The organism is Sphingobium sp. 3R8, from assembly GCF_020166615.1.
GTDB classification, from domain to species: domain Bacteria; phylum Pseudomonadota; class Alphaproteobacteria; order Sphingomonadales; family Sphingomonadaceae; genus Sphingobium; species Sphingobium bisphenolicum.
Genome location: NZ_JAIQXR010000006.1, coordinates 169,644 through 226,349 on the forward strand (window position 1 = coordinate 169,644; position 56,706 = coordinate 226,349).

Sequence of the window (56,706 nt, forward strand, 5' to 3'; positions counted from 1 at the left end):
GGGGCTGCCGGTTTCGACCACCCATGTGCTGTCGTCCGGCGTCGCCGGCACCATGGCGGCGAACCGGTCGGGCTTGCAGATGAACACCATCCGCAACCTGTTGATGGCCTGGGTGCTGACCCTGCCGGTGTCGATCGGCCTTGCCGGGCTGCTCTACATGCTCTTCTCCCGGATTTTCTGAGGGGGCGCGCCATAGCGACGGACGAAGAACCGATTTTCCGCGTCCCCGTGCCGGACCAGGGCATGGGGCCGGGCCTTATCTGGGGCCTCGATTTTTCGGGCGACGGCGGCGTGAGCCCCGTCGCCCGATGCGATTCGGATCAAGGCGGCAGGTTTCGCTGGCTGCATCTCAACCTGGCCGACCATGGCACGCGCCGATGGATCGCCCACTCGGAAGCGTTTTCGCCGCAGATCGGCGATCTGCTGCTGTCTCCGGAAACGCACCAGCAGGCAGTGGTCGAGGGCGACAGCGTCGGCTGCGTGCTGCATGATTTCGAACGGGACTTCGACGTGGCGGATACCGAACGGATCGGCGCGCTGCGCATCGCGCTGACGCCTAGCCTGATGCTGACGACGCGGCTGCATCCGCTGCGATCGGCCGATATCGCCCGGCGCCGACTGGAACGGGGCGGCGGGGTCACGATCAACGGGCCGGCGCAGGCGCTGGACCTGCTGGTGGGCGCTATCACCGCCAATATCGCGGAGATCGCCCGCTCGCTCAGCCAGGATGTGCAGACGGCGGAGGATGGGCTGCTCGACGGTCGCCATCCACCCGCCCCGCGCGACCTGATCCGAATCCGTCGCCGCCTGGCGCAGCTTCATCGATTGCTGATCGGAATGCGCGGGGTGTTCCAGCGGCTGGAAGAGGATGAGGAACTGCCCGAACCGCTATTGGCCACGGTCGAAAAACTGGCCCAGCGGCTCCAGTCGCTCGATGCCGACATATTGGGGGTTCAGGCCCAGTTGCGCCAGTTGCGGGACGAGGTGGACATCCAGGCGGCGCAGCGCACCAACCAGAATCTCTACATGCTCTCGATCGTGACCGCGTTGATGCTGCCCGCCACGCTGGTCACGGGCCTGTTCGGCATGAACACCGGCGGGATGCCGCTGGCCGATGGCCCGCATGGCACGCTGGTCGCGACGCTGATCGCGGCGAGCGCCGCTGGCGTCACCTATTGGCTGCTGCGCTGGATGGGCTTCATGCGGCGCTAGCCGGCGTGACGCGCGGGCAAGCTGGACAGGCTTCAGAAGCGGTCGGGAACGATCATCTCCGGCGGCACGGGGTGGCGGTTATAGTCCGCATGCCGCACCCGGTCGGGCAGCACCACCGGCATCTTGGGCACATCCTCATAGGGAATCTGGTCCAGCAGATGCGCGATGCAGTTGATGCGCGCGCGCTTCTTGTCGACCGCCTCTACCACCCACCAGGGCGCTTCGGGGATATGGGTGCGTTCCAGCATCGCTTCCTTGGCGCGGGTATAATCTTCCCAGCGGCGGCGCGATTCCACGTCCATGGGCGACAATTTCCACTGTTTGAGCGGATCGTGGATGCGCATGGCGAAGCGGAACTGCTGTTCGTCGTCGGTGATGGAGAACCAATATTTGATCAGGAGGATGCCCGAGCGCACCAGCATCCGCTCGAATTCCGGCACGGACCGGAAAAATTCCTCCACATCCGTCTCCGAGCAAAAGCCCATCACCCGCTCGACGCCGGCGCGATTATACCAGCTGCGATCGAACAGCACGATCTCCCCCGCAGCCGGCAGATGGGCGGTATAGCGCTGGAAATACCATTGGGTGCGTTCGCGTTCGTTGGGCGCAGGCAGCGCGGCGACGCGGCAGACCCGCGGGTTCAGGCGCTGGGTGATGCGCTTGATCGCGCCGCCCTTGCCGGCCGAATCGCGGCCCTCGAACAGCACGACGACCTTCAGCCCCTTGTGCACGACCCAATCCTGGAGCCGCACAAGTTCATGCTGCAGGCGGAACAGTTCGCGGAAATAGACGCGGCGCTCCATCTGCTGGCGCTCGGGATGCTCCTCCATGTCGGCGAGCATCGTCTCCAGCCGATCCTCGTCGATCTCCATCTCCAGCTCTTCGTCGAAACTGTCGGCGATCTCCGCTTTGATACGTTCCATGGCGAAGCCGGACTGGTCTTCCAAGTGCATGTGCGGCCCTTCCGATGCGTCAGCGATGACGCCTTCGTCGCATGGCCCGATGACATTATGTTGACGGGGGCAAGACCGGCGGGCCCTGGCGCCGGCCGGTGGGAAAGGGGAGGGCGCCATGGACGTCCTCCCCCCCTTCGCTTCAGTCTTGTGGGCGTTCCATCTCCACCGGTGGATGCGCGTCCAAGGGCATGGCGCGCCGACCCCAGCGGGCATAGAGCGTCGGCAGAACGAACAGGGTCAGCAAGGTGGCCGAGATGAGGCCGCCGATGACGACGGTGGCGAGGGGCTTTTGCACTTCCGCCCCCGCGCCGCTGCCCAGGGCCATGGGCACGAAGCCGAGGCTGGCGACGAGGGCGGTCATCACCACCGGCCGGAGCCGCTGGATGGCGCCGATGCGGGCCGCTTCCGCCCGCGCCATGCCCTGCCGCATCAGCGCATGGATGGACGACACCATCACGAGGCCGTTCAGGACCGCGATGCCCGACAGGGCGATGAACCCCACCGCCGCCGAGATCGAGAAATCCATGCCGCGCAGGAACAGCGCCAGCACGCCGCCCACCAGGGCCAGCGGCACGCCGGTGAACACGATCGCCGCGTCCCTTGCCGACCCAAGGGCGCCGTAGAGGAGCAGGAGGATGAGGATGAAGCAGGCGGGGATCACCAGTTGCAGGCGTTCGCGCGCGGACGCCAGATTTTCGAACTGGCCACCCCATTCCAGATAGGCGCCCGCGGGCAGGCGAACCTGCTCCGCGATGGCGGCCTGGGCGTCTCCGACCACGCCGGCGATGTCGCGGCCCCGCACATTGGCCTGCACCACGACGCGGCGCTTGCCATTTTCGCGGCTGATCTGGTTGGGACCGTCCACGATCCGGATGTCCGCGACGCTGGCCAGGGGGACGAACTGCCCATCGGGCGTCGGCAACTGTAGCTGCCGCAAGCCATGGAAGTCGGCGCGTTGCGCTTCCGACAGGCGGATCACGATCGGGAAGCGACGATCGCCCTCGAAGATCATCCCCGCTTCCCGGCCGCCCAGGGTGGCTGACACCATGGCGTGTACATCCTGCGCCGTTACGCCCAGACGCGCCATCGCGTCGCGATTGACCCGGATGTCGAGCATCGGCAGGCCCGTGGTCTGCTCGACCTTGACGTCCGCGGCGCCCTGCGTCCGGCGCAGGACGCCGGCGATCTTCTCGGCCGTGGCGTTCATGGTGTTGAAATCGTCGCCGAACACCTTGATCGCGACATCGCCGCGAACGCCGGCGATCAGCTCGTTGAACCGCATCTGGATCGGCTGGGTGATTTCATAGGCATTGCCGGGGAACCGGCCGAGCGCCTTTTCCAGCCGGTCGACTAGCTGGGCCTTGGTGAGGCCCTGATCCGGCCATTCGCTGCGCGGCTTGAGGATCACGATCATGTCGGTGGCGTTGGGCGGCATCGGGTCGGACGCCAGTTCCGCAGTGCCGGTCTTGGAGAAGACGAACTTCACCTCCGGCTGTTTCGCCATCATCTTTTCTATGGGCGCCTGCATCGCCTGGCTCTGCTGCACCGAGGTCGCGGGAATGCGCAGCGCCTGGATCAGCAGGTCGCCTTCGTCGAGTTGCGGCAAGAACAGCTGGCCCAGCGACAGGAAGGCGGCGATTGCCAGCAGGAAGCCACCGACACCCACCCCAATGGTGAGCGTCGGCCGACCCATGGCCTTGTCCAGCCCCGGCGCATAGCGCCGGCGCAGCCAGCCCATGATGCGGCCTTCCTTCTCGTCGATGCGATTGGACAGCCAGATGGCGATCGCCGCGGGCACGGCGGTCAGGGACAGGACGAACGCGAAGGCGAGCGCGATGATGACGGTCAGCGCCATCGGCACGAACGTCTTGCCTTCGACCCCGGTGAGGGTGAGCAGCGGGACATAGACGAGGATGATGATCGCCTGGCCATAGACCGAGGGACGGATCATCTCGCGCGCGGCCGCCGCCACGGTGGCAAGGCGTTCATCGACCGAAAGAAGGCGGCCTTCGCGATGCTGCCTGTCGGCCATGCGCCGCAGCGCATTTTCCACGATGATGACCGCGCCGTCCACGATCAGGCCGAAATCCAGTGCGCCCAGGCTCATCAGGTTGGCCGACACGCCGAAGCGGAACATGCCGAAGCCCGTCAGCAACATGGTAACGGGGATCACCGCCGCTGCGATCAGGGCGGCGCGGAAGTTGCCGAGCAGGGCGAAGAGGACGATGATGACGAGCAGCGCGCCTTCGCCGAGATTCCTCGCGACCGTTTTGATGGTCGAATTGACCAGCGCAGTCCGATCAAGCACCGGCTGCACGATGACGTCCGGCGGCAGCGAGGCATTGATCGCCTTCAGCCTGTCCGCAACGGCGATGGCGACGTCGCGGCTGTTCTCGCCGATCCGCATGATGGCGGTGCCGACGACGACTTCGGTGCCATTTTCGGATGCCGAACCCATGCGGATGGCCTGACCGGTCTTGACCGTCGCCACCTGGCCCAGCGTGACGGGCACGCCCGCCCGTGTGGCGACGACGATGCGCGAGAGTTCGGTGGCGTTGCGGATCAGGGCATCGGAGCGGACCGCCAGTCCTTCGCCATTGCGATCGACGAAGCCGCCGCCCACGCTGCTGTTGTTGCTTTCCAGCGCGGTGCCGAGATCGGTTAGGCTGAGGCCGAGCGCGGCCAGCCGCTGGACGTCGGGAACGACCTGAAACTGCTTCACATAGCCGCCGATGGAATCGATGCCGGCCAGCCCCTTGCCGTTTTTCAGCAGCGGGCTGACGATCCAGTCCTGTGTCGTGCGCAGATAGGTCGCCTTGTCGACATCGTTCGTCAGCCGCTCGCCTTCGGGCGTGATGTAGCTGCCGTCCGGCTGCATGCCAGGCTCGCCGGGCAAATGCGTGTCGTCCTTGCGATGTTCGAGCCGGACGGTCCACATATAGACTTCGCCCAGACCCGTGGCGATCGGCCCCATTTCCGGGTTCACGCCTTCGGGCAGATTGTCCGCGATCCCGCTCATGCGTTCATCGACTTGCTGGCGGGCGAAATAGATGTCGGTGGATTCGTCGAAGATGGCGGTGATCTGCGCGAAGCCGTTGCAGCTGAACGACCGGGTATTTTCCAGGCCGGGAATGCCTGCCAGCGCGGTCTCGATCGGAAAGGCGACCTGTTTTTCGACCAGTTCGGGCGACAGCGCCGGCGCGCGCACGTTGATCTGGACCTGATTGTTGGTGATGTCCGGCACGGCGTCGATGGGGAGGCGGTACAGGGCGACGCCGCCGATGACGGCGGCGATGGCGGTCAGCAGCAGGACGAGCCAGCGCTTGTGAACCGCCCAGTTGACGATGGGGGCGATCATGGCTCAATGATCCTCATGGGTGGCTTCGCCCTTGCCGAGTTCGGCCTTGAGCGTGAAGCTGTTGGTGGTGGCGATCCGTTCGGTGCCTTTGAGGCCGGCGCGCACGATCACGCTGCTGCCGCTATTGTCGCCGAGTGTGACCGGGACAGCCTGGAAACCGCTGTCGGTCCGCACGAACACGACCGACTTGTTCTCGACGGTCTGGACGGCGGTGGTGGGTATGCGGATCGCGCCGTCCCCGCCGCTGTCGGCGAGGTCGACCGATGCCGTCACCGGCTCTCCGACACGCCATCGGCCCGCGCGATTGTCCAGCATCGCGATGACCGGCACCATGCGGGTCTGCGCGTCCAGCACGGGCGAAACGAAGCTGATCCGGGCGGCCGCTTCACGGTCCGCAGCCTTGACGATCACCCGGTTGCCGGGCTTGACCCGGCCCGCATCAGCAGGCTGGAGATGAAGTGCAATCGAGACGCTGGACAGATTGGCGATCCGATAGAGTTCCGTGTCGGCCGCTACCGTCTGGCCCAGAACGACGCTGCGCGAGATCACCTGACCCGAGACGGGCGCGGCGATGCCGAGCCGGTTGAGGCCGCCACCGCCGCCGCCCGCCGCGGACACCTGGCTCTGGGCTTGCCGATAGGCGATGCCCGCCTCGATCGCGGCGGTGCGGGCGGCGATCAGATCCTGTTCGGGCGACACGCGCTGGGCGAACAGGCGCTGTTCGCGGGCGAGGTTGGAATTGGCCAACGCCAGCCTGGCGCGGGTCGCCTCCACGTCGCCCTTGAGCACGGCGGCTTCGCGGCTTTCGATGATGGCGATGGTTTGGCCGCGACCGGCCGACTGCCCCAGATTGCGGGTCAGCGATACGACCCGCCCGCCGATTGCCGCGGCGACGACCTGCGTGCCTTGCGGGTCGCCTTCGACGGTGGCCGGCAGTTCCAGCGTACCCGAACCGCCGGTCACAGGCCGTCCCAGCTGGATGCCGGCAGACGCGATCTGATCGTCCGACAGGATGATCCTGCCTTCTTCTTCGGTGTGGGTGGTTTCGCCGCCGGCCTCATGTTCCATGGGCGAAGCGGCATTGCCTGCGTCGTTTCCGGCGCTGCCGCCGCAGCCTGCGAGCAGGACGGCAAGGGTGATGGGAAGAAGAAACGCTTTTGCGTGTGTGATGGTCATGGATCAGTTTCCCTGTACGGGCGCGGGAGCGATCAATCGCTCCAACCGGGCCCTGGCGTTCTGGTAGGATGCGAGCGCGTCGATCGCGGCGAGACGGGTCTGCGCAAGGGTCCGTTCGGCGTCGAGAAGGTCGATCTGGCCGAATTTCCCCTCGCGATAGCCGATGCGCGCGATGCGGGCTGCCTCCTGTGCGGCGGCGAGGGCCGGACCGTTGGCATTGCGCGCGGCGGTCGCTGCATTGTCGGCTTCGGCCAGCGCATCCGTGATCGCCTGTTCGACATCGAGCGCGGTCATGCGCCGTTGCGCTTCCGCCTGGATGCGCTGCGCGCTGGCCTGCGCGACGGCCGCCTGACCCGCGTCGAACAGCGGTATCGGGATGGAGAGGGACAGGACGGCAGCGGTGTCGTTGGTGGCGGAGAGGCGCCGGACCGCCGGGCCGATCGTGACATCGGGTATGCGCTGCGACCGGGCGAGCCGCACGCCGGCATCGGCCATGGCAAGATCGGCATCGGCCGCCGCCAGCGCCAGGGTGCCGGCGCTGGTCGCCATCGTCGGCCCGAAGGATGCGGGTGGCAGATGATCGAGCGCCGCCCCGTCCAGCGCGCCCGCAACCGGCTGCCCGATGCGGCGCTCCAGATTGGCGCGGATGGCATTGGCCAGGCGCTGCGTCTTTTGCACCTCGGCCTCGGCGTTGAGCTTGGCGACGTCGGCCCTCTGTTCCTCGAGCGGGGAGGCGCGGCCTGCCTGTACGCGGATGCGGGCGGCGTTCAGGGCGTCATGGGCGATCCGAAGCTGGTCGCGCGCCGTCGCCATCCGGCGCTCCGCGGCGATGGCATCGATATAGAGAGCCGTGACCTGAAGCCGGATGTCGGCTTGCGTGATAGCCGCCACGAGGACTGCGCGATGAGACTGGGCGTCCGCGACCGCCATCCTGGCGGACCGCTTGCCGCCCAGTTCGATGGGAATGTTAAGGCCCACGGTCGTTTCGGCCTGACGGACGCCGCCATAGGGGCCCGACCCGACCACATTTTCGACCTGCGACTGCAGTTCCGGGTTCGGGCGCAGGCCGGCGACGGTGCGTGCCGCTTGCGCGGCGTCCATGCCGGCCTGCGCCGCGTCGGCGGCCGGGGCGCTGCCGCCGGCGATGGCGACGGCCTGGTCGAGGGTGAGGGCTGGGCCGACGGGCTGCCCCGTCGCAATATTATCCTGCGCCTGCGCAACGGCGACGCAAGAGGTGGCGGCCAGAACGGCCGCGATGATCCTGTGCATATAGGAAATCCCGATTGATACGCATCAAGCCGTGCATCCGCCGGAGGCGGGGCACAGCGATTTGATCGTCAATCAGGCGATGGGGGGACGCAGATCGGGGCCGGGTGCCCAGCGGCCAAAGGCCCTGGAGGTGGCGGCAGTCTTGGGCGCCGCCTGGATATCGAAGAAAATGGGCGCGATCGTCCGGGGCAGCAGCGACGCGGCACTATGGCATCCGCCATGATGATGCGGGACCGCCTTGTCGGCGTCGCCCGGCGACGGATTGGAATCGCCGTCGTCATGGACGTAACCGGAGCATTCGATGGCGGAGGCGGAGATGGTTTCATTGGCATGGACCACCGACGCCGCCATGAGCGATGCGACGATCATCCACAAAAGAAGGAAACCCCGACGAACCATGGCGTGCGCAATAACGGACTTTCTCCGATCCGTCATGGTCAAATCGCCGTAGAGGCCCGATCGGCATGGCTCCGGGGCGGGGCGTGACGGGCAGGCGGCGGCCACGCGACCAGCGCAGCCGGGCCGGCGCGATACATTCGCGCCTTATGGCATCATTGCGGAGCGGCTATCGCGATCACGCCCACGCCGCGCTCGATCGTGATCCGGGTGCCGAAAGGCTGCGACAGCCGTTGCAGCCTTTCGAGGATGCGCGCGCCGGTCGCGCTGTCCGCCATGTGGGGTACGCCGCGACCGGCGCCGGTCGCGCTCACGCCCAGATCCACCGGATAGAGGTTGATCCGGCTCAACCGGCCATCGCGATACTGGCTGACCGCGATCACCGTTTCATAGAGCTTGGGATCGGAAAATTCCTTGGCGTTGCGGGCTGCAAGCAGTTCGGGCGTGGTGACGCTGCCGGGTTCGACGCCGAACTGGTCGTACATGTCGGCCGGTACGTCATCGAGGCTGTTGTTCATCATCGCAAAATTGCCGAGCGAATAGAAGATCGGCTTGCCCTTGTAGATTTCGATCCCGCGCAACTGGTGCGGGCCATGGCCGACATAAACGTCGGCGCCCGCGTCGATCACCTGATGCGCCAGGCCCTGCGCGAAATTCGCCGGGGTCTGGAAGGCGTTGCCCGGCTCATGATTGTGGAGCGAGAAGACGGTGAAATTGCCATTCTGCCTGGCCTGGCGCACGGCGAGCAGATTGGCCTTCACATCCTTTGCGTTGAGATCATATTCGATCGTCATGGGGGTGGCGGGATGGGCGGTGGCGCGAAACTCCCGCCCCTTCATCTTGACCGCCGCGCCCGGCTTCGTTCCCGCCAGCCGCGCGATGGTCGCAAGGTCCGCGTCCGACACCAGGCCGATTTCCGTGCTGCGGATGGTGTTGGCGCCGGGGCGGCCGGGCACCTGGCCCAGCGGATCGGCGGCGGGGGTCATGGGGGTGAAGCTGGTCGTCGCCGAAATGAGGCCGACGCGGCCGTGCGGTCCGTCATAATAGGATGGCGCGCGGGCGGCGGTCATCGAGCGGCCGGTCCCGGCATGGACGAGATGGGCCTGGTCCAGCAGGTCGAGCGTGTCGAGCATCCCCTCCACGCCCCAGTCGGTGGCGTGGTTGTTGGCGTGGCCGACAATGTCGACGCCCATCTTGGCGACGTCGCCGGGCACGGCCGGGTCTGCCAGCATCCAGGTGCCGCCGGACTCGGCCTGCGGCGACCCCCTGAAGGTCTTGAGGTCGAGCGCGGTCGTCTCGAAATTGCCGAAGGTCAGGTCCGCGCCGCGCAGGATGCGCAGCATGTCGGGCGCCTGCCTTTCCAACGTCGCCAGCATCGGGCGGAGGTAGATGAGGTCGCCGATCGCGGCGAAGCTGAAGTCGCCGGCGATCGGCGTGCTGGGAACGGTGGTGGGTTGCAGCGTGCCGCCGCTTTCCTCTTCCTCGGCATGGAGGGGGAAGGCCGCGGTCATCATCATCGCGGCGCTGGCCAGCGTCAGGGTGCGCAGCGCCTTGCGGCGAAAGATCGTGGACAGCATCGGATATTCCCCTTGGGCCGGGATCGGCTTTGGCGCGGGGATAGCGGCTGCTGCTGACATGAACCTGTCACACGGGCGGCGGCGGGCGTCGTCCGGGCGTCAGTCGGGTACGGATTGGAAGCTGACGATGGCGCACAAGCCCCGGCCCGTTCGGCCGTCCTCCAGCGTGATGGTGGCGCCCATCCGTTCCGCAATGGCGCGCGCGATCGGCAGGCCCAGGCCCGTGCCGGCCGGCGCATTATGGCGCGGGACGCGGTAGAAGCGATCCCAGACCTTGTCGCGATCGGCCGCCGAGATGCCGGGGCCGTCATCGTCGATCGCGACGGTCACGGCGTCATCGCGGCGGCCGACATGGACGGACACCGTGCCGCCTGGCCGGTTGTAGCGGATGGCGTTGTCGAGCAGGTTGCCGATCAGTTCGGCCGCGAGCGTCGGTTCACCGATCGCCATCAGCGGTCCGTCAGCATCCCTTTCATAGCCAATGTCGATATCGGCGGACGCCTGCGCCGCGCGCTCGCCCGTTGCCGTCGCGGCGATTTCCGCCAGGTCGAAGGGGTGGAGTTGCGTGCCGGCCTGATCTTCGCTGCGGGCGAGCGCGATCAATTGACGCAGCAGTTGTTCCAGCGAATCGATGGCGTGCGGAATGTCCTGCAGCGCCGCCTTTCCTTGCGGGGAAGTGGGGCCGTAGCGGTCGAGCACGTCGAGCTGCACGCGGGCGACGGCCAGCGGCGTGCGCATCTGGTGCGATGCGTTGGAGGTGAATTGGCGCAAGGATTCCGTCGCGCGCTCCAGCCGTGCCATCAGGCCATTGAAGGCGGCGACGAAGGGTTGCATTTCGATCGGTCCGGTTTCGGGCGTTTCCAGGCGAAAGGTGGGCGACGCGTCGCGGCGCGCCCGATCCACCTGCCGCGTCAGGTCCGACATCGGCCGCAGGCCCCATTCGATCGCCCACCAGAAGAGCAGGCCGGTAATCGCCAACGCCGCCAGCCCCGCCAGCACCACCTGTTGCAGGAAGGTGCGTTCATAAGCGGCGCGATCGTCCATATAGTCGGCGACCTGGATGACGACCAAGGCCTTGGCGCCATCCACGCGCCGGATTTCGGTCGCGATCCTGGCGGGCTTGCCGTGGAGCGCGCCGCTGCGCAGATAGGCGGCCTGCGTGACCTGCTGCGCGTCGGCCGGGTCCAGATAGCCGCGCACCATCGGCGTTTCGCGATAGGCGTTGACGAATGTCGCGGGCCGGTGTCGATCGATGACGCCGTCCCATGTTTCGCGATAATCGACCGGCGGCCGCAGCGCAGGGTCGCCGGCCACGAGCGTTTTTCCCCGATAGACGCTGTAGAGCACCACCGGGCGCGCCCGTCGCCGCAGCAGATGGATCACCAGCGGCACCAGCCGCTCCCGATCGGCGGCCGGGCTGTTATAGGCCAGGCTCAAGGTCCGCACCGACCCGATCAGCACGCGATCGACCGTGGTCGCCTCCGTATCATGGGTGACCAGCGCGGTGATGATGCAGAAGAGCAGCACCAGCGCTGCCAGCGGCATGAGCACCGCCCCGGTCAGGCGCAGGCGCAGCGAATGGGGAGACTGGCGCATCGGGAATCGGGCCGTCAGGCGGCTTCGATCATATAGCCAAGGCCGCGAATCGTGCGAATGGCCGGACCGGAGGGTTGCAGCTTCCGGCGCAGGCGGCCGACATAGACTTCCAGCGCATTGGGCGTGACGGCGTCGTCGAAGTTGAAGATTTCGGCCGACAGCCTTTCCTTGGCCACCACCTTGCCGGGGCGACCCATCAGCGTTTCCAGCACCGCCAGTTCGCGGCGACGCAGGTCCAGCACATGGTCGTCCAGATAGACGGTGCGGCTCGACCGGTCGAAGGCCAGCGCGCCGATGCGCAGCACCGGATCGGGCGTGCCCTGGCTGCGCCGGACCAGCGCGCGGATGCGCGATTCCAGTTCGCGTGGGTCGAACGGCTTGGCCATATAGTCGTCGGCGCCCCGGTCCAGCCCGTTGATCCGGTCGTCGACCATGTCGCGCGCGGTCAGGATCAGAACCGGCGTCGTCGCGCCACGCGCACGCAACCGGCTCAGCACGTCCAGTCCGTCCATGTCGGGCAGGCCTAGGTCGAGGACGATCGCGCAATAGGGTTCCTGACCGACAAGGCGCAACGCATCTTCGCCATTGGTCAATATATCGACGGCGAAACCTGCCGCTTCCAGCGACGCGACCATGCCGCGCGCCAACCGTTCGTCATCTTCCACCAGCAACAACCGCATAGCTTACTCCGGCACGCGGCACCCTCTCGAAGGCAATCGGCTCAAAGGCAACAGGATTGCGCGACGCATGGCGCATCCCGACGCAAAAGGGAAGGGCGGGAGTCGATCGCTTGCCATTGATTGCGTGTGATCGGCGCTTTTCCCGCATGTGTCAGGTTCATGACAGCGACTCCGGCTAGAGGCTGATGCGACCCGCGCCATCGGTTGCGGAACGACAAGATGAGCCCCCGCCCACGCAAGGCGGGCGCATGGGGAATCCGACATGACGATCAAGCTGCCTTCGCTTGCGGGGGCGTTCCTGTCCTTCTGCTTTGCCGGCACGGCCGCCGCCGCGGCGCCAGCACCCCTGCCCGCGCCTTTGCCCGCTCAGGCTGACCCGGCCAGCCTTGCGCGGATAGATGCGCTGTTCGCACGCTGGGCCAAGCCCGCTGCGCCAGGCTGTGCGGTCGCCGTATCGCGCGACGGTCAGCCGATCGCGATCCGCGCCTATGGCATGGCCAGCCTGGAGCTGGGCGTGCCGAACGGCGTCGACAGCATTTTCGAGGCCGGCTCCGACTCCAAGCAGTTCACTGCCGCCGCGACGCTGATGCTGGCGCGCGAAGGCAAGCTGTCGCTGGACGACGATATCCGCAAGTTCGTACCCGAAATGCCCGATTACGGCGCGCCGGTGACGATCCGCCACCTGCTGCACCATGTCAGCGGTCTGCGCGACTGGGGATCGGTCGCCGCGATCGAAGGCTGGCCGCGCAACAGCCGTACCGCCGACAATCAGGACATGCTGGCGATCGTCGCGCGGCAGAAGGAACTGAATTTCGCGCCGGGCAGCCATTATCTCTACAGCAACAGCAATTATAATCTGCTCGCGATCATCGTCGCGCGGGTCAGCGGTCAGTCGCTGGCGGATTTCACCCAGGATCGCATCTTCAAGCCGCTGGGCATGACCCATACGCGCTGGCGCGACGACCATGCCGATGTCGTCGTCGGGCGGACCGGCGCCTATGAATTTGAGGATGGCGTCTATCGCAACGACCAGGTGATCGAGGACGCCTACGGCAATGGCGGCCTGCTGACGACGGTGGGCGACCTGGTGAAGTGGCAGGCGGCGCTCGACGCCGATCGCTTCGGCGCCGGTTTCACCGCGCAGATGCAGACGCCGACCAAGCTGAACGACGGCACGCCGATCGCCTATGCGCTGGCGCTGGTGAACCTGGACCATCATGGCGTGCAGGAAGTCAGCCATAGCGGTTCGACCGGCGGCTATCGCGCCTGGATGGCCCGCTATCCCAGGCAGAAGCTGGCCGTGTCGCTGCTGTGCAATACGGGCGATGCCGACACGCCGACGCTGGGCCGCGATGTCGCCGACATCTTCCTGCCGCCCTACAAAGCCAAGCCCTATACGCCCAAGGGCGCCGTGCCTTCGGGCGTCTATGCCGACGGCATGACCGGATTTCCCGTCCGCTTCGATGCCGACGAGCAGGGGCGGTTGCGCGCCGATGGCAAGCTGCTGACCCCGGTCGGCCCCGGCCGCTGGGCGCAGCGCGAGGATGTCTTTGCCTTCAGCAAGACCGGACTGGTGCGGGAAAATCGGGAGGGCGAGAACATCCCCTATCGCAAGATGGACGCCGTCACCGCCTTCGATCCCAAGCCCTATGTCGGTCGTTTCTGCGGCGTCGACACCTTCGCCTGCCTCAGCTTCCGGCAGAATGGCGATATGCTGATCTACAGCGGTCCGCGCTGGTTCAACCAGCCGCTCGCGCCCGCCTATGCCGACGTCTTCACCGGCGAGGCGATGCCGCAATCCTCGCGCATCACCGTCAAGTTCGAACGCGACGCAACCGGCACCGTCACCACGCTGCGCTTCGGGGAAGGCCGCGCCTACGACGTCGCCTTCCGCCGCGTCGCCGACTGATTTCACAAACATCGCAAAAGAGCCGCTCGGGTCGCGGCCACCACCAAAGCAAGAGCATAAGGGGACTATCACATGCCTATCGTTGAACACGGATTTCGCCGACTGCTGATGGCCGGCACCGCCAGCGCCTCGCTGGTCCTGTCGCTCGCTTCCGTGCCTATGGCCATGGCGCAGAACAGCGCGCCTGCCGTCGATGAAGCTGCCGAAGAAGCGGCTCCGGCGATCGTCGTCACCGGATCGCGCATCGACCGCAAGGGCTTCGAAGCGCCCACGCCGACCACCGTCATCGGCGAAACCGAACTGCGCCAGGGCGCCCGCCCCAGCATCGCGCAGGTTCTGAACGATCTGCCACAGTTCCGCGCGACCCAGTCGCCGGCCAGCACCGTCGCCAACACCAACTCTTCCTCGTCGGCGATGGACCTTCGCGGCCTGGGCGTCACGCGCACGCTGACCCTGCTCAACAACCGCCGGTTCACCGGATCGTCCGACCTTAACACCGTGCCGCAGGGCCTGGTGAAGCGGGTCGAAGTCGTCACCGGCGGGGCGAGCGCGGCCTGGGGTTCGGGCGCCATCGGCGGCGTCGTGAACATCATCCTGGACGATGATCTGGAAGGCCTGACCCTGGGTGCGCAGAACGGCATCTCGTCGCGCGGCGACGGCTATCGCTACAGTTTGGACGCCACCTTCGGCACCAAGTTCGCCGACGGTCGCGGCCACTTCATGATCGGCGGCGAATATCAGAAGGATGACGGCATCCTCGACCGCAATTCGCGCAAGAATGTCGGCAGTTCCAACCTCTTCTCGCCGACCACGGGCGACCATGACTATATTCTGGTGCGCGACGTCAATGCGTCCAACACCAGCCTGGGCGGCCTCATCAACGCGGGTTCGCTCAAGGGCCAGACCTTCAACACGGACGGCACGCTGCGCGCCTTCCAATATGGCAGCCAGATCAGCGGCACGACCATGGTCGGCGGCGAAGGCGTCGCCACCAACGACGAATATGCGCTGACCAACCCCTATCAGCGCGTCAACAGCTATGCGCGCGCCAGCTTCGAAGTCGGCGACGCCACCTTCTGGGCCGACGGCAGCTACAGCCGCATCTGGGCCAAATATCCCTTCTATGCGGAAAGCGGCACCTACACGCTGTCGGCGACCAACCCCTATCTGTCGCAGGCCATCCAGAGCCAGTTGGCCGCCGCCAAAGAAACCACCGTCAAGGTCGGCCGCGTGTTCGAGGATTATGGCTACCGCACCTTCGGCTATTATCGCCAGAATATCGAAGGCGCGATCGGCGTCGACGGCAGCTTCGCGGACGGCCAGTGGCGCTATTCGGCTTATTACAGCCATGGCGAAAACCGCAACATGCAGAGCTATGACAACCAGATCAACGGATCGAAGCTGACCAACGCGCTCGATGCGGTGACGGATGCGAACGGCAATATCGTCTGTCGGGTCACCCTGACCAACGCCAATTCGGGCTGCTCGCCGCTCAACATCCTGGGCACCGGCACCGCCAGCCAGGCCGCGATCGACTATGTGTTCGGCGATGTCGCCCGCGTCGTCTACACGACCAAGCTGGACACCACCGGCGCCAGCCTGCGTGGCGATCCCTTCTCGACCTGGGCCGGCCCGGTTTCGGTCGCCTTTGGCGCAGAAGCGCGCTGGGAGGAGCAGGTCACCAACAGCCTCGACGCCGTTTCGGCCGCCAAGGGCTTCAGCCGCTTCAACTTCTCGCCGCTCGACGGCGGGTTCAACGTGCAGGAAGCCTTCGGCGAAGTGGCGGTCCCGCTGCTCGACCAGCCGTTCAGCAAGCTGGATATCAACGGCGCGGCCCGGTACAGCCACTATAGCACCAGCGGCGGCATCTGGTCGTGGAAGCTGGGCCTGACCGACCGCATCTTCGACACGCTGCTGATCCGCGCATCGCGCTCGCGCGACATCCGCTCGGGCAGCCTGGCCGAATTGTTCACCACCAGCACGACCAGCTTCACCACGGTCGCGGAAAATGGCAGCACTTATTCGATCACGCGCTATGGCGGCGGCAACGCGAACCTGAAGCCGGAAATTGGTAGCACGCTGACGCTGGGAGCGGTGTTCACCCCGACCTTCCTGCCCGGCTTCAACTTGTCGGTCGATTATTATGACATCAAGTTGAAGGACGCGATCACGTCGCTGGGCGCGCAGGACGTGGTCAGCGGTTGCGCCGGCGGCAATAGCGACCTGTGCAGCCAGATCGTCCGCGACGGCGCGGGTGCGCCCACGACCATCTACACCACTTATATCAACCTGGCCCAGTACAAGACCAGCGGCGTGGATGTCGAGGCGACCTACACCCTGCCGCTCAGCAAGGTCAGCAGCGGCATGAACGGCACGATGCGCATCCGCGGCCTTGCGACTTATGTCGACAAGGTGCTGATCAACGACGGCACGACCACGGTCGATCGCGCCGGCGACGTGGGCGACAATGTCAGCTTCGGCACGCCGCACTGGCGCGCCACCGGATCGCTCAACTACACCAATCAGGATGTGTCGATCGACGCCCGCGTCCGTTATGTCGGCGGCGGCAAGTTCAACCATGCGCTGGACATCGCCAACAACGACATCGCGGCGCGCGTCTATGTCGACCTGGGCGGCCAGGTGAATATCGACAAGTTCACCCTGTTCGCCAACGTCAACAACCTGTTCGATCGCGATCCGCCGCTGACCACCTACGGCGCGATTCACTATGACACGATCGGTCGCTATATGACGATCGGGGCGAAGGTTCGTCTCTGATCCAGAGGCGGGACGATGGCGGCGCCGGGTCGGCGCCGTCAGGAACGACTAAGGGGAATATAATGAAGCGGTTGGCGATGAAGGCGATGCTGGCGGGCGCTGCCCTGTCGCTGTCCGTGGGCGGTTTGGCGCAGTCCAGCGCCCCACTGCATTCCCCCGCCGACGCGCGGATATTGGCGACGATCAAGGCGCGTCCGGCGGTGAAGGCCGCGCTCGCCGCGCTGGAAAGCGAACATGACCAGTGGGTCGACACGATCGTCGCGCTCACCCAGATTCCTGCGCCCCCGTTCAAGGAGGGCGCCCGCGCCAAGGCCTATGCCGAACGGTTCAGGGCCGCCGGTCTGGCCGATGTGGAGATTGACGAGGTCGGCAATGTGCTGGGCCTGCGGCGCGGCACCGGCAAGCCGGGCGGCAAGCTGGTCGTCGTGTCTGCCCATCTGGACACCGTCTTCCCGGAGGGCACCGACGTCACCGTCCGGCGTGAGGGCAACATGCTGCACGCGCCGGGCGTGGGCGACGACGTGGCCGGCCTCGCCACGCAACTCAGCCTGATCAAGGCGCTGGCAGCCGGCAAGATCGCGACCCCGATGGACATTTTGTTCGTGGGCGATGTCGGCGAGGAAGGGCTGGGCGACCTGCGCGGGATCAAGCATCTGTTCCGCGAGGGGAAATATAAGGATCGCATCGCCGCTTTCTTTTCGATCGACGACGGGTCGGTCGACGGGCTGACCAATGGTGGCGTCGGCTCCAAACGCTATCGGCTGACCTTCAAGGGGCCGGGCGGCCACAGCTTCGGCGCGTTCGGGCTGGTCAATCCGCTGACGGCCATGAGCCAGGCGATCGTCAATATCTACGGCATCGCCGTTCCCGCATCGCCCAAGACGACCTACAGCGCCAGCGTCGTCGGCGGCGGATCGTCGGTCAATGCGATCCCCAGCGAGGCGTGGCTGCAACTGGACATGCGGTCCGAAAGCGCGGCAGAACTGGCCAAGCTGGAGCGGGCCGTACTGGCGCAGGTCGACGCCGCGGCGGCGTCGGAGAACAAGGCGCGATCGACCAGGGACGGCGCCGTCAGCGTGGACAAGATGCTGATCGGCGATCGCCCGGCGGGCATGACCGGTGCCGACACGGCGCTGGTCCGGCAAACCGCCGCGGCCTATGCGACCGAAGGCGTTGCGGCACGGCTCAGTTTCAGTTCGACCGACGCGAACGTGCCGATGAATCTGGGCATCCCCGCCATCACCATTTCGCGGGCGGCGACGGGCGGGCGCGGCCATTCCCTGGACGAATGGATCGATATCAGCCCGCGCGAATCCTTGAAGGTGAAGCGGATGGACTTGCTGGCCATCCTTGCCGCGGCGGGCTTGCGCTAGAGCATCGTGCGGAAAAGTGGGAACCGGTTTTCCGCTAAAAACGATGCGAAAACATAAAACTAGAGCGTGCGACTTGCGTCCGATCAAACGCAGCCCGCTCTAGGCGATCCAGATGGCGGCACCGGCGCGCTTGCGTCGATCCAGGCCGGGGCGAGAGCGGCTGCATGACCGGCTTGCGCTTTTCGGACGCTCCGTGCGTCCGCTGTTCTCGATCCGGCGCCCGTAGATGCGGGCCTGCCCCCTTATCACTGGCGCATGGCGGGAATGCCGTGCCGACAGCTATTGCCTCCGCCGATCAGGTGACGCGCCAGACCCATAGCTGGATCGAGTCGAGGTAGCGTGCCCCCGAGCAGAGGAAGATGCTGCTGTTGAGCCATTCATAAGGGCCGTCGGGCGCGATGAATTCCGGAATGGTGCGAAAATAATAGCTCGTCGGATCGACAGGCTCTCCGCTCGCCAGCCGCGCCATGACATCGGCAGGCCCATGCCGCAGACCCTTGTTGCGGATCTGGATGATCGCGCCGTCGTCCGTTTGGATCGCATAGGTCGCGTCCGCGACCGTGACGCCGTCCGCACGCAGGAGCTGCCAGTCGCTGCCGCCGCCAAGGATATGGCCACGGATGCGTGACCCCTCGACCCTGCCGGAGAGGATCGGTATGATCCGCCGCATACCATCGGGCGTCTGTCCGATCTGTATCGGATCGGCCAGTTTCGCATGTGCGGCATAGAGGAATTCCAGGCCCGGCCGCACGGCGTCCATGGGGGCGATATCTTCAGGCGACATAGTCATCGCTCCTTTTCAGACGATCCCGGTGCAACATTGCGGCTGCACGCAGGGGAAGCATGTGTGGGCAAGGCGCTGACAGGACATCACATTCTGCTGCGCATCGAGGGAGAATACCATATCTGCGCGCGCCGGAAGGTCGGCGAACATGTGCCGGGTCAGGCGCTCATAATGGCTGACGAAGCGGGCCACGGTAGCGTCGTCCATGATCCCCGGCGCATCCGGCGCGATCGCGCGAAGCTTATGTTCCTGGAGCAGCCGGTTGTTCAGGACATGGTCGAACGAGGGCGGCTGCAACATCACCAGATGATCGATAAGGGAAAACCATTGGGCATAGGATGTTTCAAGGGCATGGTTGACGTGGTGCCGCCAGATGCCGTCGGGGTCGTCCTGCGCCTCCAGCGCGTTGAGCGGCTGGATCAGGCTTGTGGCATCCTCCGGTCGCGCGCCCACGCACCAGCCTTCGAACAGCAGGATATCGACCTTGCCGGAATGACGCGTCCAACCGGTCGGCGGCAATCGATCGTCCAGCGCCTTGCTGAAACGGGGGATCAGGACCTCCCGCCCGGCCGCCATATCCTCCAGCAGCGATATCCCGGCATCGACATCGTGCGTCCCCGGCACCCCGCGCGTCCGGAAGAGGGGATGGATGTCCTGCGCCATCTGCTCCCGCGCCTGCAACGGCAGGTAAAGATCATCGAGCGCGACGACCGTAGCCGACAGCCCATATTCGGGCAGCAACGACGCCTGAAGGAAGCGGCAGACCGTGGATTTCCCGCTGCCCTGCGCCCCGTTCATGCCGATGACCAGGGTGCGTCCGGCCGACCCATGCCATTGCGCGATTTGTCTTGCGAGGGGCCGCCACCAGCGATCGACAATCGCGGCATAGGATGGGGGCAACCGCTCGGCCGCGATAAGATCGTCGATGGCCGTCCCCACTACAGACTATCTCGGGGCACCCGCCCCTCCCTCCAGTCGTCGAGGTTGGCAAGGGCGCGCAGGCCCATCGCCTCCCGCGTCTCCCGCGTCGCGCTGCCCAGGTGGGGGAGGAGAACCGTGTTCGGCGCATCGCGCAGGCGTTGCGAGACATGGGGTTCGCCAGCGAAGACATCCAGACCCGCGCCACCGATCCGCCCGGTTTCCAGCGCGTCGATCAACGCGCTTTCGTCGACGACGTCGCCCCGCGCGGTGTTGATCAATATGGCATGAGGCGCCATGTGCGCGAATATGCCCGCATCGATGATGTTGCGGGTTTCCGCGCCGCCCGGAATATGCAGCGATACGACGTCGCTGTGCGCGACCATGTCGGTCAGCGCCGGGACGTAGCGGGCGTCCAGGCGCCGCTCATCGTCCTGTGCGCCGGGTCGTCGCGAGAAATAGACGATATTCATGCCAAAGCCGAAACGCGCGCGCTCCGCCATCGCCTGCGCGATCCGGCCAAAGCCCACCAGCCCCAGCGTCTTGCCGCGCAAACTGGTGCCGAGCAGATGGGTCGGCCGCCAGCCGGTCCATCGCCCGGCCCGCAATTCCCGTTCGCCTTCGCCTGCGCGGCGCGCCGTCATCAGCATCAGGGTGATGGCGATGTCCGCAGTCGCGTCCGTCAGCACGCCGGGCGTATTGGTCGCGATAAGTCCCGCCGTCCGCACCGCGGGAAGATCGATATGATCGACGCCGGCGCCGTAATTGGCGATGATCTGCACCCGGCGCCCCGCAACCCCCAATATGCCGGCATCCAGCCGGTCGGTGATGGTGGGGCAGAGCGCATCAAAGTCGCGCATCGCGGCCGCCAATTGCGCACTCGTCAGCGCAATGTCGTCATCGTTGAATGTCGCGTCATATCGTTCCGCGATCAGCGCCTGGACCCGGTCGGGCCATTTGCGCGTCACCAATATCCGGGGCTTGTCGGGCATCGTGACGGATCAGTTCTTTGGCGCCGACGCGGAAAAATAGGCCGTGAACGGATCGTCGGCATGTTCGGGCGGCTCGCCTTCGCGCACGGTCGTCCGGCGCATGTCGCGCCGCTCCTTGTAGATGTCGAAATCGCCGCCCCGATGCATGGTCGCCAGATTGTCCCAGATGACGATATCGCCCGGTTCGTAGGATACGCCGAAAACATATTGCGGCTGAGTCGCGAATTCGATCAGATATTGGATAAGTGCACGGCCTTCCGCACGCGGCAGGCCCATGACATCCATCGCATGGCTGCCGATATAGATGGCGGTGCGTCCGGTCGCTTCCTGATGCATGACCATCGGCTGGCGCGCCTTGGGACGGCCGTCAATCTCCTCCTCCGTGATCGGAAAACCGGCGAGCAGGCGCGAATACCAGAGCGAATGTTCGGCTTGCAGCGTATCGACCTTCTCCCGGATATCGGCCGGCAGGTCTTCATAGGCCGAGCGCATGTCCGCGAAATAGGTGAGGCCGCCTTCCTTGGGCACTTCATAGGCGAGCAACAGCGAATAGGCCGAGCGCAGGTCCATGAAGGAGGAGTCGGTATGCCAGAGCCGGTCGCCCTTTTTGTGTAGCACCATATTTTCATCGACCAGTATCTCGCCCGTCGGGGTCAGGTTGCTGGCGTCGAATATCTCGGGCGTGTTCGGGTGGCGGCGGGGCCGGTTCTTCACCGCGGGCGCGGTTTCCAGATGGCCGAAATGGCGGCTGAAGGCGATGTGGGCGGCGTTGTCAAAGCCGGTTCCGCGAATGACGCACACGCCCCATTGGTTCATCGCGTCCTTAATGGCGGTGAAATCGGCGTCGCTCAGCGGCTTGCCGACGTCGATGCCCGAAAGCTCGGCGCCGAAGCGCGGGGTGATGGGGGTCGCAGTTAAAGCCATGATGATATTTCCTGTTAGGGCTTCGTCGCCGCGGCTTGCGCCGGAAGGACGATGTTTTCGGTGGGAAGGGGATTGCGGGCGGCCCGGCGCTTGCCGACACGGGCGAGCAGGACGAGCGAAATGGCAGAGAGCAGCGGCGTGGCCGCCAGCAGGACGAACAGCAGGCGCGGCGGCATGTTCATCGCCAGCAGATAGCCGCCCAGCAGCGGCGCGAAGATCGAGCCGATCTTCGCGACCGACGTCGCCCATCCCGCGCCATTGGCGCGGATCGCGCTGGGGTAGAAAATCCCCGCGATGGAATGCATGCCGAAATGCGTGCCGCTGATCATCGCCATGCTGAGCAGGGAGAAAGCGGCCAGCCCCTGTAGCGAGACGGGCGCCAGGCCCATGACTAGAAGCAGCGGCGCCGCCAGCATCGGATAGAAGGCGATGGCGATCGGACCCAGCCGGTCGGTGAAGCGCATGAGCGCCAGCCCCGCGAGCGAACCGCCGATCGAGCTGACCGACATGATCATGGCCGCCTGGGTCCGGGTGAAGCCGACATCTTCGAAGATGATCGGTCCCCAATTCGACTTGAAATAGACTGCCATCGAACTGCCGATATAGGCGAGCCAGAGCAGGGTGGTGATCGGGCGCAGGTCGCCTTTGAACAGGGTCGCGATGCGGAAGGTCTGCCCGGTCGAGGCCGTCGCTTCGTCGGTCACCACGAAATGATCCTGCGGCCTGGCGCCAAGCCCCGGCGCCAGCGCGTTCATCGCTCTGGCGATTTTTTCGGGCGATCGCGCCTTCACCGCCAGGTAGCGGGCGGATTCCGGCAGCAGGGCGAAGAGAAGCGGGACGAGCAGCAGTGTCGCCACGCCCGACACCATGAATACCGATTGCCAGCCATAATGGGGGGCGAGCCAGACCGTCATCGGTCCGGCGACCACGCCGCCCAGCGTATAGCCCATCATGATGACGGTCACGACCGTCGCCCGATAGCGGCTGGGCACAAATTCGATGTTGAGCGCCCAGGCGAGCGGCATCAGCCCGCCCAGAGCCACGCCGTTCAGGAAGCGGAGAAGCAACAGCGCCTGCATATTCGGCGCGAGCGCCATGGCGATGCTGGTGGCCCCGAACGCCGCGACCGATGCGATGATGACCGGGCGCCGCCCATAAAGATCGCCCAGCCAGCCGAACGCGATCCCGCCCAGCATCGCACCGAACACGCCCGTGGCGAAGAGTTCGCCCAGCGAAATCACGTCCGCCCCGAACCCGTCGCGCAGATAGGGCGCGACGAAGGAGATGACGAGCATGTCGAAGCCGTCGAGAAAGGTGACCGCCCAGGATATCGCGACGAGACGGATGACGAACGCATTGATCCCCTGGCGCTCGATCACATCCGTCACCTCGATGACGACGGGGGGTGACGGATCGGTTGCGGTCATGCTCATCTCGGCTCCTCTCGATCCCGCGCCTTATGAACCGAAGTGGAAGCGGGCGCCGATCTTGAACGCACGACCGACCGGATCGAACAGGATCTGGTTGGTACCGCCCGATGGCCCGGGCATGGCGGGCGGATCGCGGTCGAGCAGGTTGTTCACCGTGGCGAACAGCTGGAAGGTCCGGCCGTTGCCGGTATCGACATTCACCCGCGCCGTCATGTCGAGGTAGAAGCGGCTCGGCACATTATTGTTGTCGACGCTGTTCGGCGCGGTCACGGCATAGCCATCCTGATCCGGCCCGACGAAATTCGTCCAGTAAATCCCCGACGGAATGTAGCGGCCATGGCCGGTCAACTGGAATTTGCCGACCGTCCAGGTCAGCACGCCGTCCAGCACATAATCGGGCACGCCCGGTATCGTCCCGGTGCGGACGCCGGTCTGGCCGGCGCGATCCACCGCGCCCAGCGCGTCGACGGTCGTTAGTTCCTTGGTGATATTCGCGATCAGTTGCGCGTTCAATTCGCCCCACGATCCGAGCGGCTGACGATATTGGAATTCGATGTCATAGCCGCTGGTCTTGAGCGCATTGGAATTGAGGATGACGTCGCGCACCTGAAGAATCTGGTTATTGGCGTCGCGCGTGATCTGGCTGCAGAAATTGGTGGCCCCCTGGGCGCAGCGGTTGACCAGCGTCTGCGCGCCGAGGGCGCCGATCGCGTCGGCTACCTTGATGTTGTAATAATCGACCGACAGACGCAGGCGCTGGAGCAGGCCGTGGCGCGGCGCGATCACGAAGCCGCCGGTCCAGCTGTCCGCCTTTTCGACGGACAGGTCGGGATTTGCGCCTGTGATGACGAAGGGATTGGTCTGCAATCCGCCGTTCAGCGGGTCGGACAGGCCGATCGAGCGGAGCGTCTGCGGGCCGAACAGTTCGAAGATATTGGGCGCGCGAATATCGCGCGACCGGGTGCCGCGTAGCCGCACGCCTTCGACCGGCTCATAGACGAGGCCGGCTTTCCAGGTCGTCACCGATCCCGTCGTGCTGTAATGGGTGCGTCGGGCTGCGCCATTGAGATCAAGCGCATAACCGACCGCTGAATCGCGCAGCACCGGCACGGCGATCTCGCCAAAAACCTCCTTCACCGTGACGCCACCCGACAGGGCCGAGCCGTTGAGCGAATAGAAGCCGTTCGCCGCCGAGATCGGATCGGCGGTGCCGTCAACCGTATCCCGCCGATATTCTGCGCCGACCGCCACCGTCACAGGCCCCGCGGGCAGGTCGAACAGCTCGCCACGCAGGTCGATACCCGCCACATGCTGTTCGTTGACGGTATGTTGCAGGCCGTTGCCGGTGATGTAACCCACCGATGCCTGACTATATTGCCCCTCGCCGAACGGATTGAAGGGCACGCAGGCGGCATCATCGTTGCTGGCGATCGCGTCGGCATTGACGCGGCATATGGTCTGGCCACCGGACTGCACCGCGTCCACCGCCTTCAGGAGATTGGCTTGGTTGACGAGGTTGGTCGCGCGCTGGGTGAAATTGGTGCGACCATATTGGTAGAAGCCGTTCACCGTCCATTTGTCGCTCAGTTTCCCCTCGACGCCCAGCACGCCGCGATAGGTTTCCGTGGTCGATGTCGCGCGACCGGGGCCAAGGTCGAACGCCGCCTTGCCCAGGATGAAGGAGGCGACGCCATTGGCGTCCATCGCCGACGCCACGGCGGCGGGAATGAAGGGATTGTCGCGCTTGATGCGACCCAGCAGCGTACCATTGAAGTCGCGGAAGATGGCGCCGTCGACCGTGCCCTTGACGCGCCCGTAGGAGACGTCGGCGGTCAGCGTCACATCGTCGGTCAGTTCCGCCGTCAGGGCGCCATAGGTGGAAACCCGTTCCAGCGGTACTTTGAGCCGCAGCGCGGAGATGAAGCCGTTACGCCCCTGTCCCTCGCCGCCGAGCATGAAGAGCGGGCCGACCAGCGTGCCATATTGGAATTGGCCCGGCGTGCCGTCGGCCAGGAACTTGGTGCCGCGCAGGGGGTCGGTCGCCGTCGTGCCGATCGCCTGACCCGCCGCATTATAGGACCGGTTGATCAAGCCGCCCGGCGTCATGGTCGATGTATTGACTCCGCCGATGATGAGGTTGGCGGGCAGGCCACCGGCGCCGGGCGTGTTGCCCAGGATCAGGGTCTGACTATCGCACCAGCTGCGGCTCGTGCAGGTGCCCAGGCCTTCCAGCTTTTCATATTCGACCGCGCCGATCACATGGACGCGATCGCCCAGGCTCATGCCGCCCGAAAGGCTGGCGAACAGATTGCCGTCATCGCCGCGCTGCGACATGCCGGCGGCAAATTCGCCGTCCAGCCCTTCCTTCTTCCGGTCGAGGACGAAGTTCACGACGCCCGCGACCGCATCCGAACCATAGGCGGCCGAAGCGCCCCCGGTCACGACATCGACCGCGCGCAGCAGGGAGGACGGGATGAGGTTGGTATCGACCGACCCCTGCACAGTGCTGGGCACGAAACGCTTGCCATCGACCAGGACGAGCGTGCGCTGCGGATCAAGTCCCCGCAGATCGAGCAGTCGCGCACCGATATTGCCGCCCAGATTGGCCTGGGCCGCCGGACCGCTCGATGCGCGGAAACTGGGTAGCTGGTTCAGCGCTTCGCCGACATTGGTGATACCCAGCGCATCCAGCCGTTCTGCGCCGATCGAGGTGACGGGTGTCGGTGCGTTGAAGTTGGAACCCAGCCGCGTACCCGTCACGACGATGTCCGTCACGGGCAGGTTGGCGGGGGTCGCGTCGGCGGCTTGGGCGGATTGCTGCGTGGCGGACGGTTCGGCCGTCACGGCTTCCTGTGCGGCTGCGCCGATCGGCAGGGCCGCCATCGCTACCCCGACAATGGCCAGGACGCTCGCATGTGCGCGCATGTGCTGGGTGCTCAATCGCATCGTCATTTCCCTCTCCTGGCCTTCTGCTGCGGCCTCTGCATAATTTATGTACCGTGATACATATATTGTCAACGCCGTCTTGCTATCGAGAAGACCGGCGGAAAACGGGCATTTTGCAGTTATTCAAGAGCGCCGCTAAGAATGACTGGCGGGCTAAAATTCAGTGCGCCTGCCTTGCGATGGGAATGACATGGCCTCCGACGACTCCAATCCAGTCGACCCGTTCGACAGCAGCACGCCGCAATATCGCGCCTATTTTCCGGAAGGATCGCGGGACGATGTCGAATTCCGGCTGACCCGAATACTCTCGCTGTCGGCCCGCCGCTGGGGGACGCATGTCGAGAATCGGATGCTGGCCGCGACCGGTCAGTCCAGGTCCAGATGGCAGACCCTTTTCGTCCTCAGCGTCGCGCCGCCGCCGGTCACCACGTCGCTGCTGTCGGCCCGTCTTGCCATTCAATGGCCGCCGCTGATCCGGACGCTGAATTCGCTGGAAGCCGACGGTTTGATCCGGCGGACGGAGAATCCGCACGACAAGCGATCGCGCCATATCGAGATCACGTCAGCCGGCATGGAGGTTGTCGAACAGGTTCAGCCGATCCTGTCGGACATCCGATCGACGGTATTTGCCAAGTTGAGCGAACAGGAGATGGAGTTGGCGACCCGCGTTCTGGGGATGATCGTTGCTGGCGTAGGGGAGGCTCAGGATATCGGTGACGACTGACATTGTCGGCGGCATTGCCATGGAACGCCGCGACACTGTCGGTTTGTCATGGTGATGGAATGACGGTCGCGGACGCGCCAGCCGGCGCCTCGATCGCGCGAAAATGACATTGCGACAGGCTTCGATCCTGCGGGACCGCATATCGCCACATTGGGGCCTTGGCCGCACCGAACCGGTCGCCGGCCATTGGCGAACCCGGTGACTGCGCTCCCCGCAGCGACGCCAGGCCGCTCAATGCCGCGCGCCGAGAAAACCCATGCCTCCACGATCGACTTCGCCGCAGAATGAGAATTATACAGCAAGAATAATGTATTTTGGCGGAGCGGCAGGGATTCGAACCCTGGATACGCTTTTGGCGTATACTCACTTTCCAGGCGAGCGCCTTCGACCACTCGGCCACCGCTCCGCATTGCACTGGAAGTGCGGCTCCCTATCGTGCGATGTGCGGCTAGGCAAGGGGTATGGGCAGGGGATGCTTTACTTTATCCCGACGCCGCTGTTTGATCGGTGCATGAACCGTCTTCTCGCGCTTGCGCTGTCCGCCGTCGTCCTTTCCGCCTGTCTTGCCGTCCCGGCTCTCGCCACCGATCCGCCCGCCACGCCCGCCGCCGTGGTGGCGCAGGCGCCGGCGGGCGCATGGCGGCCGATACCAGCGGACGAACTGCTGGTGATGACCATAGAGGGCGGCAAGCGCGTGGTCATCCAGCTCGCACCCGGCTTTTCGCCGCGCCATGTCGCCAATATCGCGGCGCTGGCGAAGGCGCATTGGTGGGACGGCACCAGCATCAACCGGGTGCAGGACAATTATGTCGCGCAATGGGGCGACGCGACGGAGAAGAAGCCGATGCCGCCCGGCCTGTCCGCCACCAGCCCGGACGATTATGCCCTGCCGCTGGCGACGCGGCGGCTTGCGGTCACGCCCTTGCCCCATGCCGATCCCTATGCCCCCTCGACCGGCTTTGTCGGCGGCTGGCCGGTGGCGATGGACGGGACGTCGGCGTGGCTGCCCCATTGCTACGGCTATGTCGGCGTCGGGCGCAATATATCGCCGGACGCCGGGACGGGCGCCGAACTCTATGCCGTGATCGGCCAGGCGCCGCGTCAGCTCGACCGCAACATCGCAGTCGTCGGGCGTGTGATCGAGGGTATGTCCAACCTGTCAAGCCTGCCGCGCGGATCGGGCGAACTGGGCTTTTACACCCCCACCGAACATCAGGTGCCGATCCTGACGGTCCGTCTCGCCAGCGAACTGCCGGTCGCCGACAGGCCGCATTTCGAGGTGATGGACACGCTGTCGCCCAGCTTCGCCGATTATCTGCGCCTGCGCGCCAACCGGAAGGATGATTTCTACGATCGCCCAGCCGGCGGCGTCGATCTGTGCAATGCGCCGGTGCCGGTCAGGGCCGCGCCTTAAAAACGGAGAACATTCTCATCCCGCTTGCGTTATCATGACGCCAGAGCGGCGCGATCGCAACCCGCGCCCATTTCTGGAGAGGCTCAGATGATCGTCGGCACCGTCAAGGAAATCAAGAATCACGAATATCGCGTCGGCCTGACCCCCGAAAGCGTGCATGAACTGACCGCGCACGGCCATGTCGTGCTGGTGGAGAGTGGTGCGGGCGAGGGCATTGGGGCGACCGACGCGCAATATGAGCGGGCCGGGGCGACGATCATCGCCACCGCGGCGGAGATTTTCGTCCAGGCGGAGATGATTGTGAAGGTCAAGGAGCCGCAGCCGCAGGAGCGCGTCCTGCTGCGGCCGGGCCAGATCCTCTACACCTATCTCCACCTGGCGCCGGACCCGGAACAGACCCGCGACCTGATCGCGTCGGGTGCAACCTGCATCGCCTATGAAACCGTGACCGACGTCCATGGCGGCCTGCCGTTGCTCAAGCCCATGAGCCAGGTCGCCGGTCGCATGGCGATCCAGGCCGGTGCGACCGCGCTGGAAAAGGCGCATGGCGGGCGTGGCGTGCTGCTGGGCGGCGTGCCGGGCGTGCTGCCGGCCAAAGTGGTGGTGATCGGTGGCGGCGTGGTGGGTTTCAACGCGGCGCAGATGGCGGCGGGCCTTGGCGCCGATGTCACCATCCTCGATCGCAGCCCCGAAGTGCTGGAAAAGCTCGGCATGTATTTCGAGGCGCGGGCCAAGACCCGGTTTTCCAACCGCGCCAACCTGGCCGAATGCGTGGCGGAGGCGGACCTCGTGATCGGGGCGGTGCTGATCCCCGGCGCCGCCGCGCCCAAGCTGGTCAGCGCCGCCATGCTGAAGACCATGAAGAAGGGCGCGGTGCTGGTGGACGTCGCGATCGACCAGGGCGGCTGCTTCGAAACCAGCCACGCGACCACCCATGCGGACCCGACCTATATCGTCGATGGCATCGTCCATTATTGCGTCGCGAACATGCCCGGCGCGGTCGCGCGCACCAGCACCTATGCGCTCAATAATGTGACGTTGCCGCATGCGCTGCGCATCGCCGAACTGGGGTGGAAGGACGCGTTGCGGCGCGATCCGCATCTGCGCGCCGGCCTCAATATCTGGGACGGGAAGGTCACGTATCAGGCTGTCGCGCAGGATCTGGGCCTGCCCTACACGCCGGCGGAAGACGCCATCGCCTAACCTGCGCCATCGACCGTCGGCCGGCCGGCGTTGCCTTTTACGCCTAGGTCGCCGTCGCGATTTTGTTTCTCCCATGCGTCAGACTTTGGGACAGTGGCTTGCGGGTTCGCGCACCTCGTTCGTCTAGCGGGACAGGGGGACATGACCACATGCCCCCATGCAGCTTGATTCCGCCGAAGAGAGGCATGGTTTAACGTCATGGTCGATTTCCCGATATTCGCCGCCTTGATCCGCAGAGGCGAACGCAACATCATGCGCGCTGGCCGCACTGGGCAGGAAGGGGCGCTGTAATGCAGGGCGATGTCATGACCTGGCTCATTCCGCTCATCGCGATGCTGGCCGCCGGCCTGCTCGCGGGCTTTGCCGCAGGCATTTTCGGCATTGGCGGCGGCTTCGTCGTGGTGCCGGCCCTGCTGGTCGTGCTGCCGCTGCTTGGCGGCACGCATGACGCCATCGCCCATGTCGCGATCGGCACGTCGGCGGCGACCATCATCGTCACCTCGATCCGTTCGCTCCTGTCGCACGCCAAGCGCGGCGCGGTGGAGTTCGAGGTGCTCAAGACCTGGGCGCCCTGGATCGTCCTGGGCTGCGGCGCGGGCGTGATGCTAGCCAGCCATGTCGACGGCCGCACGCTGAAGATGATCTTCGGCGGCGGCGTGATCCTGATGTCGCTGAACTTCCTGCTGCCCCGGGTGAGCGGCAAGGTCGTCAGCGACACGATGCCGTCGGGCATATTGCGCATGGGCATTGCCGGCGGGCTGGGCACCTTTTCCTCGCTGCTGGGCATCGGCGGCGGCACCATCGCCATCATGGTGATGACGCTGTGCGGCCGCACCATCCACCGGGCGATCGCCACGGCGTCGGGCATCGGCACGCTGATCGCCATCCCGACGACCATCGGCTTCGCGATCATCGGCCTGAAGGAAGGCGGCCTGCCCTGGGGTTCGCTGGGCTATATCAACATCCCCGCCACGCTGGCGATCGCCTCCATGTCGATGCTGACCGCGCCGCTCGGCGTGGCCGCCGCCCACAGCCTGCCCGCCGGCCCGCTCAAGAAGATCTTCGGCGCCTATCTGCTCGTAATCGGCTGCCTCATGCTGCGCGCCGGGCTCAAAATATAGACGCCAAAGCCGGGGCTTTGCGCGAAAGGCCGCCAGTGACAGGCTAACAGCCTTTGTCACTGGCGGCCTTTCGCGTTATCTGCGAGCCGGGGGACATGATGGCGCAGGCAGACGCGATTTCGATATTGCTGGTGGAAGATGACGAGGCCGCGCGCGCCAACATCGCCACGATCCTCAGCGACGCGGGCATGGTGGTGGAACAGGCGATCGACGGCGCCACCGGCCTCAACCGCGCCGGTGGCGGCAGCCACGACGTCATCATCCTCGACCGCATGTTGCCCCATCTGTCGGGCATCGACATCGTCACCCGGCTGCGGGTGGCGGGTGTAGGCGCCCCGGTGCTGATGCTGTCGGCGCTCGGCCGCAGCGAACATCGGGTCGAGGGCCTGGAAAGCGGCGTGGACGATTATCTCGCCAAGCCGTTCGAACCCGACGAACTGGTCGCGCGCGTCCGCGCGCTGTGGCGTCGGGCCAGCCGGCGCAGCCATGAGCCGGTGCTGCTGTTTGGCGACCTGGAGTGTCATGTGAAGGCGCGCACGGCCTTTCGCCAGGGCAAGCATCTGCCGCTCTCGCCCAAGGAATTCGAACTGTTCCGTTATCTGATGGAACATGCCGGCGAAGTGGTGACGCGCGAAATGCTGCTGCGGCAGGTATGGAAATTGAGCTTCGATCCCCAGACCAATGTCGTCGACGTGAATGTCGGCCGTCTGCGCCGCAAGCTGGAGGACGGGTTCGATGGCCCGGTGCTGGAAACCGTGTGGGGTACCGGTTATCGCCTGATCGCTGCGGCGGGGGCAGGGGCCAGCAGTGCCTAGACCCGGGCTGTTCCGTTCGGTCTTCGGGCGGGTCACCCTGTCGGCGCTGCTGGTCAGCCTGCTCTCCACGCTGGCGCTGTTCCTGGTGGTGCAGAAGATCGTCGAGGATGATGGCCGGGCGATGCTGGCGCGGGAGGTCGATACCGACCTGGCCGGACTCGCCGACATCTATCTCAGCAGCGACGAGGCGGAACTGAAGGCGCGGATCGCCGATCGCCTCGCCATGTATCGTGAGGATGGCGAACGTAGCTGGTATCTGCTGACCGATCCGGCCGGTCGCCGTCTGGCGGGCAATCTCGACCGCTGGCCGGTCATCGCATCCGAAGTGTCGGAGGCGCGCTACGTCAACCTGCCCGACGGCGACCGCATGTTCGCCCGCGCGACCCAGCTCGGTACCGGCGCGCGCCTGCTGGTGGGGCGCAGCAGCTATCGCGGGCAGGCGCTGCTCACCCGGCTTGCCACCGCCTTTGCCGTCGCCGGGGCGGGCATCGCGCTTCTCAGCCTGATCGCCGGCCATTTCGCCGCCCGTCGCCTGCGTGCGCGGGTGGAGGTGGTGAACGCCACCTTCGCAGCGGTTCGCGCGGGCCGGATCGCCGCCCGCGTGCCCGGGCCGGGGGACAATGATGAACTGGCCGAACTGGCCGCCAACACCAACGCCATGCTCGACCAGGTCGAACGGCTGGTCGAGGCGCAACGCACCGTGTCGGACCAGACCGCGCATGAGATTCGCACCCCGCTGATGCATCTCGACACCCGCATCCTCAAGGCGATGGAGGGGACGCAGGACGAGGCGCTGTTGCGCACGCTGGATCAGTCGCGGGCGGAAATCCGAAGCGTGGTGCGCCTGCTCGATTCGCTGCTCGATATTGCCGGCACGCAGGCGATGCGCGGCGACCTGCGCGGTCTGGCCGAAGTCGATCTCAGCGACGTTGCCGAAAGCCTGGCCGATCTCTACGGCGCCAGCGCGGAGGATCTGGGCATCGGCTTCCATGCGCGGATCGCGCCAGGGGTGCGCGTGCGCGCCGATCCGATGCAGATGACCCGGCTCATGTCCAACCTGCTCGACAATGCCTTCAAATATGTGCCGACCGGTGGCTCCATCGTGCTGGAACTGGCGCCCGGTCCGCATATCGTGGTGCAGGATAATGGCCCCGGCATCCCGCCGGCCGACCGCGAGCGGGTGTTCGAACGCTATGTCCGGCTTGACGGCGCGCGGGGCGGGGGGCATGGCCTTGGCCTTTCGCTCGCCAGGGCGATCGCAGAGCGGCACGAATTGTCGCTGCATGTGGAGGATGCCGCGCCCGGTGCGCGGTTCGTGCTCCAGCCGGAGGACCGCGATGATTAGGCTGCTCTTGCCGGTATTGCTGCTTGTCGCCGGACCGGCCGCGCCGGCAGCCGACATGCTGCCTGCCGATCCGGTGTTGCGGACGTTGATGGAAGGCGAGGTCGCGCAGGGCCATGGCGATCATGCCGCGCTGCTCGACACGGCGCAAATCCTCAAGGCGCTCGGCGCGACCCCGGCCGAAGGGCAGGATGATCTCGCGGCGCTATGGACGCAGGAGGCGCAGGATCATGGCGTCACTCAGTCGGCGCTTGGTTTTCGCGGCCGTGCGCTGGGGCCGGCCTATCGGCGCGGATCGCTCGGCGCGGGGGACAGCGTGACCGTGCGACAGCTTTTCTTCGCCGGACAGCGCGCCCAGATTTCGGTCGCCCCGGCTCACGGCGCGGCCAATCTGTCGATGCGGGTGCAGGGCGCGGATGGTAATACCCTGTGCGCCAAGCCGATCGGCGGCGCCCAGGCGGACTGCGCCTGGCTGCCGCTTTTTACCGACCGCTACGACATCGTGATCGAAAATGGCGGGTCGGTTCCTGCCGCTTTCTATCTGGTGGTCCGCTAGGCTTTTAACCGACTGAATTCAGGCCGATAAGCCCTGATTTTCGGGGATTTTCGCGCGTCGGCCCGTCGCCCCAATGCCTCGCTTCGTCCATTCTGCATATCCGTTCAGGCGAAAAGGGCCGGGGTCGGCGCGTTGTGCCATGCATGGTTCAGATCAGAAGAGGAGAAGAACCCATGATGTACGCAAAGCTTATCGCCGCCACAGCCCTGCTGGGCATGGCTCCTGCCGCCGCAATGGCGCAGGAAGGCCCGGTCAGCTATGAAGAGCAGCTGGCCCGGGTCGAAACCCAACTGGTCTATCAGGCGCCGATCGCTGGCGTGCAGAATGATTACTGGTTCAACTATCAGACCGATCTGGCCGAAGCGCGCAAGGAACTGACCAACGATCTGCGCGGTTCGTCCGACGCGGAGGATAATCGCGACGCCTGGGAGGAATATCGCGCCGAGCTGGCCGACGCTCGCGGCGACTATGCCAAGGAAATGACCGAAAAGGGCTATCCGGTCGGCGAGGTTCGCGTGCTGACCGACAATGGCCGCTAAACGGCACTGTTGACGGGGAGGCGCCTGTCCTCCCCGTCAATCGGCATCGGGGTCGCGGAAATTCAGCCGCCGCGTCACCGTATAGTCCAGCACGCCGACCAGCAGATAGCTGATCCACTGTTTCAGGAGGGTCAGCCCGCTGCGACCCGACCGATGCGCCTCCAGGCTGATCGCCCGGCTCCGCGCCGCCTCGCGCCCGATGAACTGGCGCACGTCTTCGGCGAAGACGGCATCTTCCACCCGCAGCATCACCTCCAGATTGATGAACAGGCTGCGCATGTCGAAATTGGCCGATCCCACATAGACCGCATCGTCGATGACGATCAGCTTCATGTGCAGCTTGCACGGCTGATATTCGTAGATATTCACGCCTCGTCGCAAGAGCGGCCCGTAGAGCAATCGCGCCGCCGCGACTGTCGCGCCATTGTCCGATCTGGCCGGCAGGATGATGCTTGCGCCCTTGCGTTGCGCGGCGCGGGCGATGCGTTTGAGCATCCCGCGTCCCGGCGAAAAATAGGCGGCGATCATATCAACCCGCCCCGCCTGCTCCAGGTCATGCTTCACCACCTGCGCCCAGGGGCTCAGGCGCCGGGTCGGTCCGCCGATCAGCCAGCGGAACGGGTCGTCTGGGTGGTGATGGAGCGACGGATGCCATTGTCGGACCATGCGCCGCAAAGTGCGGAAGCGATGCTTTTTCGTCGATCCCCAACGCCATAGCTGGCCATACCAGAGGGTCATCGCCTCGACCTGGTCGCCGACGATCAGCAGGCCGATGTCGCGCCAGCAATCCTCGGCGGGAATCCCGAAATAGCCGTCCTCGACATTGAAGCCGCCGATCATCAGTCTTTTGTCGTCGGCAATCGCCATCTTCTGATGGTTGCGGATCAGGTAGCGGGTGGAACGGCTGGTCCCGAACCGCGCAAAATGACCGCCCGCCTCGATCAGCGGCGCGAAAAAAGCGTCGGGGGTGGCGGACGATCCGAACCCGTCGATCATCAGCGTCACCGCTACCCCGCGTCGTCGCGCCGCGATCAGCGCGTCGCGGACCAGCGTCCCGCTGCCGTCGGCCGCGAAGATATAATAATAGAGCTTCAGGCTGTGTTGCGCCCCGTCGATCAGGGCGATCAGCGTGTCGCGCAGGGCCGGGCCTTCCGCGATCAGGCGCAGATGATTGCCGTGCAGGTCCAGGCGGATATCGTCCGCTTGCGCGCAGGCTGAGGCGGGCTCGACGGTCGCCATATCCCCTTCATGCCCATTTCGCTCGTGTATCGCCATGGCTTTATGGCCTTTTCATTGACTCTTGCAGGGACGGCTGCTAGGCGGCCCGTTCACGACTTTCCTTCCGTTATTTGCAGGAGGCCCTGTTTGGCCCGCGTTACCGTCGAAGATTGCGTCGACAAGGTTACCAACCGTTTTGACCTCGTCCTTCTCGCCGCCCAGCGCGCGCGGGAGATTTCCGGCGGCGCCGAGCTGACGCTCGACCGCGATCGGGACAAGAATCCGGTCGTCGCCCTGCGCGAGATCGCCGAGGAAACCGTCTTGCCTGCCGATCTGCATGATTCGGTCGTCGCGTCGCTGCAGAAGGTGCAGATCGACGATGACGATACGCCGGACGAGATCGGTTCGATCGCCCAGTCGGCGGAGGCTCTGCGCCTGACCGCCGCCGCGCCGCCGCGCAACCAGAATATTGGCGGCGATTACGACGGCTGATCGCTGGAAGAGTTTGGAGAGGGAAAGAGGCTCGGCCTGCGCAAGCGGGACCGGGCCTCGACCTTTTTGAGACAGCAAAAAGGCGCGGGGACGGATTGTCCCACGCGCCTTTTTTGTTTTAGCAGCTGCCGTTGCGGTCGATCGCGCGGCCAGCCAGCGCGCCGGCGCCCGCGCCGATGATCGTACCTGGCGCACGGTCGCCGCGCGTGTCAACGGCCCGGCCCAGCAGCGCGCCGGCTACGCCGCCCAGCAGCAGACCGGTGGTGCCGCCCGACTTGCGGCAGCGGTAGCGGTTATCGTCGCGATAGCCGCGCCGATCAGCATAGCGGTCGCCACGATGATGATCGCCGCGATAGTCGCGATGATAGCCGCGACGATCATGGTCGCGCGCATAGGATGTTGCGGGGACCACTGCGCTCAGCGACGCGGCGGCAAGGGCGGTGGCCAAAATGGCTTTACGAAAGATCATCTATATTCTCCTCAAACCCTGAAATCTCTGACTGTGATTGGGGTATCGCATGAGGCACTTGTTTCGTTCCTGAACCGGCCTGTTATGCGCGGTTCAGCTAAGACATTGGAACATCTAAAGAGACAGCGCCTGCTGCCCGCCGCCCAATGGCGGCAGCGCCCAGTCGATCGCACCGCGGCCCTTGGCTTCCAGAAAGGCGTTGGCCCTGGAAAAGGGCCGCGATCCCAGAAAACCGTTGTGCGCGGAAAGGGGGGAGGGGTGCGCGGACTTGATGACCAGATGGCGGCTCTGATCGACGAAGCCCGCCTTGCGCTGCGCATAGGCGCCCCACAACAGGAAGACGACCGGCTCTTCCTTCTGTGCGACGATCCGCACCACCGCGTCGGTGAACAGTTCCCAGCCCTTGCCCTGATGCGACGCGGCCCGCCCCATCTCCACCGTCAGCACGCTGTTGAGCAGCAGCACGCCCTGTCTGGCCCAATGCTCCAGAAAGCCATGGCTGGCCCGTGGGATGCCCAGATCCGCCTCCATCTCCTTGTAGATATTGACCAGCGACGGTGGCGTGCGCACGCCCGGCTGTACCGAAAAGCACAGGCCATGGGCCTGCCCTTCGCCATGATAGGGGTCTTGCCCCAATATCACGGCTTTCACCTGATCCAGCGGGGTCAGGTCCAGCGCGCGAAAATATTCGCTGCCCTTGGGGAAGATGCGCTTCCCCGCCACTTTCTCCGCCTGCAGGAAATGTTTCAGTCCCTGCATGTGCGGGGCGGCGAATTGGTCGGCCAGCGGCGCGCGCCAGCTTTCGTGCAGCTTGATGGTGTCGCTCATGCCGTCTGATGGCGCGGGGCGCAAAGTCCTGTCAACCTGCCTGTTTCGGGGGCAAAGCCTCTTGCCTCCCGCGCGCTGATCCGCGACAGGCAAAACATGTCGTTCGCTCGTCCCGTCAGCTTGCTCGCCGCTTTCGGCCTGTTTCTCGCCCCACTGCCCAGCGCGGACGCCTTCGGGCCACCACCCAAGCCGCTGGTCCAGCAGACCGCCGAAGCGAAACTGTTGGGTGAATTTGCGCGCTTTGCGGCCCTGTCGGACGGTTCGGTCGGGATCGCGGTGCGCGATCTCCAGACCGGCGAGACGCAGGCGATGAACGGCGACACGCTGTTCCCGATGGCCAGCGCCTATAAAGTGGCGGTGGCGGGGCGCATCTTCGCGCTGGTCGATGCGGGGGAGGCGCGGCTCGACGAACAGCTTGCGCTCGATCCTGCGCTGGCGAGCGAGGGCGGCATCGCCTGGATGTTCTCCCGCCCCGGCGCGACCCTGTCGATCGACCGGCTGCTCGAACTGATGCTCCAGAAGAGCGACAATAATGCGACCGACGTGCTGGTCGCGCGGGCGGGCGGGCCGCAGGCGATCACCGGCTTCGTCAACAAGCTCGGCGTCACCGGGCTGCGCGTCGACAGCGACACCGCGCATCTCCTCTATCGCGCCATGGGCATCCATCCGCTGGCGGGCAGCTTCCGCCAGAATGCGGACGCAGCCCGCCGCGCCGACCCGCAACTGGTCACGCGCGACCTGCGCGACCTGCCCAATATGGCCTTCGCCGCCGAATTGCAGGATACGTCCACGCCCACGGCGATGCTCGACCTGATCGCCGCCTATGAATCGGGTCGCGCGCTGTCGGCGGCCAGCACGCAGCGGCTGTTCACGATCATGGCGAATTGCGAAACGGGCAAGAAGCGCATCGTCGGCATGTTGCCGCCCGGTACCGCGGTCGCGCACAAGACGGGCTCGCTCAACGGCATCGGCAACGATGTCGGCGTGGTGCGGCTGCCCGATGGCCGCCGCTTCGCAATCGCGGTTTTCGTGATGAAGGACGGCAAGGGCCATGTCGCGCGCGACCGGATCATCGCGGAGGCGGCGCGGGCCGCTTACGATTATTTCCTCTATGCTCCCGACAGGGCGCACGGTCTGGCGCATAAGACTTAACAGCCACCGGCTGTTTCGTTACGCTCGCGGTCAAAGAGAGGATGCCAGGCATATGGCCGTGACACGCATGAAGCGCTTCCGCGACTTTTGGCCTTATTATCTGCAGGAACATGCGCGTCCGGGCACCCGCGCGCTCCATTATGCCGGCACCAGCCTGGTGGTGGCGCTCGTCGCGGCGGCGCCCTTTGCCGGGCGGTGGTGGATGGCCGTGGCCTTGCCCCTGGCAGGCTATGGCTTCGCCTGGGCCGGCCACGGCCTGATCGAACGCAATCGCCCTGCGACCTTCCGCTACCCGCTCTGGTCGCTGCGCGCGGATTTCGTCATGTGGTATCGCTTTCTCACCGGTCGCATGGGTCGCGACCTCGCCCGTGCCGGTGTACGGCCCGACGGCACTGTCGATCCGGCTAGACGCATGTCCGTCTGACCGATCCGCTTGACCCGCCCCGGCGCTCTGCCACAAGGGGCGCGATGACATTGTCCGCGATCTTCTCGCAGCCCGACCGGGCGACCCTGGCTGAACGTTGGCAGGCGCTGGAGGCGCGGTCGGACGGCAGCTTCTTCCTCGGCTGGACCTGGGTAGGGGCATGGCTCGACAGCTATGGCGTCCGGCCTGATCTGCTGGCGGTCACCGACGCAGCGGGGCAGGATGTGGCGCTGGCGCTGGTCGGCCATGCGATGCGGCCGCGCCTGTTGGGGGGCGTGGCGACGCTCAGCCTCAACCAGTCGGGCGATCCCCAGGCCGATCGGCCCTATGTCGAATATAATGGCCTGCTGGTCGAAGCCGGACGGGAAGCGGAGGCGACCGTCGCCGCGCTCGCCGCATTGGCGCGCCGCCGCGACTGGCGGGCGCTGACGCTGAGCGGGATCGCGCCCGATTCGTCGTTGCTTGGGCTGCCCGCGCGCCGCCGCATCCGGGTCGATGTCTCCCCCGTCTATCAGGTCGATCTCGACGCGGTGCGCGTCGCCGACGGCGATTATCTGTCGTTGCTCAGCGCCAATACGCGCAGCCAGATCCGCCGCGCGATGAAGGATCATGGCGGCCCACTCCCCGACGTTGCTATCGGCGGGCTTGATGACGTCATCCCCTGGCTGGAGGAGATGGCGGCGTTCAACGGCGGCCGCCATGCCGACAACGCCTGGGACGATGCCGGCTTCCGCAGCTTCGTCGGCACGATCTGCGCGCGCGGACTGCCATCGGGCGCGGTGGAACTGCTGCGCTTCGCCGATGCCGGCGGCGTGGTCGGGCTGCTGGTCAATTTCGTCCATCGCGGCGTGGCGATGAACTATCAGTCCGCCTTCGCCGCGGCGCGCACCGCCAAGGACAAGCCCGGCCTGCTCTGCCATGCGGCGGCGGTCGGTCATTATGCTGGGCGCGGCCTGTCCCGCTATTCGCTCCTGGCGGGGAAGGATCGCTACAAGCAGAGCCTCGCCACCTGCGAGGAGTCTCTCGAATGGTGGGTGCTGGAACGGTTCAGCCCGCGCCTCGAAGCCGAAGCGCTGCTACGCCGCTTGCTCAGGCGCCCAGCTTCCGCATGATGCGATAGATCAGGCGGCGGATTCCCTGCGCCTCTGGCCGGGCCGTCACTGTGCCGACCGGCAATCCCCTTTTGCGCAGAAGCGCGTTGAAACTGTGCAGTTCGCCTTCCGCCACGCTGCGTTCCGACCGCCATGTCACCGACAGGCTGACCGACACGGTCGGGCCGTTCTCGACGAAATGCGGCGCCTTTACCGGCACATGGATCGCGTCGCCGGGTTCCAGCCGCACGGCCTTGCCATGCGCCTTGAACCCGTCCTGCCACACCAGGTTGCGGTGGCCGCCGCCGTGAAAATCCTCGCTTTTCTGCGCCGGAACCAGATGCTGGTCGCGCGCGGGGAAGACGGTCATCGTCTTCACGCCCATGATCTGGAGCAGGATATTATGCTCCGGGTCCATATGGAATGGCGTGACGCTGCCGGGCGAAGACAGGAAGATGAAGGCTTCGCGATGCAGCATCGGCCCGGTCCTGTCCGCGACGATCGGCGCCAGTTCCGCCAGCGCCGCGTCCAGCAGCGCGGCATAGGCCGGGTCGCGCTCGACATTCTTGAGCACGGCCCAGCTACCATTGGTGTCGATCGTCCGGATCGTCTCGCCCAGGGTCAGGCCATTGGACGGGGTATCCTCCGGGCGCACGCCCAGCGGCAACTTGCCCAGATTATATTCGACCGAGGCGGCGGGCATCCGCTCGGCCAGGGTCGCCAGCGCGTCGAGCGTCAGCAGGCCATGGCCGATCAGCCCATGATGCAGCTTCGTCGACTGGTCGGGATAGGCGGCGGCGAAGAGCGCGCGGGCGTCGTCGGGGAAGATGATGGCGTCGGCGACCGGCGCGATCGGGCTATGAGCGGTCATGCCTGTCCTTTCAGTTTTCTGGCGATCGCCTCCACCCCATTGGCGAGCGCGAAGGCGGCGCTGCGCTGCATCCGGGCCACGCCGGCGCCATGCAGGGCGATACGATATTGCACGATGGTCCGTCGCTCCGCCCACAGGCTGTCGATCATCGGATGATCGGGGGCGGCGCAACTGTCCATCCAGCCGATCGCCGGATCGGCCTGCACCGCGTTCAGGTTGGCGATCTCGATCAGCACGCCCGGCGAAAAGCGGCCCAGCGTCTCGTCGAAGGCGATCTTGAAGGAAAAGGCGCCCTCGCCATGGCGGAAATTGACCAGCATCGCGATCGCCCGGTCGTCCAGGTCGATGCGCAGCATGTGCAGGCGCCCGGCGTCGAACGCGGCGGTGCAGGCGGCGCGGAAGAAGGCGGCGTCGGCAGGCTTGCATTCCAGCGCAGTGCCTTCCTGCCCCTTCCAGCCCGACGCCTCCAGCGCCAGGAAATCGCCGCACCAGCGCGCCAGCTCATCCGGTTCGCTCAACAGGCGCGTCTCGACCGCGCCCATCTCCGCCAGCCGTTTTTGCAGGCGCCGCAATTCCTTGCGCTTCTTCGACCGGACCTGCGTTTCCCAATAGGCGTCGGCCGTGAGGTCCGATCGCAGCATCGCGCGGTCGTAGCGGTGGATTTCTAGCCGGCCGCGCCGCTGCTCCACGCATAATGCCTCCAGCGCCGCGGCGTTGGCCCCGGCGGCGTCCAGTCCTTGGAGGTGGAGGAAGCCGCGCGCCCAGGGGGCCGCGTCCAGTTGCGCCAAGAAGTTGCGCCAGGCCGCGACCTCATGCCCCTGGCGAATGATCGGCGCGCCGAAGAAACAATGATCGTGCATCCAGTTCGCCACGCAGCCGATCGGCAGCCGACCATGGCGGGGCTTGCGGACGACCGGCAACAGGCCGATCGCCATGTCGCCATCGCGCGCCTCGATCAGGTGGACGTCGCCGTCGCCTGCCAGATGGTCGATTGCGGCGCCCAGCATGTCGGGCGCATAGAAAGCGTTGGCCTCCGATGCGTCCAGCGCCAGCGCCAGCCAGCGGTCGCGCTGTCCGTGCCCCGTCAGACCGGCGGGCGCGGCTGGGGGCGTGGGATGGGATGCCATGTCCATGGCTTTCGCATAGACGATAAAGATTAGAGCGCGGTAAAGATCGGCGAAAGCCTGAGCGTCCCGCGCGGCTTGGAGCCGATGAGGGCTTTACAAGCCGTGGTGGATTGTCTGAGACGGGGGGAGGGGCCGCGCATCTGCGCCCAGCCGAGAGGGAAGTGCATGACCATCCTCGTTACCGGAGCTGCCGGATTTATCGGCATGCATGTCGCCGACCGGCTGCTGGCGCAGGGTCATGCCGTGGTCGGTATCGACAATATGAACGATTATTATCCGGTATCGCTGAAACGCGACCGGATCGCGCAGTTGCAGGCGGCCCATGGTCGGCTCTTCACCTTCCACGAACTGGATTTCGCTGATCTCGACGCGCTGCATGCCGCCCTGGCCGATCAGGTGATCGAGGCGATCGTGCATCTGGGCGCGCAGGCCGGGGTGCGCTATTCGCTGATCAATCCCCACGCCTATGTCCGCTCCAATCTGGCCGGCCATGTCAACATGCTGGAACTGGCGCGGGAGCGGCGGGTGCGGCACCTCGTCTATGCATCTTCTTCGTCGGTCTATGGCGGCAACGACATGCTGCCTTTCCGGGTGGAAGATCGCGCCGACCATCCCGTCTCGCTCTATGCCGCGACCAAGCGCGCCGACGAACTGATGAGCGAAACCTATGCCCATCTCTTCCGTATTCCGATGACGGGGTTACGCTTCTTCACCGTCTATGGCCCCTGGGGCCGTCCCGACATGGCGATGTGGATCTTCACGGCGAAGATATTGGCGGGGGAGCCGATCCCGGTGTTCAACCACGGCCGGATGCAGCGCGACTTCACCTATATCGATGATATCGTCGCCGGCATTGTCGGTTGCCTCGATCATCCCCCCGCCGACGATGGCGCGATCAAGGCCGGCGGCAGTCGGGCGCCCCACCGGCTCTATAATATCGGCAACAACCGCCCCGAAGAATTGATGCATCTGATCGCCGTGCTGGAAGACGCCCTGGGCAAAAAGGCCGCGATCGACTTCCAGCCGATGCAGCCGGGCGATGTTCACGCCACTTATGCAGATATCAGCGCGATCTCGCAGGATATTGGTTTCGCGCCGACAACGGGAATCGAGTCGGGCGTGCCGCGATTCGTCCAATGGTATCGCACCTATCATGCGGAACGATGACGACATGATGCAATGCGGATAGGAAATAGGAAAAGGTTCCACGGCTCGTCGCTATAAATAATCAGTTCACCTTAACATGGTCCTGATATTGCCCGCTTACCTGCGGCAATTTTTCTTTCGCACTTGCAAAATACATTGCCATAAGTGCCTGAAACAGCGTAAGCCATGCTCCCATGCTGGTTGCGAAATCAGCTAGGGGTCGCGGAACGAGGGAAAGACGACACATCGAATACGATGGTTCGTCGCCGTTGATCCGGCCGGGTGATCTGGTCGTGAGAAACGGATAAAAGGGCAAACGCGTGTCGACACCAGCTTCGAAGATTGTACCGTTCGGCTCAGGCGGCCGTATCGTCGAGACTGCCTGCCGCAGTCTTTCGATTGCGGCCTCAGGGCTGAATGCGCTGGAGGCCAAATTCTCGGAACGGGAATTTGCCGCTACCTTCCTGCGCGTGATCGGCGTGATCATGAAAGTGCGCGGCCGTGTGATCGTCACCGGCATCGGCAAGAGCGGCATCGTCGCGCGCAAGATGACGGCGACGCTCACCTCTACCGGCACCCCGGCCATTTTCCTGCACCCCGCGGATGCAGGGCATGGCGATCTGGGCATGATCACCCCGGATGACGTCGTGTTGATGCTGTCCCATTCGGGCGAATCGACCGAACTCGGTCCGATCATCCATTATTGCAAGCGCTTCGCCATTCCGCTGGTGGCCATCACTGCGCAGGAGCAAAGCACCGTCGCCATGGCGGCCGACATGTGCGTGCTGATGCCCGAAGTGGAGGAAGCCTGCCCCAATTCGCTCGCCCCCACGACGTCGACCACGGTGCAGATGGCGCTGGGCGATGCGCTGGCGATTTCGCTGATGGAGATGCGCGGCTTTTCCGCCGACGATTTCCATAAATTCCATCCCAATGGCCGACTCGGCGCGCAACTGGTCAAGGTGCGCGAACTGATGGCCACCGGCGACGACGTCCCGATGGTGCGGGAAGACGCCTCGCTGCTCGACGCGACCATCGAAATGACGCGCGCGCGCCTTGGCGGGACGGCGATCGTCGACCGTAACGGCCGGCTGATCGGCGCCTTCACCGATGGCGACCTGCGCCGCACCGTGACCGGCAAGCAGAATCTGACCGAGGCCGTGGGCCGGTCCATGACGCTGACCCCGTTCGCGGTCGGCCCCGATGAACTCGCGTCGGAAGCGATGCACCTGATGCATGAGCGCAATATCATGTTGCTGTTCGTCTGCGAAAATGGCCGTCTGATCGGCGCGGTCCATATGCACGACCTGCTCCACGCCGGGGTTGCCTGAGCCTTCTCGTCGTCATTCCCGCGCGGGCGGGGTCTTCCCGCCTGCCGCGCAAGCCGCTCAGGCTGATTGCCGGGCGGACGCTGCTCCACCGCACGATCGCGATGGCGCGCGCGGCGATCGGTGCGCGCGAGGGCGTCGCCCTGACCGTTGCAACCGATGACGAGGCGATCGCCGACCATGCCCGCGCTGTCGGCTGCGATGCAGTAATGACCGATAGCGCCATCGCCACAGGTTCGGGCCGCGCGCTCGCCGCGGCGCAGGCCCAGCCCTCGCCACCGCGCTTCGTCGTCAATCTCCAGGGCGATTCGCCCTTCCAGCCCGAAGGAGCGCTCGGCGCGGTGATCGCCGCGTTGCAGGACGGCGCGCCGGTCGCCACACCGGTCATCGCGCTGGATTGGCCCGCGCTCGATGCGCTGCGCGAGCATAAGACGCGATCTCCCTTCAGCGGCACTACCTGCGCCCGCGCGCCCGATGGACGCGCGTTGTGGTTTTCCAAGACGATCATCCCGGCGATCCGCAATGAGGACAAGCTGCGCGAAACCGATCCCCGCTCCCCGGTCTGGCGGCATGTCGGCCTCTACGGCTATGCGTTCGACGCATTGGAGCGGTTCGAGGCCTGTCCGCCTACGGTGCTGGAAAATCTGGAGGGGCTGGAGCAGTTGCGCCTGCTCGAACTGGGCATATCGGTCATGACCGTGGCGGTCGATCCGCCGCGCTTCGACAGCAGCGGCATCGATACGGAGGCGGACATCAGCCGCGTCGAAGCGCTGATCGCCGTCTATGGCGACCCGACCCCGCCGCTCTGATCGTCCGCCCGCCATCATGCGCCGCATCTTCATCATCCGCCACGGCAATACCTTCGCCAGCAGCGCCGACGCCTGTCGCGTGGGCGCCCGCACCGATATCCCGCTGGTGGACAGCGGTCATGCGCAGGCCGGCCGGTTGGGCGACTGGTTCGCGCGCCAGGCGCTGCCGATCGACCGCCTCCTGTCCAGTCCACTGCTGCGCGCCCGCGAAACGGCCGATCATATCGCCGCCGCGACCGGCCATGACCCCAACGGTGCGCGCGACTGGCTGGGGGAGATCGACCATGGTCCCGACGAAGGGCGGCCGGAGGCGGCGGTGCTGGCCCGGATCGGCGCGCAGGCGCTGGCCGACTGGGACGAGCGCGGCATCGCACCCGATGGCTGGATCGTGGATGCCGACGCCCGCATCGCCGCCTGGCGCGCCTTCTTCGCGGAGGGCGGCGCGGGCGTGGACCTGCTCGTCACGAGCAATGGCGCGGCGCGCTTTGCTCTGATCGCGGCGGGCCTGCCGCTCGGCGCGCTGAAGTTGCGGACCGGGGCTTTTGGCGAACTGGCCGTCGATCAGGATGGTGGGGTCACGCTGGTACGCTGGGACGAGCGACCTTAGAGCATCGTGCGGAAAAGTGGGAACCGCTTTTCTGCTTGAAACGATGCGACAACAAAAACTTAGAGCGCGCGACGTGCGTCGGATTTAACGCAGCGTGCTCTAGTCCTTTACCCGCACTCCACCGTGACATGCTCCATGCGCGGCAGCGCGCGCACCCGTGCCCTTACCTTGGGCGCGTCGGCGCCGGGGGCCAGGCTGATGATCGCCGCATGGGCATGGGGACCGATGCGCCAGACATGCAGGTCGCGGATGGTGGCGCCTTCGGCTTCCGCCTGCGCGCGCACCCGCGCCATCAGCGCCGGCTCTGCCGTATCGAGCAGGATCGCGGCGGTGTCCTTCATCAGGCCCCAGGCCCAGCGTGCGATCACCACCGCGCCCAGCAGGCCGACGGCCGGGTCCATCCACCACCATCCCAGATAGCGCCCAGCCAGCAGAGCGCCGATGGCCAGCACCGACGTCAGCGCGTCGGTCAGCACATGCACATAGGCCGCGCGCAGATTATTGTCGGCATGGCCATGTCCATGGTCATGGCCATCATCGTCATGCCCATGGTCGTGGCTATGATCGTGGCCCAGCAGCAGCGCGCTGATGATGTTGATGATCAGGCCGACGACCGCCACCAGCGTCGCCTCGCCAAAAGCGACGTCGATCGGCTGGAACAGGCGCAACCCCGATTCGACCGCGATGAACAGCGCGGTCACGCCCAGCAGCAGCGCGGAGGCGAAGCCCGACAGGTCACCGACCTTGCCGGTGCCGAAGGTGTAGCGCGGGTTGCGCGCATGGCGCTTGGCATAGCCATAGGCGGCTGCCGCCACCGCCAGCGCCCCGGCATGGGTCGCCATGTGGAATCCGTCCGCCAGCAGCGCCATCGACCCGGTTATCCAGCCGAAGGCGATTTCCACCACCATCGTCGCGGCGGTCAGCCAGACGACCCACAGGGTCCGTTTCGCATTCTGGTCGTGGCCGGCGGACAGGTAGATATGGTCGAAATAATGGCTGTCTTCGCCATCGTCGGCCATGCCGGCAGGGCCATGGTCGTGGCCATGATCGGCATCATTATGCCCATGGTCGTGATGGCCATGCCCGTGATGATCCTGCCTGTCGTCGTCGTGCATCGTCATTTCCCGTAACGGCGGATCAGCGCCAGCATTTCCTCGGTCGCCGCCTGGCGCGCTTCGTCGGACAGGCCCGGACGGGCGACATGTTCGCGCATATGCTGCTCGATCAGTTCCTCCATCAGGCTGCCCACCGCGCCGCGCACCGACGCCACCAGCTGCAATGTTTCCGAACAGCCGGCGTCGCCGGACAATTGCCGCTCCACGGCGGCGACCTGTCCCGCGATCCGGCGCACCCGCGCCAGCAATTTATCCCGATCCGCTATGATGTGCATAGGATACCCCCCTATACTATAATTGCGGAAAAGCAAGAGTGGATCGCGATGCGCCGCTCCCCTATCAGGGGCGCCATGACGAGCGATCTGGACTGCGACCTGGCGATCATCGGCGGCGGCCTCGCCGGCGGGCTGATCGCGCTCGCCTTCGCCGCGTTGCGGCCGGAGATACGACTGCTGCTGGTCGAACAGGGGGAGCGCCCTGGCGGCAATCATCTCTGGTCCTTCTTCGACGGCGATGTCGCGCCCGCCGATCGCTGGCTCATCGATCCGCTTGTCGCCCATCGCTGGCCGCAGGGCCATGCCGTGCATTTCCCCGGCCACAGGCGCGATCTGGCGACGCCTTATAACAGCGTGACTACTGTCCAACTGGCTGTCGCTCTCGAACGCCAATTGGGCGATCGCCTGCTGACCGGCGCGACGGCGGATGCGGTCGATCCCCGCGCCATCCACCTGATCGACGGTCGGACAATCCGGGCACAGGCGGTGATCGACGCGCGCGGGGCGGGGGATTTGTCGGCCCTGCGCTGCGGCTGGCAGAAATTCGTCGGCCATGCCATCCGCTGCGACGATCCCCATGGCATAAACCGCCCGGTCATCATGGATGCGACAGTCGACCAGATCGACGGTTATCGCTTCGTCTATCTACTTCCCTGGGACGATCGCACTCTCTTCATCGAGGACACCTATTATAGCGATACGCCGGACCTCGACCTGCCCGCGCTAGACGCCCGCATCGCCGCCTATGCGCAGGCAAAGGGGTGGCATGGCGACATCGTCCATCGCGAACAGGGCGTCCTGCCGGTCGTGCATGGCGGCGATTTCGAGCGCTACTGGCCAAAGGGCGACCCGGTCGCCCGCGCCGGGGTGCGCGCCGGCCTGTTCCAGCCGATGACCGGCTATTCGCTGCCCGATGCCGTGCGCTTCGCGCTCTGGCTGGCAAATCAGCCGCTCGACGGCCTGCCTGCCGCGACCCGCGCTTATGCCAAGGCGTACTGGCGGCGTGGCGGCTATTACCGGCTGCTCGGCAGGATGCTGTTCGGCGCCGCCATGCCCGATCAGCGCTGGCGCATCTTCGCCCGCTTCTATCGGCTGCGCCCGGACCTGATCCAGCGCTTCTATGCCGGTCGATCGACCATCGCGGACCGTATCCGCATCTTGTGCGGACGGCCCCCTGTACCCATAAGGGACGCCATGCGAACATTATGGAACCCGCCCGCCTGATGACCACCAGGACCGCGATCGTCATCGGCGCAGGCTTTGGCGGCCTGGCGCTGGCCATCCGCCTGCAATCGGCCGGCATCGACACCACCCTGGTCGAAGGCCGCGATCGCCCCGGCGGGCGCGCCTATATGTGGGAAAAGGACGGCTTCACCTTCGACGCCGGACCGACCGTCATCACCGACCCCGATTGCCTGGCCGAACTGTGGCGGCTGTCGGGTCATGACATGGCGCAGGACGTCACCCTGATGCCGGTGTCGCCCTTCTACCGTCTCAACTGGCGCGACGGCACCAATTTCGATTACAGCAATGACGAAGCCGCGCTCCGCGCCGAAATCGCCAGGCTCGATCCGGGTGACGTCGCGGGCTACGAACGCTTCTGCGACTATGCTGCGGGCGTGTATGAAGAGGGCTATCGCAAGCTCGGCTCTGTCGCTTTCCTCGACTTCGCCTCGATGATCAAGGCGGCGCCCAGCCTCGCCAAATATCAGGCCTGGCGATCGGTCTATTCGGTCGTCGCCAGCCATGTGAAGAATGAAAAGCTGCGCGAGGCGTTGTCCTTCCACACCTTGCTGGTCGGCGGCAATCCGATGAAGACCAGCGCCATCTACGCCCTCATCCACAAGCTGGAAAAGGATGGCGGCGTCTGGTTCGCGAAGGGTGGAACCAACCGGCTGGTCCATGGCATGGCGACCCATTTCGAACGGCTGGGCGGCACGCTGCGGCTGGGCGATGCGGTCACCCGGATCGAAACCTATGGCGACAAGGCGACGGCGGTCCACACCGCCTCGGGCTGGCGCGGGGAGGCGGACGCGATCGCCACCAACGCCGACCTGATGCACAGCTATCGCGACCTGCTCGGCCATCATCCGCGTGGCGTGAAGCAGGCCGACAAGCTCGGCCAGAAACGCTGGTCGCCCAGCCTGTTCGTCCTCCATTTCGGGATCAAGGGCAGCTGGCCCGGCATCCCTCATCACATGATCCTGTTCGGTCCCCAGTACGAAGGGCTGCTCACCGACATTTACGATCATGGCGTGCTGCCGCAGGATTTCTCGCTCTACCTGCACCATCCCACGGTCACCGATCCGTCGATGGCGCCGGACGGCCATTCGACCTTCTATGCGCTGGCCCCGGTGCCGCATATGGGCAAGCTGCCGATCGACTGGGACCAGTTCGGTCACGCCTATGCCGAACGCATATTGGACGAGATCCAGCATCGGCTGATCCCCGACATCCGCTCGCGCATCGTCACGCGCTTCCATTATGCGCCCAGCGATTTCGGCCGCGACCTCAACGCCCACATGGGCAGCGCTTTCAGCCTGGAGCCGCTGCTGACCCAGAGCGCCTGGTTCCGCGCACATAATCGCGACGATGTCATTCCCAACCTCTATCTGGTAGGGGCCGGCACCCATCCCGGCGCGGGCATTCCCGGCGTGGTGGGCAGCGCCAAGGCGACCGCGGCGCTGATGCTGGACGATTTACGATAGAGGGGCATGACCCCGCGGACGGACATAATGAAAAGACTGGCTGTATATTGCGGATCGGCGACCCCCGCCGACCTCACCTATATCGACGCGGCGCGCCATGTCGGGCGGACGCTGGCGGAGCGCGGCATCGGCGTCGTCTATGGCGGCGGGCGGCTCGGCCTGATGGGCGCGGTGGCGGATGCGGCGCTGGAAGCGGGCGGCGAGGTGATCGGCGTGATTCCCGAAGCCCTGGTCGGCGCGGAGGTCGCGCATCGCGGCTGCACGGAATTGCATGTCGTCCAGACCATGCACCAGCGCAAGCAGCTCTTCACGGACCTGTCGGACGGCTTCGTCACCCTGCCGGGCGGCGTCGGCACGATGGACGAATTGTGGGAAGCGATCAGCTGGGCGCAACTGGGCTATCACAGCAAGCCGGTCGGCCTGCTCAATGTCGCGGGCTTCTACGATCAGTTGATCGGCTTCAACCGGCAGATGGTGGAGGCCGGCTTCATCCGCGCCCAACATGCGGGAATCATGATCCATGCCGACGGCATCGAGGCGCTGGTCGACGCCATGGCCGCCTATCAGCCTCACGAGACGATCTTCGCGATGAAGGCAGACAGGCTCTGACGGTATAAAAACGCATCCGTTCGCGTCGAGCGAAGTCGAGAAGCGGTTGGCGCGTTCCCTGTGCTTCTCGACTAGGCTCGAAACGAACGGTCGTTGGGTGACTTTCCTTGCAAGGCAGGGCATGTCTCGCCGCATGTCCTCTTCAATCCCCGACCGCCCCGCCCTCGTCGCCCACGCCCGCGACAGCATCGCGCGCGGCTCCAAATCCTTCGCCATGGCATCGAAGCTGTTCGACCGGAAAACCCGTGAGCGGGCCTGGTTGCTCTACGCCTGGTGCCGCAAGTGCGACGATATCGCCGATGGCCAGGATCATGGCGGCGCGATGACCAGCGTTTCGGATGCGCAGGCCCGTCTGTCGATGATGCGCGTGCTGACGGACAAGGCGCTACGCGGCGAACCGACCGGCGACCCGGCGTTCGACGGCTTCGGCGTGGTCATGCGCGAATGCGCCATCCCCGAACGCTACGCCCACGACCTGATCGAGGGATTCGCGCTCGACGCGCGCGACTGGCGGCCGCGCAGCGAAGCCGACATGCTGCGCTATTGCTATCATGTCGCGGGCGCGGTCGGTTGCATGATGGCGGTGCTGATGGGCGTGGACCCAAAAGACCGCGCGACGCTCGACCGTGCCTGCGATCTGGGCCTTGCCTTTCAACTGGCCAACATTGCCCGAGACATCAGCGAGGATGAAGCGGCGGACCGCTGCTACCTGCCGCAATTATGGCTCGCCGAAATGGACATTCCGCCGGGCGAGCATATGAAGCCCTGGGTCCGGTCCCGACTGGCGATCCTGTCGCGTCGGCTGGCCGACATGGCCGCCGCCTATGAGGACAGCGCCCGCCACGGCACCGGCGCATTGCCGCCCCGCGCCGCCTGGGCGGTGCTGGCGGCCGCCGGCATTTACGGCGACATCGCCCGCGAAGTTGCGCGCCGCGGCGAGCAGGCCTGGGACCACCGCGTTGTCACCCCCAAGCGTAAGAAGCTGGGCTGGGTAGCGCGCGCGGCGGTGCAGGTGGCCGGCCGTGCAAGTCGCTGGCCGGCCGCTGTGCCGCGCCCTGCGAGCCTCTGGACCCGCCCGGCCTGACGAAAAAAAAGGGCCGATGCTTTCGCACCGGCGCGTCCAAAAAAAAAGGGCCGGTGCTTTCACACCGGCCCAAGGCATGTTCGCAGGAGGAACAAGGTGAGGCGGGCGGCCCTTGCCCGACAGGCGGGCCGCCCTGCCAATCTCAATAATTGTAGGCGCGTTCGCCATGCTCGCCGAGGTCCAGGCCTTCCAGTTCGACTTCCTGGCTGACCCGCAGGCCAGTGACGGCCTTGGCGATGAAGATGGCGATGGCGGTGCCGATGCTCGCCCAGATGATGGTCACGACGACCGCTTCGACCTGAACCAGCAGCTTGGCGCCGATTGCATAGTCTTCCGCGCCGGGGCCACCGAAGGCGGGCGAGTAGACGATGGCGGTGCCGATGGCGCCGATCATGCCGCCGATGCCGTGAATGCCGAAGGCATCCAGTGAGTCATCATAGCCAAGCTTGGGCTTGAGGACGGTGACGGCATAGAAGCAGACGATCGAGGCGACCGCGCCCAGGATGATCGCACCGAACGGGCCGGAGTTGCCGGCGGCCGGGGTGACGGCGACGAGGCCGGCGATGATGCCCGAGCAGAAGCCCAGAGCCGAACCCTTATGACCGTTCAGCTTTTCGGCAAGCATCCAGAAGAGGCCGGCGGAAGCGGTGGCGACGAAGGTGTTGATCATGGCCAAAGCGGCCGATCCATTCGCTTCCAGCGCCGAACCGGCGTTGAAGCCGAACCAGCCGACCCACAGCAGGCCGGTGCCGACGCCGGTCAGGACCAGCGAGTGCGGGGCCATCGGCTCCTTGGGGAAGCCGATGCGCTTGCCCAGGATGATGCAGGCCACCAGCGCGGAGACGCCCGCATTGATATGGACCACGGTGCCGCCCGCAAAGTCGAGGGCGCCGGCCTTGAAGAAGTAGCCCGAAGCCGCCCAGACCATGTGTGCGATCGGGAAATAGACGATCGTCAGCCAGACGGCAGCGAACACCATCACGGCCGAGAATTTGATGCGTTCGACCACCGAACCCAGCACCAGCGCCACGGTGATCGCGGCGAAGGTCATCTGGAAGCAGATGAAGACATATTCGGGGATTTCGACGCCTGCGGTGAAGGTCGCAGCCTGCGAAGCGGGCGTGACGCCCTTCAGGAACGCCTTGTCGAAGGTCGAGATGAAGTTGGAAAGGCCGCTGGTGTAGTCGGGGCCGAAGGCCATCGAATAGCCGTAGATCACCCAGATCAGCATCGCGAGGCACGCGGCCGCGCCGATTTGCGTCATTACCGACAGCATGTTCTTGCTGCGCACCAGGCCGCCGTAGAAGAGGGCGAGGCCGGGCAGGATCATGGCCAGGACCAGAACGGTGGAGGTCATCATCCAGGCGACGTCGCCCTTGTCGACCGTGGCGGCGGGCGCCGCCGCGTCCTGCGCCCAGGCAGGCAGCGCGGCGAACAGCGACAGGCCGGTTGCCCCCGCTATCCCGCAAAGTTTCTTGGAAAAGGTCATTATTTCCCCCTTCTTACAGCGCGGTTTCGCCGGTTTCGCCGGTGCGGATGCGCACGGCCTGACCGACATCGAGGACGAAGATCTTGCCATCGCCGATGGCGCCCGAATTGGCGGCCGCCTGGGTCGCTTCGACCACGCGCGGCGCAAGGTCGTCGTCGCAGACCACCTCGATCTTGATCTTCGGGACCATATTCGTCGAATATTCGGCGCCGCGGTAGATTTCGGTCTGCCCCTTCTGGCGGCCGAAGCCCTTCACTTCGCTGACCGTCATTCCTGCGATGCCGAGCGAGGAGAGTGCCTCGCGGACATCGTCAAGCTTGAACGGCTTGATGATAGCCATGACAAGTTTCATGTCGCCCCCTGTTACTGGTGTGCGAGGGCATACTCAGCAAGAGGCGTGCCAAAACGCTAATGACGCGTTAATGCGGGCTTGGATCGCGGCCGCCTATGATGCAGCGCCGAAAAAATGAGCAGCAGCCATTCTCTGCCTAAAAAATGGGCAGCTTTTTTACCAGCCAGCACCCTTGGCCGCCGCGTCTGCCTCTTCCGGCAGCGTTTCGCGGCCCAGAGCGGCGTTGCGATGCGGGAAACGGCCAAACCGGGCAATGGTTGCATGGTGCTGACGCGCAAAATCGAGCGACCGTTCGTCGCCTGCGCCTTCGAACAGGGTTAGCGACAAATCCTGATCCTCGATCGCCTCGCTATGTTGGAAGGGCATGTAGAAGAACAGCCGGCCTGCCCCGCCGATCTGGATATCATAGCCGTGCGCGATGGCGCCGCGCGCCACATCCCGGGCCAGCGCATCGGTGGCGAAGGCCTGCGCCGTTCCGCGGAACATATTGCGTGGCATCTGGTCGAACAGCAGGACCGCCGCCAACGCATCATCGGCCCGGTCGAGAAAGGTTTCGGGCGGCAGGGCCCGCCTGTCTTGCCATGTTTGACGATATTGCCGGGCGCATTGCCGGTCGAACGACGGGTCGTGGCTCCACCAGCCCGCTTCGCCTACCTGATTGAACCAGAAATCCAGCAGCGCCGCGGCCCAATCTGCGGTCACTGCATCATGGCTGTCGGTCAGCATGTTCATCCAAGTCTAATGACGGACGGCCGCTTCGGTTCCCGCCACTCATATATGAAAAGGCTCCGGTCGCCGCGCTGCCGTACGGAGACCCTGGCTTGTTACGTCGCCGTGCCGCCGACCGTCAGGCCTTCCATCAGCAAGGTCGGCTGGCCCACGCCCGCGGGCACGCTTTGCCCGCCCTTGCCGCACATGCCGATGCCTTCGTCCAAGGCCCAGTCGTTGCCGATGCCGGCCACCTTGGTCAGCGCGGTCGGGCCGTCGCCGATCAGGGTCGCGCCCTTGATCGGATCGGTCAGCTTGCCATTCTTCACCTTATAGGCTTCGGTGCAGGAGAAGACGAATTTGCCCGATACGATGTCCACCTGCCCGCCGCCGAAGCTCTTGGCGAAGATGCCGGACTTCATGCGGCTGAGCAATTCGGCCGGATCGTCCTGCCCGCCCTTGATGAAGGTGTTGGTCATGCGCGGCATGGGGGCATGGGCGTAGCTTTCGCGACGGCCGTTGCCGGTCGGCGCGACGCCCATCAGCCGGGCGTTGAGCCGGTCCTGCATATAGCCCTTGAGGATGCCGTCTTCGATGAGGATATTTTCCTGCGTCGGCGTGCCTTCGTCATCGATCGAGAGCGAGCCGCGGCGATTGAGAATGCTGCCGTCATCGACCACCGTGACGCCGGGCGCAGCGACCCGCTGGCCCACCCGGCCGGAAAAGGCACTGGTGCCCTTGCGGTTGAAGTCGCCTTCCAGGCCATGGCCGATCGCCTCATGCACCAGCACGCCCGGCCAGCCGGGGCCGAGCAGCACGGTCATTTCGCCCGCAGGCGCCGCGATCGATCGCATATTGACCTGCGCCTGGGCCAGCGCTTCGTCGATGGCGCGGTTCCAGACGGCGCGGTCCATCACTTCGTCATACAGATAGCGCCCGCCAATCCCGAACACGCCGGTTTCGCGGCGGCCATTTTCTTCCAGGATGATGGAGACGTTCAGGCGGACGAGCGGACGGATGTCGGTCGCGGTGAAGCCGTCGGCACGGATGATCTCAACCACCGACCAGCTGCCGGCCAGGCTGACCGACACCTGCGCCACACGCGGGTCGCGGGCGCGGGCGGCGGCATCGATCTCGGCGCACAGCTTCACCTTTTCGGCGAAGGGGACGATCTCCAGCGGGTTGGCGTCGGTATAGAGGTGGCGATTGGTGCGCTGGGGCGGCGGCGCGGGCGGGCTGCTGGCCGGATCGAGCAGGGTCAGCGTCTGCGCCGCCTTGCGGATCGCCGCTTCGCTGATGTCATTGGCGTGGGCGAAGCCGGTCATTTCGCCCGATACGCCGCGCAGGCCGAAGCCCGCGTCGGTCGAATAATCGGCGGTCTTGAGTCGTCCGTCGTCGAAGCCGAAGCTCTCGCTTGCCCGATATTGCAGGTAGAGTTCGCCGTCGTCGCAGGCTTTCAACGCCTCGGCGGTCAGGCGCCGGGCGCCATCGGGATCGAGCAGACCCGCACGATAGAGCAGGCCGCGGGCGTCAGTGAAGCCGGGGGTGAACAGGGGAGCGAGATCGGTCATGCCGCCCGATATAGGGGCGGCGGTCCCCAAGCCCAATGGAAATTTTAAAGGCTGGCGCCCGATGCGATATCCGGCTTGGTCACGATCTCGCCATTGTCGGCAGCGCCGCCGATCAGCACGAAGCGCCGGTCGCAATAGCCGCAATCGACATAGCCATGTTCGTCGATCTCCAGGAAGACGCGGGGGTGGCCAAGCGCGGCAGGGATATCTCCGCTGCCGTCGCAGGACACGCGGGATTTGGAGACTCGGAGGATTTCGGGCGGTTGGATCATGGGACGCGGGATTAGCAGCGGCCGCGCTGCGCCGCAATATCCGCCGTTACATCAATGGCAGGCGATGGCGGGTGCACGGCCTGGGGCCGTCCGCCTTGGCCGCATTGGCGACGGAATGCCAGCGTGTGCAATCGCTGACCGCTATCACCGCCAGCGGCGACAACATCAGCATGAGAGGCATGAACGTGCCGCCGAAGAAAGCTGCGAATGGCATGCAGTAACAATGCGATATCCATGCTTGCTGCACGATGAACGTTACGGATGCGGATTGATGGCGGTGCTGGCCCGCGCCCGCCTGTTTTGTCATAAGCGGTCCTCGGGACCGCTTCTTCATCGGTGAAACTGGTGGGCGATGACGGGCTCGAACCGCCGACATTCTCGGTGTAAACGAGACGCTCTACCAACTGAGCTAATCGCCCCCTCTCGGGAGAGCGCCTATCTACGGCAAAAAGCGCGGCGGTCAAGGGTGGAAGGACATGATCAGGCGCCGAGCAGGCGGCGGCTGGCGCCGAACCAGCGGGTGAGCGCATCGGCAGCCTCCTGCGCCAGAGCGATGAAGACGCGGCGGCCATCATGCGGGTCGGCATGCCGTTCCACCAGTCCCTTGTCGGTGAGCGTCCGAATCCAGCGCAGCGCGGTGGTCGGTGGCACGGCAGCGGCGATGCAGAGGCTCGACACCGAGACCCGCTCATGGTCCAGCCGGGCGGCAAGCAGGTCCAGCATCATGTCCCAGGCCGGATCGGCGAACAGATCGCCGGGCAGGAAGTCTGCGCGGATGCGCCGGGCGCGCAACAGGTCGCGGACCTGGGCGGCGGTGATCGCGGGCGCGGCTTTCTCCGCCGTCTGGGCCAGCGACCCGACAGTCGCGCCGATCGGGGCCAGCGCAGGCATCCCGATATAGTCGCTCGGCCGATCGGAAATGCGCGGACCCAGGTCGAAGCTGGGCGTCGCCATCCGCGTTCGCTCCGTCAGC

At 65.5% G+C, this 56,706-nt stretch carries 53 protein-coding genes and 2 tRNA genes (2 of these 55 running past the window's edge); 25 read left to right on the top strand and 30 right to left on the bottom strand.

Annotated features, from left to right (window positions below; genetic code table 11):
* Positions 1-181 carry the 3' end of an inorganic phosphate transporter gene (locus K9B33_RS08105; RefSeq protein WP_224547977.1) on the top strand. The gene continues 1,424 nt to the left of window position 1, outside the view, so the window shows 181 of its 1,605 coding nt (coding positions 1,425-1,605); its start codon lies off the left edge, out of view; its stop codon occupies positions 179-181.
* Between the two features lie 62 nt (positions 182-243).
* Positions 244-1,212, top strand: coding sequence for a CorA family divalent cation transporter (locus K9B33_RS08110; protein ID WP_224547979.1), 969 nt, complete (start codon positions 244-246; stop codon positions 1,210-1,212).
* A 32-nt stretch (positions 1,213-1,244) separates the two neighbouring features.
* Here K9B33_RS08110 and ppk2 read toward each other — a convergent pair whose 3' ends face one another.
* The 8 genes from ppk2 to K9B33_RS08150 all read right to left on the bottom strand — a co-directional run bounded on the left by ppk2 (position 1,245) and on the right by K9B33_RS08150 (position 12,220).
* Positions 1,245-2,165, bottom strand: coding sequence for a polyphosphate kinase 2 (gene ppk2, locus K9B33_RS08115; protein ID WP_224547980.1), 921 nt, complete (start codon positions 2,163-2,165; stop codon positions 1,245-1,247).
* Between the two features lie 142 nt (positions 2,166-2,307).
* Positions 2,308-5,526 carry an efflux RND transporter permease subunit gene (locus K9B33_RS08120; protein ID WP_224547981.1) on the bottom strand — a complete coding sequence of 1,073 codons (3,219 nt, stop codon included), beginning with the start codon at positions 5,524-5,526 and terminating at the stop codon, positions 2,308-2,310.
* A gap of 3 nt (positions 5,527-5,529) precedes the next feature.
* Positions 5,530-6,702 (bottom strand): efflux RND transporter periplasmic adaptor subunit, encoded by a 1,173-nt coding sequence (locus K9B33_RS08125; RefSeq protein ID WP_224547982.1) that lies wholly within the window; start codon positions 6,700-6,702, stop codon positions 5,530-5,532.
* A 3-nt stretch (positions 6,703-6,705) separates the two neighbouring features.
* Entirely contained in the window at positions 6,706-7,971 is a 1,266-nt protein-coding gene (locus K9B33_RS08130) for a TolC family protein (protein WP_224547983.1), read from the bottom strand.
* 72 nt (positions 7,972-8,043) lie between these two features.
* The gene (locus K9B33_RS08135) at positions 8,044-8,370 is read right to left on the bottom strand and encodes a hypothetical protein (RefSeq protein WP_224547984.1); all 327 of its coding nucleotides are present in this window, start codon (positions 8,368-8,370) and stop codon (positions 8,044-8,046) included.
* A gap of 152 nt (positions 8,371-8,522) precedes the next feature.
* Positions 8,523-9,944: a CapA family protein gene (locus K9B33_RS08140; RefSeq protein WP_224547985.1), complete on the bottom strand. Its 1,422-nt coding sequence runs from the start codon at positions 9,942-9,944 to the stop codon at positions 8,523-8,525.
* Between the two features lie 99 nt (positions 9,945-10,043).
* Positions 10,044-11,540 (bottom strand): sensor histidine kinase, encoded by a 1,497-nt coding sequence (locus K9B33_RS08145; protein WP_224547986.1) that lies wholly within the window; start codon positions 11,538-11,540, stop codon positions 10,044-10,046.
* 14 nt (positions 11,541-11,554) lie between these two features.
* Positions 11,555-12,220 carry a response regulator gene (locus K9B33_RS08150; protein ID WP_224547987.1) on the bottom strand — a complete coding sequence of 222 codons (666 nt, stop codon included), beginning with the start codon at positions 12,218-12,220 and terminating at the stop codon, positions 11,555-11,557.
* Positions 12,221-12,482: 262 nt separating this feature from the next.
* Here K9B33_RS08150 and K9B33_RS08155 point away from each other — a divergent pair, with 262 nt between their 5' ends.
* From K9B33_RS08155 to K9B33_RS08165, 3 genes are all read left to right on the top strand, one after another.
* Complete coding sequence (locus K9B33_RS08155) at positions 12,483-14,129, top strand: serine hydrolase domain-containing protein (RefSeq protein ID WP_224547989.1); 1,647 nt, start codon at positions 12,483-12,485, stop codon at positions 14,127-14,129.
* A gap of 72 nt (positions 14,130-14,201) precedes the next feature.
* Positions 14,202-16,907: a TonB-dependent receptor domain-containing protein gene (locus tag K9B33_RS08160; RefSeq protein WP_224547991.1), complete on the top strand. Its 2,706-nt coding sequence runs from the start codon at positions 14,202-14,204 to the stop codon at positions 16,905-16,907.
* A gap of 62 nt (positions 16,908-16,969) precedes the next feature.
* Positions 16,970-18,280, top strand: a complete 1,311-nt coding sequence (locus K9B33_RS08165) for a M20/M25/M40 family metallo-hydrolase (RefSeq protein ID WP_224547993.1) — start codon at positions 16,970-16,972, stop codon at positions 18,278-18,280.
* A gap of 295 nt (positions 18,281-18,575) precedes the next feature.
* On the opposite strand, the gene K9B33_RS08170 is transcribed toward K9B33_RS08165, so the two are convergent.
* From K9B33_RS08170 to K9B33_RS08195, 6 genes are read right to left on the bottom strand one after another with little or no spacing between them, the layout of a single operon-like run.
* Positions 18,576-19,064 carry a DUF3237 domain-containing protein gene (locus K9B33_RS08170; RefSeq protein ID WP_224547995.1) on the bottom strand — a complete coding sequence of 163 codons (489 nt, stop codon included), beginning with the start codon at positions 19,062-19,064 and terminating at the stop codon, positions 18,576-18,578.
* 15 nt (positions 19,065-19,079) lie between these two features.
* Entirely contained in the window at positions 19,080-20,003 is a 924-nt protein-coding gene (locus tag K9B33_RS08175) for a kinase (protein ID WP_224547997.1), read from the bottom strand.
* Positions 20,003-20,974, bottom strand: coding sequence for a 2-hydroxyacid dehydrogenase (locus K9B33_RS08180; RefSeq protein ID WP_224547998.1), 972 nt, complete (start codon positions 20,972-20,974; stop codon positions 20,003-20,005). Before K9B33_RS08180 ends, K9B33_RS08175 begins: the two co-directional genes overlap by 1 nt.
* Before the next feature lie 9 nt (positions 20,975-20,983).
* On the bottom strand, positions 20,984-21,898 hold the full coding sequence (locus tag K9B33_RS08185; protein ID WP_224547999.1) for a TauD/TfdA dioxygenase family protein: 915 nt from the start codon (positions 21,896-21,898) through the stop codon (positions 20,984-20,986).
* A gap of 14 nt (positions 21,899-21,912) precedes the next feature.
* A complete protein-coding gene (locus K9B33_RS08190) occupies positions 21,913-23,331 on the bottom strand; it encodes an MFS transporter (protein WP_224548000.1) in 1,419 nt (472 codons plus the stop codon).
* A gap of 24 nt (positions 23,332-23,355) precedes the next feature.
* Positions 23,356-26,280 (bottom strand): TonB-dependent receptor domain-containing protein, encoded by a 2,925-nt coding sequence (locus tag K9B33_RS08195; RefSeq protein ID WP_224548001.1) that lies wholly within the window; start codon positions 26,278-26,280, stop codon positions 23,356-23,358.
* Between the two features lie 184 nt (positions 26,281-26,464).
* Between K9B33_RS08195 and K9B33_RS08200 the strand changes: the two genes are divergently transcribed.
* Positions 26,465-26,998, top strand: coding sequence for a MarR family winged helix-turn-helix transcriptional regulator (locus K9B33_RS08200; RefSeq protein WP_224548002.1), 534 nt, complete (start codon positions 26,465-26,467; stop codon positions 26,996-26,998).
* Between the two features lie 315 nt (positions 26,999-27,313).
* On the opposite strand, the gene K9B33_RS08205 is transcribed toward K9B33_RS08200, so the two are convergent.
* Positions 27,314-27,404, bottom strand: a tRNA-Ser gene (locus tag K9B33_RS08205).
* A 105-nt stretch (positions 27,405-27,509) separates the two neighbouring features.
* On the opposite strand from K9B33_RS08205, the gene K9B33_RS08210 reads away from it, so the two are divergent.
* From K9B33_RS08210 to K9B33_RS08240, 7 genes are all read left to right on the top strand, one after another.
* Entirely contained in the window at positions 27,510-28,412 is a 903-nt protein-coding gene (locus tag K9B33_RS08210; protein ID WP_224548003.1) for a peptidylprolyl isomerase, read from the top strand.
* A gap of 87 nt (positions 28,413-28,499) precedes the next feature.
* Positions 28,500-29,615 (top strand): alanine dehydrogenase, encoded by a 1,116-nt coding sequence (ald, locus tag K9B33_RS08215; protein WP_224548004.1) that lies wholly within the window; start codon positions 28,500-28,502, stop codon positions 29,613-29,615.
* A 290-nt stretch (positions 29,616-29,905) separates the two neighbouring features.
* Complete coding sequence (locus tag K9B33_RS08220; protein WP_224548005.1) at positions 29,906-30,736, top strand: sulfite exporter TauE/SafE family protein; 831 nt, start codon at positions 29,906-29,908, stop codon at positions 30,734-30,736.
* 98 nt (positions 30,737-30,834) lie between these two features.
* Positions 30,835-31,551, top strand: a complete 717-nt coding sequence (locus tag K9B33_RS08225) for a response regulator transcription factor (protein WP_224548048.1) — start codon at positions 30,835-30,837, stop codon at positions 31,549-31,551.
* The gene (locus tag K9B33_RS08230; protein WP_224548006.1) at positions 31,544-32,896 is read left to right on the top strand and encodes a sensor histidine kinase; all 1,353 of its coding nucleotides are present in this window, start codon (positions 31,544-31,546) and stop codon (positions 32,894-32,896) included. Before K9B33_RS08225 ends, K9B33_RS08230 begins: the two co-directional genes overlap by 8 nt.
* Entirely contained in the window at positions 32,889-33,449 is a 561-nt protein-coding gene (locus K9B33_RS08235) for a hypothetical protein (RefSeq protein ID WP_224548007.1), read from the top strand. The genes K9B33_RS08230 and K9B33_RS08235 overlap by 8 nt, the downstream gene beginning before the upstream one ends.
* 173 nt (positions 33,450-33,622) lie before the next feature.
* Positions 33,623-33,988 carry a hypothetical protein gene (locus tag K9B33_RS08240; RefSeq protein ID WP_224548009.1) on the top strand — a complete coding sequence of 122 codons (366 nt, stop codon included), beginning with the start codon at positions 33,623-33,625 and terminating at the stop codon, positions 33,986-33,988.
* Positions 33,989-34,024: 36 nt separating this feature from the next.
* Here the strand turns inward: K9B33_RS08240 and K9B33_RS08245 are convergent, their stop codons facing one another.
* The gene (locus K9B33_RS08245; protein ID WP_411973997.1) at positions 34,025-35,227 is read right to left on the bottom strand and encodes a phospholipase D-like domain-containing protein; all 1,203 of its coding nucleotides are present in this window, start codon (positions 35,225-35,227) and stop codon (positions 34,025-34,027) included.
* 126 nt (positions 35,228-35,353) lie between these two features.
* Here K9B33_RS08245 and rpoZ point away from each other — a divergent pair, with 126 nt between their 5' ends.
* The gene (rpoZ, locus tag K9B33_RS08250; protein ID WP_007708529.1) at positions 35,354-35,698 is read left to right on the top strand and encodes a DNA-directed RNA polymerase subunit omega; all 345 of its coding nucleotides are present in this window, start codon (positions 35,354-35,356) and stop codon (positions 35,696-35,698) included.
* Between the two features lie 118 nt (positions 35,699-35,816).
* Here rpoZ and K9B33_RS08255 read toward each other — a convergent pair whose 3' ends face one another.
* A complete protein-coding gene (locus K9B33_RS08255) occupies positions 35,817-36,167 on the bottom strand; it encodes a glycine zipper 2TM domain-containing protein (protein WP_224548012.1) in 351 nt (116 codons plus the stop codon).
* A 114-nt stretch (positions 36,168-36,281) separates the two neighbouring features.
* The gene (ung, locus tag K9B33_RS08260; RefSeq protein ID WP_224548013.1) at positions 36,282-36,995 is read right to left on the bottom strand and encodes a uracil-DNA glycosylase; all 714 of its coding nucleotides are present in this window, start codon (positions 36,993-36,995) and stop codon (positions 36,282-36,284) included.
* Between the two features lie 96 nt (positions 36,996-37,091).
* Between ung and bla the strand changes: the two genes are divergently transcribed.
* From bla to K9B33_RS08275, 3 genes are read left to right on the top strand one after another with little or no spacing between them, the layout of a single operon-like run.
* A complete protein-coding gene (gene bla, locus K9B33_RS08265) occupies positions 37,092-38,147 on the top strand; it encodes a class A beta-lactamase (protein ID WP_224548014.1) in 1,056 nt (351 codons plus the stop codon).
* A 52-nt stretch (positions 38,148-38,199) separates the two neighbouring features.
* Positions 38,200-38,571, top strand: a complete 372-nt coding sequence (locus K9B33_RS08270; protein WP_224548015.1) for a DUF962 domain-containing protein — start codon at positions 38,200-38,202, stop codon at positions 38,569-38,571.
* A gap of 44 nt (positions 38,572-38,615) precedes the next feature.
* Positions 38,616-39,683, top strand: a complete 1,068-nt coding sequence (locus K9B33_RS08275; protein WP_224548016.1) for a GNAT family N-acetyltransferase — start codon at positions 38,616-38,618, stop codon at positions 39,681-39,683.
* On the opposite strand, the gene K9B33_RS08280 is transcribed toward K9B33_RS08275, so the two are convergent.
* Together K9B33_RS08280 and K9B33_RS08285 are read right to left on the bottom strand one after the other, a co-directional pair.
* The gene (locus tag K9B33_RS08280) at positions 39,661-40,533 is read right to left on the bottom strand and encodes a cupin-like domain-containing protein (RefSeq protein WP_224548017.1); all 873 of its coding nucleotides are present in this window, start codon (positions 40,531-40,533) and stop codon (positions 39,661-39,663) included. The genes K9B33_RS08275 and K9B33_RS08280 overlap by 23 nt on opposite strands.
* Positions 40,530-41,666: a GNAT family N-acetyltransferase gene (locus K9B33_RS08285; RefSeq protein WP_224548018.1), complete on the bottom strand. Its 1,137-nt coding sequence runs from the start codon at positions 41,664-41,666 to the stop codon at positions 40,530-40,532. Before K9B33_RS08285 ends, K9B33_RS08280 begins: the two co-directional genes overlap by 4 nt.
* 159 nt (positions 41,667-41,825) lie before the next feature.
* Here K9B33_RS08285 and K9B33_RS08290 point away from each other — a divergent pair, with 159 nt between their 5' ends.
* The 4 genes from K9B33_RS08290 (at position 41,826) to K9B33_RS08305 (ending at position 45,550) form a co-directional block, all read left to right on the top strand.
* A complete protein-coding gene (locus K9B33_RS08290; protein ID WP_224548019.1) occupies positions 41,826-42,827 on the top strand; it encodes an NAD-dependent epimerase/dehydratase family protein in 1,002 nt (333 codons plus the stop codon).
* Between the two features lie 299 nt (positions 42,828-43,126).
* Entirely contained in the window at positions 43,127-44,137 is a 1,011-nt protein-coding gene (locus K9B33_RS08295) for an SIS domain-containing protein (RefSeq protein WP_224548020.1), read from the top strand.
* A complete protein-coding gene (locus tag K9B33_RS08300; protein ID WP_224548049.1) occupies positions 44,134-44,943 on the top strand; it encodes a 3-deoxy-manno-octulosonate cytidylyltransferase in 810 nt (269 codons plus the stop codon). Before K9B33_RS08295 ends, K9B33_RS08300 begins: the two co-directional genes overlap by 4 nt.
* A 16-nt stretch (positions 44,944-44,959) precedes the next feature.
* A complete protein-coding gene (locus K9B33_RS08305; RefSeq protein ID WP_224548050.1) occupies positions 44,960-45,550 on the top strand; it encodes a histidine phosphatase family protein in 591 nt (196 codons plus the stop codon).
* A 107-nt stretch (positions 45,551-45,657) separates the two neighbouring features.
* Here the strand turns inward: K9B33_RS08305 and dmeF are convergent, their stop codons facing one another.
* Both dmeF and K9B33_RS08315 read right to left on the bottom strand, forming a co-directional pair.
* Positions 45,658-46,671, bottom strand: coding sequence for a CDF family Co(II)/Ni(II) efflux transporter DmeF (gene dmeF / locus K9B33_RS08310; RefSeq protein WP_224548022.1), 1,014 nt, complete (start codon positions 46,669-46,671; stop codon positions 45,658-45,660).
* Positions 46,668-46,940: a metal/formaldehyde-sensitive transcriptional repressor gene (locus K9B33_RS08315; RefSeq protein WP_224548024.1), complete on the bottom strand. Its 273-nt coding sequence runs from the start codon at positions 46,938-46,940 to the stop codon at positions 46,668-46,670. Before K9B33_RS08315 ends, dmeF begins: the two co-directional genes overlap by 4 nt.
* A 75-nt stretch (positions 46,941-47,015) precedes the next feature.
* Between K9B33_RS08315 and crtY the strand changes: the two genes are divergently transcribed.
* The 4 genes from crtY to K9B33_RS08335 all read left to right on the top strand — a co-directional run bounded on the left by crtY (position 47,016) and on the right by K9B33_RS08335 (position 51,341).
* A complete protein-coding gene (gene crtY / locus K9B33_RS08320; RefSeq protein WP_224548026.1) occupies positions 47,016-48,164 on the top strand; it encodes a lycopene beta-cyclase CrtY in 1,149 nt (382 codons plus the stop codon).
* A complete protein-coding gene (locus tag K9B33_RS08325; RefSeq protein WP_224548027.1) occupies positions 48,164-49,648 on the top strand; it encodes a phytoene desaturase in 1,485 nt (494 codons plus the stop codon). The genes crtY and K9B33_RS08325 overlap by 1 nt, the downstream gene beginning before the upstream one ends.
* 27 nt (positions 49,649-49,675) lie before the next feature.
* Positions 49,676-50,257, top strand: coding sequence for a TIGR00730 family Rossman fold protein (locus K9B33_RS08330; RefSeq protein ID WP_224548029.1), 582 nt, complete (start codon positions 49,676-49,678; stop codon positions 50,255-50,257).
* 133 nt (positions 50,258-50,390) lie between these two features.
* Positions 50,391-51,341, top strand: coding sequence for a phytoene/squalene synthase family protein (locus K9B33_RS08335; RefSeq protein WP_224548051.1), 951 nt, complete (start codon positions 50,391-50,393; stop codon positions 51,339-51,341).
* Between the two features lie 142 nt (positions 51,342-51,483).
* Here the strand turns inward: K9B33_RS08335 and K9B33_RS08340 are convergent, their stop codons facing one another.
* The 8 genes from K9B33_RS08340 to K9B33_RS08375 form a co-directional block, all read right to left on the bottom strand.
* Complete coding sequence (locus K9B33_RS08340) at positions 51,484-52,830, bottom strand: ammonium transporter (protein WP_224548031.1); 1,347 nt, start codon at positions 52,828-52,830, stop codon at positions 51,484-51,486.
* Positions 52,831-52,843: 13 nt separating this feature from the next.
* Entirely contained in the window at positions 52,844-53,182 is a 339-nt protein-coding gene (locus K9B33_RS08345) for a P-II family nitrogen regulator (RefSeq protein ID WP_004209785.1), read from the bottom strand.
* A 156-nt stretch (positions 53,183-53,338) separates the two neighbouring features.
* Positions 53,339-53,914, bottom strand: coding sequence for a DUF924 family protein (locus K9B33_RS08350; RefSeq protein WP_224548032.1), 576 nt, complete (start codon positions 53,912-53,914; stop codon positions 53,339-53,341).
* Between the two features lie 92 nt (positions 53,915-54,006).
* Positions 54,007-55,461 carry a metalloprotease TldD gene (tldD, locus tag K9B33_RS08355; RefSeq protein ID WP_224548033.1) on the bottom strand — a complete coding sequence of 485 codons (1,455 nt, stop codon included), beginning with the start codon at positions 55,459-55,461 and terminating at the stop codon, positions 54,007-54,009.
* Between the two features lie 44 nt (positions 55,462-55,505).
* On the bottom strand, positions 55,506-55,733 hold the full coding sequence (locus K9B33_RS08360) for a zinc-finger domain-containing protein (protein WP_224548034.1): 228 nt from the start codon (positions 55,731-55,733) through the stop codon (positions 55,506-55,508).
* 46 nt (positions 55,734-55,779) lie between these two features.
* Complete coding sequence (locus tag K9B33_RS08365) at positions 55,780-56,040, bottom strand: hypothetical protein (RefSeq protein WP_224548035.1); 261 nt, start codon at positions 56,038-56,040, stop codon at positions 55,780-55,782.
* Between the two features lie 36 nt (positions 56,041-56,076).
* Positions 56,077-56,152: transfer RNA gene (locus K9B33_RS08370), tRNA-Val, on the bottom strand.
* Positions 56,153-56,213: 61 nt separating this feature from the next.
* Positions 56,214-56,706 carry the 3' end of a winged helix DNA-binding protein gene (locus K9B33_RS08375; protein ID WP_224548036.1) on the bottom strand. The gene runs 527 nt beyond the window's last position, so the window shows 493 of its 1,020 coding nt (coding positions 528-1,020); its start codon lies off the right edge, out of view; it ends in the stop codon at positions 56,214-56,216.

Excerpts from the sequence above, each read along its gene's own strand:
- K9B33_RS08165 (WP_224547993.1), top strand. The coding sequence starts at position 16,970 with ATGAAGCGGTTGGCGATGAAGGCGATGCTGGCGGGCGCTGCCCTGTCG.
- K9B33_RS08155 (WP_224547989.1), top strand. The coding sequence starts at position 12,483 with ATGACGATCAAGCTGCCTTCGCTTGCGGGGGCGTTCCTGTCCTTCTGC.
- K9B33_RS08275 (WP_224548016.1), top strand. The coding sequence starts at position 38,616 with ATGACATTGTCCGCGATCTTCTCGCAGCCCGACCGGGCGACCCTGGCT.
- K9B33_RS08280 (WP_224548017.1), bottom strand. The coding sequence starts at position 40,533 with ATGACCGCTCATAGCCCGATCGCGCCGGTCGCCGACGCCATCATCTTC.
- K9B33_RS08335 (WP_224548051.1), top strand. The coding sequence starts at position 50,391 with ATGTCCTCTTCAATCCCCGACCGCCCCGCCCTCGTCGCCCACGCCCGC.
- K9B33_RS08340 (WP_224548031.1), bottom strand. The coding sequence starts at position 52,830 with ATGACCTTTTCCAAGAAACTTTGCGGGATAGCGGGGGCAACCGGCCTG.
- K9B33_RS08245 (WP_411973997.1), bottom strand. The coding sequence starts at position 35,227 with ATGGCGACCGTCGAGCCCGCCTCAGCCTGCGCGCAAGCGGACGATATC.
- crtY (WP_224548026.1), top strand. The coding sequence starts at position 47,016 with ATGACGAGCGATCTGGACTGCGACCTGGCGATCATCGGCGGCGGCCTC.
- K9B33_RS08190 (WP_224548000.1), bottom strand. The coding sequence starts at position 23,331 with ATGAGCATGACCGCAACCGATCCGTCACCCCCCGTCGTCATCGAGGTG.
- K9B33_RS08180 (WP_224547998.1), bottom strand. The coding sequence starts at position 20,974 with ATGCCCGACAAGCCCCGGATATTGGTGACGCGCAAATGGCCCGACCGG.
- K9B33_RS08200 (WP_224548002.1), top strand. The coding sequence starts at position 26,465 with ATGGCCTCCGACGACTCCAATCCAGTCGACCCGTTCGACAGCAGCACG.
- K9B33_RS08185 (WP_224547999.1), bottom strand. The coding sequence starts at position 21,898 with ATGGCTTTAACTGCGACCCCCATCACCCCGCGCTTCGGCGCCGAGCTT.
- tldD (WP_224548033.1), bottom strand. The coding sequence starts at position 55,461 with ATGACCGATCTCGCTCCCCTGTTCACCCCCGGCTTCACTGACGCCCGC.
- K9B33_RS08240 (WP_224548009.1), top strand. The coding sequence starts at position 33,623 with ATGATGTACGCAAAGCTTATCGCCGCCACAGCCCTGCTGGGCATGGCT.
- bla (WP_224548014.1), top strand. The coding sequence starts at position 37,092 with ATGTCGTTCGCTCGTCCCGTCAGCTTGCTCGCCGCTTTCGGCCTGTTT.
- K9B33_RS08130 (WP_224547983.1), bottom strand. The coding sequence starts at position 7,971 with ATGCACAGGATCATCGCGGCCGTTCTGGCCGCCACCTCTTGCGTCGCC.
- K9B33_RS08345 (WP_004209785.1), bottom strand. The coding sequence starts at position 53,182 with ATGAAACTTGTCATGGCTATCATCAAGCCGTTCAAGCTTGACGATGTC.
- dmeF (WP_224548022.1), bottom strand. The coding sequence starts at position 46,671 with ATGACGATGCACGACGACGACAGGCAGGATCATCACGGGCATGGCCAT.
- K9B33_RS08330 (WP_224548029.1), top strand. The coding sequence starts at position 49,676 with ATGAAAAGACTGGCTGTATATTGCGGATCGGCGACCCCCGCCGACCTC.
- K9B33_RS08270 (WP_224548015.1), top strand. The coding sequence starts at position 38,200 with ATGGCCGTGACACGCATGAAGCGCTTCCGCGACTTTTGGCCTTATTAT.
- K9B33_RS08125 (WP_224547982.1), bottom strand. The coding sequence starts at position 6,702 with ATGACCATCACACACGCAAAAGCGTTTCTTCTTCCCATCACCCTTGCC.
- K9B33_RS08210 (WP_224548003.1), top strand. The coding sequence starts at position 27,510 with ATGAACCGTCTTCTCGCGCTTGCGCTGTCCGCCGTCGTCCTTTCCGCC.
- K9B33_RS08315 (WP_224548024.1), bottom strand. The coding sequence starts at position 46,940 with ATGCACATCATAGCGGATCGGGATAAATTGCTGGCGCGGGTGCGCCGG.
- K9B33_RS08220 (WP_224548005.1), top strand. The coding sequence starts at position 29,906 with ATGCAGGGCGATGTCATGACCTGGCTCATTCCGCTCATCGCGATGCTG.
- K9B33_RS08150 (WP_224547987.1), bottom strand. The coding sequence starts at position 12,220 with ATGCGGTTGTTGCTGGTGGAAGATGACGAACGGTTGGCGCGCGGCATG.
- K9B33_RS08140 (WP_224547985.1), bottom strand. The coding sequence starts at position 9,944 with ATGCTGTCCACGATCTTTCGCCGCAAGGCGCTGCGCACCCTGACGCTG.
- ung (WP_224548013.1), bottom strand. The coding sequence starts at position 36,995 with ATGAGCGACACCATCAAGCTGCACGAAAGCTGGCGCGCGCCGCTGGCC.
- K9B33_RS08255 (WP_224548012.1), bottom strand. The coding sequence starts at position 36,167 with ATGATCTTTCGTAAAGCCATTTTGGCCACCGCCCTTGCCGCCGCGTCG.
- K9B33_RS08235 (WP_224548007.1), top strand. The coding sequence starts at position 32,889 with ATGATTAGGCTGCTCTTGCCGGTATTGCTGCTTGTCGCCGGACCGGCC.
- ppk2 (WP_224547980.1), bottom strand. The coding sequence starts at position 2,165 with ATGCACTTGGAAGACCAGTCCGGCTTCGCCATGGAACGTATCAAAGCG.
- K9B33_RS08285 (WP_224548018.1), bottom strand. The coding sequence starts at position 41,666 with ATGGACATGGCATCCCATCCCACGCCCCCAGCCGCGCCCGCCGGTCTG.
- K9B33_RS08360 (WP_224548034.1), bottom strand. The coding sequence starts at position 55,733 with ATGATCCAACCGCCCGAAATCCTCCGAGTCTCCAAATCCCGCGTGTCC.
- K9B33_RS08120 (WP_224547981.1), bottom strand. The coding sequence starts at position 5,526 with ATGATCGCCCCCATCGTCAACTGGGCGGTTCACAAGCGCTGGCTCGTC.
- K9B33_RS08350 (WP_224548032.1), bottom strand. The coding sequence starts at position 53,914 with ATGAACATGCTGACCGACAGCCATGATGCAGTGACCGCAGATTGGGCC.
- K9B33_RS08170 (WP_224547995.1), bottom strand. The coding sequence starts at position 19,064 with ATGTCGCCTGAAGATATCGCCCCCATGGACGCCGTGCGGCCGGGCCTG.
- K9B33_RS08365 (WP_224548035.1), bottom strand. The coding sequence starts at position 56,040 with ATGACAAAACAGGCGGGCGCGGGCCAGCACCGCCATCAATCCGCATCC.
- K9B33_RS08325 (WP_224548027.1), top strand. The coding sequence starts at position 48,164 with ATGACCACCAGGACCGCGATCGTCATCGGCGCAGGCTTTGGCGGCCTG.
- K9B33_RS08135 (WP_224547984.1), bottom strand. The coding sequence starts at position 8,370 with ATGGTTCGTCGGGGTTTCCTTCTTTTGTGGATGATCGTCGCATCGCTC.
- K9B33_RS08195 (WP_224548001.1), bottom strand. The coding sequence starts at position 26,280 with ATGACGATGCGATTGAGCACCCAGCACATGCGCGCACATGCGAGCGTC.
- K9B33_RS08160 (WP_224547991.1), top strand. The coding sequence starts at position 14,202 with ATGCCTATCGTTGAACACGGATTTCGCCGACTGCTGATGGCCGGCACC.
- K9B33_RS08290 (WP_224548019.1), top strand. The coding sequence starts at position 41,826 with ATGACCATCCTCGTTACCGGAGCTGCCGGATTTATCGGCATGCATGTC.
- K9B33_RS08110 (WP_224547979.1), top strand. The coding sequence starts at position 244 with ATGGGGCCGGGCCTTATCTGGGGCCTCGATTTTTCGGGCGACGGCGGC.
- ald (WP_224548004.1), top strand. The coding sequence starts at position 28,500 with ATGATCGTCGGCACCGTCAAGGAAATCAAGAATCACGAATATCGCGTC.
- K9B33_RS08225 (WP_224548048.1), top strand. The coding sequence starts at position 30,835 with ATGGCGCAGGCAGACGCGATTTCGATATTGCTGGTGGAAGATGACGAG.
- K9B33_RS08145 (WP_224547986.1), bottom strand. The coding sequence starts at position 11,540 with ATGCGCCAGTCTCCCCATTCGCTGCGCCTGCGCCTGACCGGGGCGGTG.
- K9B33_RS08305 (WP_224548050.1), top strand. The coding sequence starts at position 44,960 with ATGCGCCGCATCTTCATCATCCGCCACGGCAATACCTTCGCCAGCAGC.